The 46,562-nt window shown below is 64.7% G+C and carries 49 protein-coding genes and 1 tRNA gene; 21 read left to right on the top strand and 29 right to left on the bottom strand.

Features of this window, described 5'->3' with window-relative positions:
* On the top strand, positions 1-1,015 hold a 1,015-nt coding region (locus VJ811_RS14850; protein WP_324073708.1), incomplete at its 5' end, for a TonB-dependent receptor domain-containing protein.
* 134 nt (positions 1,016-1,149) lie between these two features.
* On the opposite strand, the gene VJ811_RS14845 is transcribed toward VJ811_RS14850, so the two are convergent.
* From VJ811_RS14845 to VJ811_RS14815, 7 genes are all read right to left on the bottom strand, one after another.
* The gene (locus VJ811_RS14845) at positions 1,150-2,289 is read right to left on the bottom strand and encodes an acyl-CoA dehydrogenase family protein (protein ID WP_324073706.1); all 1,140 of its coding nucleotides are present in this window, start codon (positions 2,287-2,289) and stop codon (positions 1,150-1,152) included.
* Between the two features lie 112 nt (positions 2,290-2,401).
* Positions 2,402-3,607 carry an acyl-CoA dehydrogenase family protein gene (locus VJ811_RS14840; RefSeq protein WP_324073703.1) on the bottom strand — a complete coding sequence of 402 codons (1,206 nt, stop codon included), beginning with the start codon at positions 3,605-3,607 and terminating at the stop codon, positions 2,402-2,404.
* A 171-nt stretch (positions 3,608-3,778) separates the two neighbouring features.
* The gene (locus tag VJ811_RS14835) at positions 3,779-4,696 is read right to left on the bottom strand and encodes a PAS domain-containing protein (protein ID WP_324073701.1); all 918 of its coding nucleotides are present in this window, start codon (positions 4,694-4,696) and stop codon (positions 3,779-3,781) included.
* A gap of 97 nt (positions 4,697-4,793) precedes the next feature.
* On the bottom strand, positions 4,794-6,422 hold the full coding sequence (locus tag VJ811_RS14830) for a TadG family pilus assembly protein (RefSeq protein ID WP_324073698.1): 1,629 nt from the start codon (positions 6,420-6,422) through the stop codon (positions 4,794-4,796).
* 2 nt (positions 6,423-6,424) lie between these two features.
* A complete protein-coding gene (locus VJ811_RS14825; protein WP_324073697.1) occupies positions 6,425-6,868 on the bottom strand; it encodes a TadE/TadG family type IV pilus assembly protein in 444 nt (147 codons plus the stop codon).
* A 170-nt stretch (positions 6,869-7,038) separates the two neighbouring features.
* Positions 7,039-7,914, bottom strand: coding sequence for a glutathione-dependent disulfide-bond oxidoreductase (yghU, locus tag VJ811_RS14820; RefSeq protein WP_324073694.1), 876 nt, complete (start codon positions 7,912-7,914; stop codon positions 7,039-7,041).
* Positions 7,915-7,987: 73 nt separating this feature from the next.
* On the bottom strand, positions 7,988-9,166 hold the full coding sequence (locus VJ811_RS14815) for a CoA transferase (protein WP_324073692.1): 1,179 nt from the start codon (positions 9,164-9,166) through the stop codon (positions 7,988-7,990).
* A gap of 141 nt (positions 9,167-9,307) precedes the next feature.
* Here VJ811_RS14815 and VJ811_RS14810 point away from each other — a divergent pair, with 141 nt between their 5' ends.
* Both VJ811_RS14810 and VJ811_RS14805 read left to right on the top strand, forming a co-directional pair.
* Positions 9,308-12,550, top strand: a complete 3,243-nt coding sequence (locus tag VJ811_RS14810; RefSeq protein WP_324073690.1) for an amidohydrolase family protein — start codon at positions 9,308-9,310, stop codon at positions 12,548-12,550.
* Positions 12,551-12,641: 91 nt separating this feature from the next.
* A tRNA-Ser gene (locus VJ811_RS14805) sits at positions 12,642-12,731 on the top strand.
* 65 nt (positions 12,732-12,796) lie between these two features.
* Here the strand turns inward: VJ811_RS14805 and VJ811_RS14800 are convergent.
* Positions 12,797-13,420, bottom strand: coding sequence for a Yip1 family protein (locus tag VJ811_RS14800; RefSeq protein ID WP_324073688.1), 624 nt, complete (start codon positions 13,418-13,420; stop codon positions 12,797-12,799).
* Positions 13,421-13,600: 180 nt separating this feature from the next.
* On the opposite strand from VJ811_RS14800, the gene hspQ reads away from it, so the two are divergent.
* On the top strand, positions 13,601-13,975 hold the full coding sequence (hspQ, locus tag VJ811_RS14795; RefSeq protein ID WP_324073686.1) for a heat shock protein HspQ: 375 nt from the start codon (positions 13,601-13,603) through the stop codon (positions 13,973-13,975).
* Here the strand turns inward: hspQ and VJ811_RS14790 are convergent, their stop codons facing one another.
* Positions 13,976-14,848, bottom strand: a complete 873-nt coding sequence (locus VJ811_RS14790) for an ABC transporter permease (RefSeq protein ID WP_324073684.1) — start codon at positions 14,846-14,848, stop codon at positions 13,976-13,978.
* A gap of 124 nt (positions 14,849-14,972) precedes the next feature.
* On the opposite strand from VJ811_RS14790, the gene VJ811_RS14785 reads away from it, so the two are divergent.
* Both VJ811_RS14785 and VJ811_RS14780 read left to right on the top strand, forming a co-directional pair.
* The gene (locus VJ811_RS14785) at positions 14,973-15,668 is read left to right on the top strand and encodes a GcrA family cell cycle regulator (RefSeq protein ID WP_324073682.1); all 696 of its coding nucleotides are present in this window, start codon (positions 14,973-14,975) and stop codon (positions 15,666-15,668) included.
* Positions 15,669-15,678: 10 nt separating this feature from the next.
* Complete coding sequence (locus tag VJ811_RS14780) at positions 15,679-16,083, top strand: PaaI family thioesterase (protein WP_324073681.1); 405 nt, start codon at positions 15,679-15,681, stop codon at positions 16,081-16,083.
* A gap of 52 nt (positions 16,084-16,135) precedes the next feature.
* On the opposite strand, the gene VJ811_RS14775 is transcribed toward VJ811_RS14780, so the two are convergent.
* Complete coding sequence (locus VJ811_RS14775; protein WP_324073679.1) at positions 16,136-16,969, bottom strand: outer membrane protein; 834 nt, start codon at positions 16,967-16,969, stop codon at positions 16,136-16,138.
* A gap of 171 nt (positions 16,970-17,140) precedes the next feature.
* Between VJ811_RS14775 and parE the strand changes: the two genes are divergently transcribed.
* Both parE and VJ811_RS14765 read left to right on the top strand, forming a co-directional pair.
* Positions 17,141-19,120, top strand: coding sequence for a DNA topoisomerase IV subunit B (parE, locus tag VJ811_RS14770; RefSeq protein WP_324073677.1), 1,980 nt, complete (start codon positions 17,141-17,143; stop codon positions 19,118-19,120).
* Positions 19,121-19,130: 10 nt separating this feature from the next.
* Positions 19,131-20,447: a serine hydrolase gene (locus VJ811_RS14765; RefSeq protein ID WP_324073675.1), complete on the top strand. Its 1,317-nt coding sequence runs from the start codon at positions 19,131-19,133 to the stop codon at positions 20,445-20,447.
* A gap of 6 nt (positions 20,448-20,453) precedes the next feature.
* Here the strand turns inward: VJ811_RS14765 and VJ811_RS14760 are convergent, their stop codons facing one another.
* From VJ811_RS14760 to uvrC, 8 genes are read right to left on the bottom strand one after another with little or no spacing between them, the layout of a single operon-like run.
* Complete coding sequence (locus tag VJ811_RS14760; RefSeq protein ID WP_324073673.1) at positions 20,454-20,930, bottom strand: YkgB family protein; 477 nt, start codon at positions 20,928-20,930, stop codon at positions 20,454-20,456.
* 56 nt (positions 20,931-20,986) lie between these two features.
* Positions 20,987-21,781 carry a LysR family transcriptional regulator gene (locus VJ811_RS14755; RefSeq protein ID WP_324073671.1) on the bottom strand — a complete coding sequence of 265 codons (795 nt, stop codon included), beginning with the start codon at positions 21,779-21,781 and terminating at the stop codon, positions 20,987-20,989.
* Positions 21,778-22,179, bottom strand: a complete 402-nt coding sequence (apaG, locus tag VJ811_RS14750) for a Co2+/Mg2+ efflux protein ApaG (RefSeq protein ID WP_081940577.1) — start codon at positions 22,177-22,179, stop codon at positions 21,778-21,780. Before apaG ends, VJ811_RS14755 begins: the two co-directional genes overlap by 4 nt.
* Positions 22,180-22,202: 23 nt before the next feature.
* On the bottom strand, positions 22,203-23,411 hold the full coding sequence (locus tag VJ811_RS14745) for a trans-sulfuration enzyme family protein (RefSeq protein WP_324073669.1): 1,209 nt from the start codon (positions 23,409-23,411) through the stop codon (positions 22,203-22,205).
* 5 nt (positions 23,412-23,416) lie between these two features.
* Positions 23,417-24,463: a 3-isopropylmalate dehydrogenase gene (leuB, locus tag VJ811_RS14740; RefSeq protein ID WP_324073667.1), complete on the bottom strand. Its 1,047-nt coding sequence runs from the start codon at positions 24,461-24,463 to the stop codon at positions 23,417-23,419.
* A 48-nt stretch (positions 24,464-24,511) separates the two neighbouring features.
* The gene (gene recO / locus VJ811_RS14735; protein WP_324073665.1) at positions 24,512-25,249 is read right to left on the bottom strand and encodes a DNA repair protein RecO; all 738 of its coding nucleotides are present in this window, start codon (positions 25,247-25,249) and stop codon (positions 24,512-24,514) included.
* Positions 25,237-25,629: a PaaI family thioesterase gene (locus VJ811_RS14730; RefSeq protein ID WP_324073663.1), complete on the bottom strand. Its 393-nt coding sequence runs from the start codon at positions 25,627-25,629 to the stop codon at positions 25,237-25,239. Before VJ811_RS14730 ends, recO begins: the two co-directional genes overlap by 13 nt.
* 10 nt (positions 25,630-25,639) lie before the next feature.
* Positions 25,640-27,574 carry an excinuclease ABC subunit UvrC gene (gene uvrC, locus VJ811_RS14725; RefSeq protein ID WP_324073662.1) on the bottom strand — a complete coding sequence of 645 codons (1,935 nt, stop codon included), beginning with the start codon at positions 27,572-27,574 and terminating at the stop codon, positions 25,640-25,642.
* A gap of 68 nt (positions 27,575-27,642) precedes the next feature.
* Between uvrC and VJ811_RS14720 the strand changes: the two genes are divergently transcribed.
* Positions 27,643-28,362 (top strand): SDR family oxidoreductase, encoded by a 720-nt coding sequence (locus VJ811_RS14720; protein ID WP_324073660.1) that lies wholly within the window; start codon positions 27,643-27,645, stop codon positions 28,360-28,362.
* Positions 28,363-28,427: 65 nt separating this feature from the next.
* Positions 28,428-28,628 carry a hypothetical protein gene (locus VJ811_RS14715; protein WP_324073657.1) on the top strand — a complete coding sequence of 67 codons (201 nt, stop codon included), beginning with the start codon at positions 28,428-28,430 and terminating at the stop codon, positions 28,626-28,628.
* 478 nt (positions 28,629-29,106) lie between these two features.
* On the opposite strand, the gene VJ811_RS14710 is transcribed toward VJ811_RS14715, so the two are convergent.
* The 8 genes from VJ811_RS14710 to VJ811_RS14675 all read right to left on the bottom strand — a co-directional run bounded on the left by VJ811_RS14710 (position 29,107) and on the right by VJ811_RS14675 (position 35,647).
* A complete protein-coding gene (locus tag VJ811_RS14710; RefSeq protein ID WP_324073655.1) occupies positions 29,107-29,652 on the bottom strand; it encodes a F0F1 ATP synthase subunit B in 546 nt (181 codons plus the stop codon).
* Entirely contained in the window at positions 29,645-30,142 is a 498-nt protein-coding gene (locus VJ811_RS14705; protein WP_324073652.1) for an ATPase, read from the bottom strand. Before VJ811_RS14705 ends, VJ811_RS14710 begins: the two co-directional genes overlap by 8 nt.
* A 71-nt stretch (positions 30,143-30,213) precedes the next feature.
* Positions 30,214-30,444 (bottom strand): F0F1 ATP synthase subunit C, encoded by a 231-nt coding sequence (locus VJ811_RS14700; protein ID WP_037515205.1) that lies wholly within the window; start codon positions 30,442-30,444, stop codon positions 30,214-30,216.
* Between the two features lie 42 nt (positions 30,445-30,486).
* Positions 30,487-31,239 (bottom strand): F0F1 ATP synthase subunit A, encoded by a 753-nt coding sequence (locus tag VJ811_RS14695; RefSeq protein ID WP_324073710.1) that lies wholly within the window; start codon positions 31,237-31,239, stop codon positions 30,487-30,489.
* A gap of 60 nt (positions 31,240-31,299) precedes the next feature.
* Positions 31,300-31,629 carry an AtpZ/AtpI family protein gene (locus VJ811_RS14690; RefSeq protein ID WP_324073639.1) on the bottom strand — a complete coding sequence of 110 codons (330 nt, stop codon included), beginning with the start codon at positions 31,627-31,629 and terminating at the stop codon, positions 31,300-31,302.
* A 231-nt stretch (positions 31,630-31,860) separates the two neighbouring features.
* A complete protein-coding gene (locus tag VJ811_RS14685) occupies positions 31,861-32,262 on the bottom strand; it encodes a YdbL family protein (RefSeq protein ID WP_324073637.1) in 402 nt (133 codons plus the stop codon).
* A 14-nt stretch (positions 32,263-32,276) separates the two neighbouring features.
* Complete coding sequence (locus VJ811_RS14680; protein WP_324073635.1) at positions 32,277-32,492, bottom strand: YnbE family lipoprotein; 216 nt, start codon at positions 32,490-32,492, stop codon at positions 32,277-32,279.
* Positions 32,489-35,647, bottom strand: coding sequence for a YdbH domain-containing protein (locus VJ811_RS14675; protein ID WP_324073633.1), 3,159 nt, complete (start codon positions 35,645-35,647; stop codon positions 32,489-32,491). Before VJ811_RS14675 ends, VJ811_RS14680 begins: the two co-directional genes overlap by 4 nt.
* A gap of 170 nt (positions 35,648-35,817) precedes the next feature.
* On the opposite strand from VJ811_RS14675, the gene radC reads away from it, so the two are divergent.
* A complete protein-coding gene (radC, locus tag VJ811_RS14670) occupies positions 35,818-36,495 on the top strand; it encodes a RadC family protein (protein ID WP_324073632.1) in 678 nt (225 codons plus the stop codon).
* Between the two features lie 208 nt (positions 36,496-36,703).
* Positions 36,704-37,111, top strand: a complete 408-nt coding sequence (gene rnk / locus VJ811_RS14665) for a nucleoside diphosphate kinase regulator (RefSeq protein WP_324073630.1) — start codon at positions 36,704-36,706, stop codon at positions 37,109-37,111.
* A gap of 66 nt (positions 37,112-37,177) precedes the next feature.
* Here the strand turns inward: rnk and VJ811_RS14660 are convergent, their stop codons facing one another.
* Together VJ811_RS14660 and VJ811_RS14655 are read right to left on the bottom strand one after the other, a co-directional pair.
* Complete coding sequence (locus tag VJ811_RS14660) at positions 37,178-37,651, bottom strand: calcium-binding protein (protein WP_324073629.1); 474 nt, start codon at positions 37,649-37,651, stop codon at positions 37,178-37,180.
* A gap of 22 nt (positions 37,652-37,673) precedes the next feature.
* Positions 37,674-37,967 (bottom strand): hypothetical protein, encoded by a 294-nt coding sequence (locus VJ811_RS14655; protein ID WP_324073627.1) that lies wholly within the window; start codon positions 37,965-37,967, stop codon positions 37,674-37,676.
* 198 nt (positions 37,968-38,165) lie between these two features.
* On the opposite strand from VJ811_RS14655, the gene purB reads away from it, so the two are divergent.
* From purB to VJ811_RS14610, 9 genes are all read left to right on the top strand, one after another.
* Positions 38,166-39,482, top strand: coding sequence for an adenylosuccinate lyase (gene purB, locus VJ811_RS14650; RefSeq protein WP_324073624.1), 1,317 nt, complete (start codon positions 38,166-38,168; stop codon positions 39,480-39,482).
* A gap of 68 nt (positions 39,483-39,550) precedes the next feature.
* Positions 39,551-39,892 carry a LapA family protein gene (locus tag VJ811_RS14645; protein ID WP_324073623.1) on the top strand — a complete coding sequence of 114 codons (342 nt, stop codon included), beginning with the start codon at positions 39,551-39,553 and terminating at the stop codon, positions 39,890-39,892.
* Positions 39,889-40,563, top strand: a complete 675-nt coding sequence (gene pyrF, locus VJ811_RS14640; RefSeq protein ID WP_324073621.1) for an orotidine-5'-phosphate decarboxylase — start codon at positions 39,889-39,891, stop codon at positions 40,561-40,563. The genes VJ811_RS14645 and pyrF overlap by 4 nt, the downstream gene beginning before the upstream one ends.
* Positions 40,564-40,677: 114 nt before the next feature.
* Positions 40,678-41,310 carry a phosphoribosylanthranilate isomerase gene (locus VJ811_RS14635; protein ID WP_324073619.1) on the top strand — a complete coding sequence of 211 codons (633 nt, stop codon included), beginning with the start codon at positions 40,678-40,680 and terminating at the stop codon, positions 41,308-41,310.
* On the top strand, positions 41,307-42,518 hold the full coding sequence (trpB, locus tag VJ811_RS14630; protein WP_324073618.1) for a tryptophan synthase subunit beta: 1,212 nt from the start codon (positions 41,307-41,309) through the stop codon (positions 42,516-42,518). Before VJ811_RS14635 ends, trpB begins: the two co-directional genes overlap by 4 nt.
* Positions 42,515-42,709, top strand: coding sequence for a hypothetical protein (locus VJ811_RS14625; RefSeq protein WP_324073616.1), 195 nt, complete (start codon positions 42,515-42,517; stop codon positions 42,707-42,709). Before trpB ends, VJ811_RS14625 begins: the two co-directional genes overlap by 4 nt.
* Positions 42,706-43,497 carry a tryptophan synthase subunit alpha gene (gene trpA, locus VJ811_RS14620; RefSeq protein WP_324073615.1) on the top strand — a complete coding sequence of 264 codons (792 nt, stop codon included), beginning with the start codon at positions 42,706-42,708 and terminating at the stop codon, positions 43,495-43,497. The genes VJ811_RS14625 and trpA overlap by 4 nt, the downstream gene beginning before the upstream one ends.
* Complete coding sequence (gene accD, locus VJ811_RS14615; protein WP_037515187.1) at positions 43,494-44,345, top strand: acetyl-CoA carboxylase, carboxyltransferase subunit beta; 852 nt, start codon at positions 43,494-43,496, stop codon at positions 44,343-44,345. The genes trpA and accD overlap by 4 nt, the downstream gene beginning before the upstream one ends.
* A 143-nt stretch (positions 44,346-44,488) precedes the next feature.
* The gene (locus tag VJ811_RS14610) at positions 44,489-45,838 is read left to right on the top strand and encodes a folylpolyglutamate synthase/dihydrofolate synthase family protein (protein ID WP_324073612.1); all 1,350 of its coding nucleotides are present in this window, start codon (positions 44,489-44,491) and stop codon (positions 45,836-45,838) included.
* On the opposite strand, the gene VJ811_RS14605 is transcribed toward VJ811_RS14610, so the two are convergent.
* Positions 45,835-46,562, bottom strand: a 728-nt coding sequence (locus tag VJ811_RS14605) for a tetratricopeptide repeat protein (RefSeq protein ID WP_324073611.1), incomplete at its 5' end; no start/stop codon positions are given. The two genes, VJ811_RS14610 and VJ811_RS14605, sit on opposite strands and share 4 nt — an antisense overlap.

Raw genomic sequence — 46,562 nt, 5'->3', positions numbered from 1 at the left:
TCGCGCGCGGCAGGACCGCGAATATGGCTATGGGCCGCTTCGCGCGATCCTGCCCGGCGTGACCAACAAGATCACCGAACTCACCGGCTATGCCGAAGCGACCGTCGAAGTGATGCCCAACCTGATCGCATCGGGCGGCGTTCGCCTGTCGCACGCAAAACTGGGCGGCGCGGCCGAAGGGGTGTCCTTTGCCTTGGCGCAAGCGAACCGTGCGACGACCGCATCACGCAAAGAAACCGATCTGCTGCCGTCCTTCTCGCTGCTCGCGACGCCGCTCCATAACGTCCGCCTCTATGCTCGCTATCAGGAAGGTTTTCGCCCCGGCGGCCTCGCGGTCGACGGCAATTTCGTGCGGCGCTTCCTCAACGACCAGGTCCGCACATGGGAAGCGGGAATGCGTTTCGGCGACAAGGGGCAGAGCCTGCTCGACGCCAGTATTTCGATTTCGCACAGCCGCTGGCGCAATATCCAGGCCGATTTCATCGATAGCACGGGCTTTCCGACGACCGCCAATATCGGGGACGGCCGGATCACCAGCCTGTCGGGCGCGGTTGCCATGCGGCCGACCGCCGCGCTGACCTTCGAACTCGGCGCGGTTTACAACCACAGCCGCGTCGACGATCTCGCGCCGCAGATTTTGCCGGTGTTCGACGCCGCGCCAGGCCGCCTCGGACGCATCCCCAATGTCGCGAGCCACGCGGTGCGCGGATCGGTCAATTACGCCACCGTCATCGGCGACGAGGATTTCCGCGTGAACGGCTGGGCCAGCTATATCGGCCCGTCGCGGCTCGGTATCGGGCCGGTACTCGGCGAAAGCCAGGGCGATTATGTCGACACCGGGGTCGCGATGCGCGTCGGCAACGCACGCCGCGGCTTCTCGCTGACGCTGACGAACCTGTTCGATTCACGCGGCAACCGCTTTTCGCTCGGCACACCCTTCGTCGAGGGCAACGAGGGCTTCATGACCCCGCTCCGCCCGCGCACGCTCCGGATCGCGGTGGACGTGGCTTATTGAAAAATCCTCCCCGTGCCGCAGGCATGGGGAGGTGGCAGCGCGTAGCGAGTGGTGGAGGGGTTGGCTCATAACCCCTCCACCACTCGCTACGCGAGCGGTCCCCCTCCCCACCACTTCGCGGCAGGGAGGATCTATCAATCCGCCAGCGTAATCCGCTCGTAGCGATCCATATGATAATCATGACTGCCGAACTGACCCTCGATCATCGTCGCGCGCTTGAAATAATGGCCGATCGCCAGTTCCTGCGTGATGCCGATCCCGCCGTGCGTCTGGATCGCATTCTGCCCTACGAAGTTCGCGCCGCGCGCGACCTTCGCCTTGGCGGCCGAAACCGCCGCCATGCGCTCATTGGCGGGCAGGCCCAGCTTCAGCGTCCCCATGATCGTCATCGAGCGCGCCTGTTCGACCTCCATGAACATGTCGACCATGCGGTGCTGCAGCACCTGGAATTTGGCGATCGGCACGCCGAACTGCTTGCGTTGCTGGGTATATTCCAGCGTGCCCTCGTGCAGCTTCTGCATCACGCCGGTCGCTTCGGCGCAGACCGCAACGGTCGCTTCGTCGACAATCTGCCCGATCAGCGGCAGGCCGGTGCCTTCGCCGCCGAGCAGCGCGTCGCCCGGGATCGCGACATTCTCGAAATAGATTTCCGATGCGCGGCTGCCGTCGACGGTCGGATAGTCGCGGCGGACGATGCCGGGAAGATTGGCGTCGATCAGGAACAGCGACACGCCATCGCGGTCGCGGACATTCCCACCGGTGCGCGCGGTGACGAGCAGATGCGTCGCCCACGGCGCGGCATAAACGACGCCCTTGTGCCCGTTTAGCACATAACCCGCACCATCCTTCTTCGCGGTCGTGCGCAGATTCGCGAGGTCGTAGCGCCCCTGCGGCTCGGCATAGGCAAAGGCGATGATCGCATTGCCCGCGATGATCTCCGGGATCATCGCATCGGCCTGCGCGCCGCCGACGGCCTTGAGCGCCCCGCCCGCGATGACGACGGTCGGAAGATAGGGCTCGATCCCGATGACCTTGCCGAGTTCCTCCATCACGATCGCGTTTTCGAGCGCGCCGCCGCCGAGGCCGCCATGCTCTTCGGCAAAAGGCGCGCCGAGCATCCCGAGCTCCTGCGCGAGCGCGGTCCAGATCGCCGGATCGCGACCCGTGTCGCTATTGATGAACTTCTGACGCGTTTCGAAATCATAAGTGTCGCCGAGGAATCGGGCGAGCGTGTCGCGGATCATGTCCTGCGTTTCGGTGTAGGTGAAATCCATCGTTCGTCCTCTCATAAATAGGGACTGTCCCTATTTATCGAATGCAATTTTCTCGATCGATCCGGCGCCCGTGGATAAATAGGGACTGTCCCTATTTATGGGCGCCGGCGCGTCACAATCCCAAAACCATCTTCGCGATGATGTTGCGCTGAATCTCGTTCGACCCGCCATAGATCGTCGTCTTGCGCATGTTGAAATAGGTCGGCGCGGCGCGATGCGCATAATCGGGCCCGATCGGATGCTCGTTGTCGCCCCCAAGGTCATTGGCGCCGAAGCCGCGAAAATAGGGCGCGCCATAATGGCCCACGGCTTCCAGCGTCAGTTCGGTCAGCCGCTGCTGGATCTCCGACCCCTTGATCTTGAGCAGGCTCGATTCCGGCCCCGGACCGCGATTTGCGTTCGGGCCGGCAAGGCTGCGCAGCTCGGTGAATTCCAGCGCCGCCAGGTCGACTTCCAGCTCGGCGACCTTGCGCTTGAAAAAGGCGTTGGCGAGCAGCGGCTTGTCGCCGTCGAGTTCGGTGCGGGCGATCGCCTTCACCTTCTCGATCCCGCGCTTCGACGCCGCGACGCCGGCGATGCCGGTGCGTTCGTGGGCGAGCAGGAATTTGGCGCAGGTCCAGCCCTTATTCTCTTCGTAAACGCGCTGCGATTGCGGCACGCGGACATCCTCGAGCCACACTTCGTTGACTTCATGCTCACCGCCGAGCGTGATGATCGGCCGCACGGTGACGCCGGGCGACTTCATGTCGATGAGCAGGAAGCTGATGCCCTCCTGCTGCTTGGCTTCCTTGTCGGTGCGGACGAGGAAAAAGCCCCAGTCGGCATGCTGCGCGAGCGTCGTCCACGTCTTTTGCCCGTTGACGATATAATCGTCGCCATCGGCGACGGCCGTCGTGCGGAGCGAGGCAAGGTCCGAACCCGAACCGGGTTCCGAATAGCCCTGACACCACCAATCCTCGCCCGACAGGATGCGCGGCAGGAAATGGGCTTTCTGCTCGGGGGTGCCAAAGGTGTAGATGACGGGGCCGACCATCGCGAGCCCGAAGGGCATCAGGCGAATGCAGTCGGCGCGCGCCGTTTCTTCGGACCAGATGAAGCGCTGCGTCGGGGTCCAGCCGGTGCCGCCATATTCGACCGGCCATGTGGGCGCGATCCAGCCCTTTTTGTACAGGATCTTGTGCCAGGCGAGGAAATCCTCCTTGGACATCTCTTCGCCCTCATCCTGCTTGTCGCGCAGGTCGGCGGGGTAATTTTCGGCGATGAAGTCGCGCACTTCCTGCTGGAAGGCGAGATCTTCGGGGCTGAATTCCATGTCCATCACGAATCTCCCATTGGGCAATGGCGCACTTATACTGAGCGCTCACCTTTACGTAAACGGAAAGTTGTCGCTTGCAACCGTCCTTCCCCAATGATTGCGCTTAACACCCCGGCTTGTCCAGCACGCGCAGCAGCCCTCCTGCAGCACGGCCATCGAACGTGGAAGCTGGTTTTAGTGGCGCGTGACGAGCACTACCGCGCCGTCGCTGGCATAAGGCCCGCGAACCTCTGCTATTGTCAGGGCAACGTCGATGACCGAACCGTCGCGCGTCACCATCTGCGATGCGATGCGTGCGGGAGCGCCCGACCGAAAGACCGATTCGAGTGCCTCGACGAACGCCGACCGCTGGCCGACCGCGAGCAGCGCCGAAAAACGGACACGCCGGATTGCGGCGGCATCGACGCCGAGCAGGTCGGTCAGCATCGCATTCGCCGCCTCGACCGTTTCGCGCACCGAGATGCGGGCGTGGCCGATGCCGCCGTCGATCTCGACGGCATCGAGCATCGCCTGCCGCATATCCCCGGCGGCGAAACCCTCGATCGCGTCGCTGACATCGCGCAGGACGATCGCGCCGCCGATCGGCAAGGGAACCAGGTCGACATGCAGCCATTGGCGCGGGCGGAGCATGCCGGGGACATCGCCCGAAAACCGCTCGCGATGGTCGAGCAGCCGGTTGACGTGATGAAAGATCAGACTGTCCCGCAGGCCCGGCAGCGCGACCATCAGTTCCTCCCCAATCAGACCGGCGGCCGCGATCTCCAGCATATCCGAGGCTGCGGGGTTGAGCGCGGCGACACGCCGTTGCCGGTCGATCAGGATCACGCCGTCGCGGACCGATTCCACAAGGCCGGCAAGCGAGGATTGCAAGATGTCGGACGCCGCCGCGACCTCCCTCGCCACATCGCCATCGAGGCGGCGGTAATCGTCGAGCGAAATCAGCACATGCGCATCCTTGCCGTGATGCGTCACGACCACGGGCTTGCGCGCCGACTGCAATCGCCAATTGGCAAAGCCGCGGATGAAGTCGGCCGCCGAGACGCGCTGCGGTTCCTGTGCCGTTGCCACCATATCCCCCTGCAAGCCGGTCAATCCCCTGTTCCCTATAACCCGGCATCGGCCTGCATTCGGTCTGGAAGGGATCAATCGGCGGGCGATCGTGTCCGGAACGGCGCCATTGCGCGAGCGATCAAACCAGCCGCGCTTTCCCGCAGCGCAGCGCGTTGACCCGTGTATCGGCTTGCCCGACATGCACCCCGAGCAGGCCGGTGAGGTCCGACAATACGGTGTCGAGCACGGGCGCAGCCAGCGCCACCGTCTCACCGACCACCGTCGTCAGCGCCTTCAGGTTCAGGCCGAGCCCGAGGACGTTGACCTCGAGTTCCATCCGGTCCGAAAGCGATTTCGCGGCGCCCGCGACGAGGCCGGTGCTCGACACCGTCTTCACCTTGCCCTCGTCGATTTCGGCGCGCGAAAAAGCGACCGGCTTTTCATTGAGGTCCGACAATAGGAGTTCGGCCTCCGCATCGACGCTGACGAGCGGCAATTTGACGACACGCGCCGGCTGGGGATCGAGCGGGCGCTTCATGTCCTGAAAATCGCTGTCGGGAACCGTCCCGATCGCCACCATCGCCGGCGACGTCACGACGCCGAGCGACACCGCGGCTGTGCTGTTCGCGCTGCAATCGATGTCGGTGATCCGCGCCGTCGCCGACCCCAGTTCGGCGAGCACGGGGATATGGACGCTGGCGAGCGGCGTCGCGACGCGCGTATCGATCTTCAGCCGTACCTGCGCGGTGCGGACAATGACATCATTGGTGTCCGTCACCGCGATCAGCGGCGAGCCCACCGGCGGCTCGCCAATCATCAGCGCGATATTCACCCCCGATCCGCCGGGCAGGTTGCTCGCCAGCGACAGGTCGACCTGCCGGTTCGCATTGCCGAGCAGCAACATCGCGCGAAGCAGGCTGAGCGCATTGACCTTGACCGGATTGGCGGCATCGACGCGGATGCTCGACGACCGCGGGCCCAGGTCGATCGCGCGCGACGGCAGCAGGGTATGAGGTAACGCGCGGTCGGCGATATGCCCGAGCGCGCTCGCCGCCTGCCCGTCCGACGCGCTGGCGAGCGCCGACACGACCTGCGGCACCGTCGCCTGCGCGTCGAGCGTCTGGCCAAAGGTCAGCACATCGGCGTCGAGTTCGGTCCGTAGCGCTTCGGAGAAGGCGAGCAGATCGATATCGGTGCTCGCGAGCGCATTATAGTCCATCACCGACAGGTTGACCTCGCTGCCCGTCAGGCTCGACAGCAGCGCATTGGGAAGGCCACCGTTCAGCGCTGCGACGCGCGACCCGAGCGAAAAGGCCGCATAACCGCGTCGGGCGCCGGTCGCGGTCGCACGAATGATGCTGTCCTGCCGGCCCGTCAGAAAACTGCCGAAGAACAGCGAGCGGTCGCGCGTCAGCGTGATGCGCACCGCGTTCGGCGACGCGCCGCCGCCCGCAAAGCGCTGCTCGGCCTGGATCGACGGATCGGCGGTGTAGGTGCCGGGGTCGAGCACGGCGATACGGATGCCGCAATCGCAATTCGCCGCAATGATACGCTGCGCCGCCGCCCACTCCTCGCCGGGCTGCCCAGCAGCCGCCATCGCCGCGGCATCGGCGATACCCTGCAATTTGCGGCGATCGAGATAGAGCGAGCCGAGATCGACCGCGAACGCCGCCGACCCGATCAGCATCGTCATGCCGAACGCGGTCGTGATGCTGATGCTCGCACTGCGATGGCGGACGAGGCGGCGAAGGAAGGACAGCATCGCCATGGTCAATCCACCGGCAATTCGAACGTCGCGCGGGCACGGATGACGTTGCCCGGTGACGGAACGAAGCTTGATCGCAGGAAACTGTCCTCGGGCGCGGTGAAGGTCACCGCGACGGTGATCGCCTCGCTCGTTTCAGACACGGCGACGCTGTGCGTTCCGTCCACCGCCTGCAGGCTGCGGCCCACCGCGCGCGACGCGACCGCGCTGCGGTCCACGGCGTCGAGGCCGATGATCGACGCGCGGGCGCCGTCGTTGGCCGCTTGCTGCACGCTATGCGCGAGCATGAAATATTGGCCATAGACCAGCATGCCCATCAGCAACGCGAGGAGTAGCGGCAGCACCAGCGCCATTTCGACGATGGCGGCGCCGCGCTTCCCGCGCGCCAGGGTAAGAGCTGTCAGGGCAAATTTGCGGACGCGCCGCGAAAGGCGGATAGAAGCTGTCATGCCGGCACTATCGCCGCCCGCATATGAAAGCGGCGTCGAGAGAGCCCGACGCCGCTTTTGCATATTTTGCGGGATTTTTCCGCGCCGAAACCGGGTGGATTTGGTGGCGCGCTGCCTATCGTTGACGAACCGCTAATATCGGCGCGGCGCCTTCAAGCGAATAATGCGTATTATTCCGCGTCCTCCAACTTGTCCTGCGTGCGCAATTCAAAGTCCGACGCGTCGTGCCGCTCGCGCAGCTGGCTCGCCGGCTCGCCCGTCACGCGGTTGACCATCCGCCCGCGCTTGACCGCCGGGCGCGCCGCGATCTGGTCGGTCCAGCGCTGGACATTCTTATAGTCATCGACCTGCAGGAATTCGCCGGCGTCATAAACCAGACCCTTGGCCAGCGCGCCATACCAAGGCCAGATCGCCATGTCGGCGATCGTGTAATCGGCACCGGCGATATATTCGCTTTCCGCGAGGCGGCGATCGAGCACGTCCATCTGGCGCTTCACCTCCATCGCATAGCGATTGATCGGATATTCCTGCTTCGTCGGCGCATAGGCATAGAAATGACCAAAGCCGCCGCCGAGGAACGGCGCGCTACCCATCTGCCACATCAGCCAGGACAGCGCCTCGGCGCGTTTCGCGGTGTCGGTCGGCAGGAATTCGCCGAATTTCTCGGCAAGATGGATCAGGATCGCGCCCGATTCGAAAACGCGGATCGGCTCGGCGCCGCTGCGGTCGACGAGCACGGGGATCTTGCTGTTCGGATTGGCCGCGACATAGCCGCTCGAAAACTGGTCGCCTTCGCCGATATTGATCAGCCACGCGTCATATTCGGCCCCGCCATGTCCCGCCGCGAGCAGTTCCTCGAGCATCACGGTGACCTTCACCCCATTGGGCGTGCCGAGCGAATAAAGCTGGAGCGGGTGCTTGCCGATCGGCAGCTCCTTGTCGTGCGTCGGGCCGGCGACCGGACGGTTGATATTGGCGAAACGCCCGCCGCTTTCCTTGTCCCACGTCCATATTCTCGGCGGCACATATTCGCTGTTGTCGGTCATCGGAAGCTCCTGGGCTGATTTTTATACTGACCGGTAACTTAATCCGCGATTGCCGTTTGTCCACCCTGCCCGCTCAAATTATCTTCGCTGCGTGCAAAGCGGCGATCGCTTCGGGGCCATATCCGAGCTCGGCGAGGATCGCGACGCTATGCTCGCCGACCTGCGGCGCGCGGATCGGCGGAGCCTTGTCATGGCCCGAGAGCCGGATCGGCGCGCGGATGACGGGAACGGGCCCGTTCGCGCCCGGATAGCCCACCGGCTCGACGAACCCCATCGCGGCGACTTGCGGTTGCCCGAGCGCTTCGCCCGCGCGCAGCACCGGGGCCGCCGGAACTCGCGCCGCCGCAAGCTCGGCGATCGCGTCGTCGCTCGTCCGTTCGATGCACCAGCGCTGCATGATCGCGCTCAGCTCCTCGCCATTGTCGCCGCGCAAAATGTCACTAGCATACCGCGGATCGTCCACCAATTCGGGCCGTCCGACCAGTTCGCACCAGCGCGCGAAGATGGGCGCGCCGACAATCTGGGTGAGTATCCACCCGTCGCGCGTACGGAACACATCGGTCGGCCCCGAGCTGAAGGCGCGATTGCCGATCGGCTGGCGATCGATGCCGTTCAGTGCATGGTCGATCGTCAGCGCATTCGACATCGCGAGCGCGGTGCCGAGCAGCGACCCCGAAACGCATTGCCCCTTCCCCGTCGCCTCGCGTGTCCGCAGCGCGAGCATGACGCCAAAGGCACAATGGAGCGCGGTGCCGAAATCGACATAATTGACCTGCGCGCGGTAGGGCTGATCCGGCGTGCCCGTCAGATGCACCGTCCCCGACATCGCCTGCCCCACCGCGTCGAAGCCCACGCGGCTCGCAAGCGGTCCCTCGCTCCCGAATGCCGATGCGGTCGCGAGAATGATGCGCGGGTTGATCGCCGAAAGACTGTCATAATCGAGCCCCAGCTTGACCAGCGCGTCGTGCGGCAGATTGGCGATCACGACATCGGCGGTTTCGACCAACCGGCGGACGATTTCGCGGCCCTCGGGGCTGCCGGGCTTCAGCGTCAGGCAGCGTTTGGCGCGGTTCATCTGCATGAACATCGCGCCCGACCCATCCGCCGCGACCGGCACCGTATAGCGATCGTCATTGCCCCCCGGCGCCTCGATGCGGATAACGTCGGCGCCATAATCGGCGAGCAGCGCGGCGCAATAGGGGCCGGCGATATAGCGGCCGAAATCCAGTATCTTGATTCCCTTGAGCGGCACGCTCTGCTCTCCCGACCTTGTTCTTTCGACCGGGCTAGCAGCCGCTTGTCGACCCTGCCAGCGCCTTCGTCGAAAGCTGCCGCTTGCATGTTCGCGGGCGACCCATATGGTCGGCACATAATTTCAAACGGGGATAATTTCATGGCGCGCTTCGCTTTCGCCCTTGCGGCGACTTTGGCTTGTTCAACCTCGGTCTGGGCGCAGACCGCGCCCACCTCTCCTCCCGCCGCCGACGCGAAACCCGACAAGTGGGACGTCAACGCGCCGCCGGGCCTCGCGACGCGCAAGGTCCAACTCGCGGTCGACGAGGGCAGCTGGATGAACGTCGACGTCGCGCCCGACGGCCGGACGATCGCGTTCGACCTGCTCGGCGACATCTATACGATGCCGATCGAGGGCGGCACGCCGACGCGGATCGCCGAAGGGCTCGCCTATGAACATCAGCCGCGCTTCTCACCCGATGGCAAGCGCATCGCCTTCGTTTCCGATCGCGCGGGCGGCGACAATATCTGGCTGATGAACCGTGATGGCAGCGACAAGAAGCAGATCTCGAAAGAGGATTTCCGCCTGCTCAATCAGCCGAGCTGGAGCCCCGACGGCCAGTTCATCGTCGCCAAGAAGCATTTCACCACGGGCCGTTCGCTCGGCACCGGCGAGGTGTGGCTCTACCATGTCTCGGGCGGCGCCGGCGTGCCGCTCGTCAAGAAACCCAATGAGAAGCATCAGAAGGAACTTGGAGAACCGATCTTCGCCGCCGACGGCAAGAGCGTCTTCTACACGCGCAACGTCACACCGGGTCCGATCTTCGAATATGCGCAGGACAGCAACACCGACCTCTTCCACATCGAACGCTACAGCCTCGAGGATGGCGAGGCCAGCACCGCGGCATCGGGTCCCGGCGGCGCGGTCCGCCCGACGCCCTCGCCCGACGGCAAGCGCCTTGCCTTTGTCCGCCGCGAAGGGACGCAGTCGAAACTCTATGTGAAAGACCTCGCCTCGGGCGCCGAGAAAAAGGTCTATGACGCGCTCGACCAGGATGTGCAGGAAACCTGGGCGGTCACCGGCGTCTATCCGAACATGGCGTGGACCCCCGACAGCGGCGACATCGTCTTCTGGGCCGGCGGCAAGCTGCGCCGCGTGAGCGGGGCCGGCGGCGAGGCGCGCATCATCCCGTTCAGCGTCAGCGACGACCGCACGATCGTCGATGCGACACACCCGGCGGTCGAGGTCGCGCCCGACAGCTTTGCGACCAGGATGCCGCGCTGGGCCGAGGTGTCGCCCGACGGGCGCAGCGTCGTCTTCGAAACGCTCGGCAAGCTGTGGGTCAAGCCGGCGACCGGCGGCAGCGCACGGCGGCTTACGGGCGCGAAGGATGACGCGATGGAGCTCTGGCCGAACTGGTCGCGCGACGGCAAGTCGCTCGTCTTCATACGCTGGACCGACGGCGGCATGGGTGAAATCCACATCGTGGGTGCGGGCGGCGGCGCCTCGCGCAAGCTGACCACCACCCCCGGCCATTATGCCGAGCCACGCTTCTCGCCCGACGGCAAGACGATCGTGTTCGAACGGCGCGGCAGCGGCGGGCTCACCTCGGCGCGCTGGAGCGAGGACCCCGGCGTCTATCGCATCGCGGCGAGCGGCGGCAGCGCCGAGCGGATCAGCAGCGACGGCGCCAAGCCGCAGTTCGCTTCGACCAGCGACCGCGTCTTCATGGTCACCGCGAGCGACGGCAAGAGTCAGCTGGTCAGCACCGACATGAGCGGCCAGAACAAGCGCGTCCACGCCAATGGCGAACTGGTCAGCGACTACGAGATTTCACCCGACGGCCGCACACTGGCGTTCCGACAGAATTACGACGCCTATGTCACCCCGCTGATGCCCGGCGGACAGGATGTATCGCTCGGCACCAAGAGCGGCGCGCTTCCCGTGACCCGCGTTTCAGGCAGCGGCGCCGAATATATGCACTGGTCGGACGGCGGCCGCCGTCTCCACTGGAGCCGCGGCGCGACGCTGTTCAGCGCCGACCTCGCGAACCTCTTCACCAACGCGCCGGCCGACGAGAAAGCGCCCAAGTTCACCCCGCCGACCGATGGTGTATCGCTATCGATGACGCAGACGGCGTCGAAGCATAAGGGCGTCGTCGTCATCACCGGCGCCAAGATCGTGACGATGGCCGACAAGGACGGCGGCGTGATCGAAAATGGCGCGATCGTCATCGACGGCGATCGCATCACCGCGGTCGGTCCGGCGGGTGCGATCACGGTCCCGGCGGGCGCGGTCACCGTCGATGCGACCGGCAAGACAATCGTCCCCGGCTTCGTCGACGCCCACGCGCACGGCTCGCACGGCGACGACGAACTGGTGCCGCAACAGAATTGGTCGGAGATCGTCAATCTCGCGATGGGCACGACGACGAGCCACAATCCCTCGTCGCGCGCATCGGAAATCTTCGTTTCGTCCGAAATGCAGCGCGCCGGGCTGATCCTCGCGCCGCGTATCTTCTCGACCGGCGAGGTCATCTATGGCGCCAAGGCGGCCGGCGTTTATGCCGAAATCAATGGCTATGACGACGCGCTTGCGCACGTCCGCCGCCTGAAGGCGCAAGGTGCGCATAGCGTCAAAAACTACAACCAGCCGCGCCGGGACCAGCGGCAGATGGTGGTGAAGGCGGCGCAGGTCGAAGGCATGACCGTCGTGCCCGAGGGCGGCTCGCTGTTTACGCAGGACGTCACGCTGATCCAGGACGGCAATTCGACCGTCGAACACAACATCCCGCTCCACATCTTCTACAAGGATCTGGTGCAGCTGTGGGGGCAGACGCAGGTCGATTACACCCCAACGCTCGTCGTCACCTATGGCGGACCCGCGGGCGATCCCTATTGGCGCGCGCATACCAATGTGTGGGAGCATCCGATTCTCTCGCGCCACGCGCCGCCGACCGAACTCGCCGCGAACAACAAGCGCCGCGTGATCGCGCCCGAAAGCGACTATGTCGACGATGATTCGGCACGCGAAGCGGGTAAGATCGCGGCGGCGGGCCGCATGGTGTCGATCGGCGCGCACGGCCAGCAATCGGGGCTCGGCGCGCATTGGGAAATCTGGTCGTTCGTGCGCGGCGGGTGGAGCAATATCGATGCCCTCCGCGCCGCGACGATCATGCCCGCGACCTCGCTCGGTTATGCGAAGGATGTGGGATCGCTCGAGGCCGGCAAGCTCGCCGACCTCCTGATTCTCGATGCCGATCCGACCGAGAATATCCGCAATACGGAGCAAATCCACCGCGTGATGCTCGGCGGACGCCTCTACGATCCACTGACGATGAACGAGGCCGAGACGGGAACGCACAAGCGCCAGCCCTATTGGTGGGAGGCCGACAAGCCCTGATCGGGGACGATAGCGGGCGGCGGGCCGTAATTTTGTGACGAGAGGGTTGCAAGACGTTCGGCCCGCCGCTAGGGGCGTCTCCTCTCAGCGAGGAGAGTTGGCTGAGTGGTCGAAAGCGTCGCACTCGAAATGCGAAGTGCCGGCAACGGTACCGAGGGTTCGAATCCCTCACTCTCCTCCATTTTTCTACATTTTTGACCACAGCAAGCGGCCCCGGCGCACGACCGGGGCAACTCGCGGGGGCCGTTACCTGATGGTAACGAGCGACGGTGCGGCGAGCGCCGCGACGACGGCGCCGACGATCAGGAACAACACGATATAAACGATGACCACGACCACCGTGTAGCCGAGCGCTTTATCCTCTGGCGCCTTCATCAGCACCGGCAGGCCGAGATACAGCAGATAAAGCCCGTAGAGGGCGAACAAGAGGCCGATGAGGGCGAGTGCGGGCAGAATCCCGAAAATACCGCCGACCCAGCCGGCGGTCGCCGAATAGGCCGCGACCTTCAGCGCCTGAACCTGATCTTTTTGGCCGCCGAAGTTCGGTGCGAGGCCATCGATGACCAGCGCGAGGATGAAGATCGTCGCGAGCGACAAGCCATAAGAGACGACCGCCGACACGAGCGCGCCGGCGAGCGGCGGGTGATAGGTTACGCCGAGCATGGTGAACCCGAACAGCTGCCCGCCGATAAACCCGGCGAGCGGGCCGATCGCGGCCAGTACAAGCACATAGGGCACATAGATTGATTGCACCGTCGCCGGCTCGGCGGCGATGACCGGCCATGTCTCTTTGGGCTTGAGAAGAATGTCCTTCGCGCGCTGGATGATGCCCGAAGCCGGGCCGGAGATATTGGGTGGTAAGTCCGTCATAATGCGTCTCCCCTGATCGTGCGGCTCACAACCCGAATGGGATATGCAAAAGCCAGAAGAGCACTTTAGCCCGCATCGCCATTGCATCTGTAACGCTGATCACAGCCCGATTCGGCAAACCACAGCCGAATTGGAATGTAACGGACTTGAAACGTTCGTAAACCGCCATAGATTGATCCTATGACGCCAGACTCCACTTCCGAACTTCCCGCCACCGTTACTGCACCGCTGATCGGTCGCGCGCGTTTCGCGCCGGGCGACATCGTGCGCCACCGGATGTTCGACTTTCGCGGGGTGGTGTTCGACATCGACCCGGTCTTTGCGAACAGCGACGAATGGTATGAGGCTATCCCCGAGGATATCCGCCCGGCGAAAGAGCAGCCTTACTACCACCTGCTCGCCGAAAACGGCGATTCATCGTACATCGCCTATGTCAGCCAGCAGAATCTGGTGGCCGACGGCGACGGCGGGCCGATCGACCATCCACAGATCGACGCGATGTTCGAGGGGCTGGATCGCGGCCGCTACCGCGTCCGCGCCATCCACCGTCATTAATCAGGCTTTGAGCTTCCATCCCGAGGCGAGCAGGCGATAAGTCAGCAAGCCTAGTCCGATATTCACGCCGACCAGCACGAGCGCCGCGGTCAGCACCGGGTTCGCAATCGTCGAATCGACCGTTCCGATGAAGCCGTAGCGAAAGCCCATGATCGCATAATAGACGGGGTTGCCGTGCGCGATCGTCTGGAACCACGGCGCCAGCTTGTCGACCGAATAGAAGGTTCCCGACAACAGCGCGAGCGGCGTAACAACGAAATTGGTCACCGCGGCGGCATGATCGAACTTCTCGGCCCAGACCGAGGTGATGAGGCCGAGGAAGCCGAGCATCGACGCGCCGAGCACGCCAAAAACCGCGACCGCCCACAGATGGTCGGGCATGACATGCACGCCGGGCCAGAGCAGCATCGCGAGCCACAGCGCCAGGCCGACGAGGATCGAGCGCGTGATCGCAGCGCCAACCAGCGCGATGATCAATTCGCCGACCGCGAGCGGCGGCATCAGATAATCGACGATCGTTCCCTGGATCTTGCCGACGAGCAGCGAAAAGCTCGAATTGGCGAAGCTGTTTTGCAGCATCGCCATCATGATCAGACCCGGCGCAATGAAATCGGCGAAGGGAACGCCGATGACCGTCCGCCCCGCACCGCCCAGCGCGACGGTAAAAATGACGAGGAACAGGAGGGTGGTAATCGCAGGAGCCCAGATTGTTTGCAGCTGGACCTTGAAAAACCGCCGCACCTCCTTGACATATAGCGCGCGCATGCCGGGCACGTTCAGCGTTCGGATATGAGGAACGCCGGGTTCGGCAAAAGTTGGAGTCGCGGCGGAATTTGTCGAGTCGGGGCGCGAAATTTGGGGCTGGTCGTTCATGGCGTTCTCGCCTATCGCCTCCCCGATCTTACCGCAAGCTGGGCAACGACTGAATGCCGGTCCCGAAAGGATCGACAATGCGGATCGCCTGACCGCCCGCAGCGTGATTGATGAGGAATAGATTATGTCATGGACCGACGAGCGCATCGAAAGCCTGCGCACCATGTGGGAAAAAGGGCTGACCGCCAGCCAGATCGCCGACGAACTCGGCGGTGTGAGCCGCAATGCGGTGATCGGCAAGGCGCATCGCCTCGGCCTGAAATCGCGCCCGTCGCCCGTGAAGGCGACCGAGAAAGTCGCCAAGCCCGCCAAGGCCGCGGTGCCCGTAGCGCCGAAACCTGCAGCCCCCGTTTCCGCGCCGCGTGCGGCCGCACCGGTGGCGCCGCGCCCGGCCGCCCCTGCCCCGAAACTCGATGCCAAGCCGGTCGTCGACACGCCGAACGCCGACGGCGGATTGGGTGATCCGACGCCGAAAGCCGACCAGCCGCGCATCGTTTCGATCGGCCCCGGCGGCTTCATCCGCCAGGGACCCGGCGACCAGCAGGCGCCGATCCCGCCGGCACCCCCGCGCCGGCTGGTGCCCGCCAAGCCGAGCCCCGAGATCGCCGACAAGACGACCTTGCTCGACCTCAACGACCGCATCTGCCGCTGGCCGATGGGGCATCCCGGCGAGCCCGATTTCCATTTCTGCGGTGAAGCCGTGAACCCCGGCTTCCCCTATTGCGTCGAGCATTGCGGCCGCGCCTATCAGGCGCAGCTGCCGCGCGGCACGCGCCGTCCGCCCCCGCCCCCGCCCTTCGGTGGTCCCCGAGTTCGTTAAGACGCGTCCGGTGAGGCCGTTCGGACAGGATTTTCATTTCGCGCGCACGCTCGGGTTGCAAATGGTCGAGCGCGGCGACGGACGTTGCCGGATGGCGATCGACATCGAGCGCGAACGGCATTTCAACCCGCAAGGCGTTGCGCACGGCGGGGTCGCCTATTCGCTGGCCGACACGGCGATGGGCGGCGCGATCACCAGCCTGCTTGCCGACGACCTCTGGTGCGCGACTCTGGAGATCAAGTTCAACTATCATGTCGGCGTGCGCGAAGGCCGGCTGATCTGCGATGCGACCGTCCTCCATCAGGGCAAGCGCGTCGCCAATATCGACGCGCGGCTGTTCCAGGATGACCGGCTCGTCGCGAGCGCCAACGGCAATTTCGCGATTTTTCCCGCGCCGCAGGCGCATCAGGCATAGGTAAGGCGCCGGATCACTTGGACCCGGCGCCTCCCTTTCCGCTCCCAAGAGGTCAGAAGCGGTAACTCAACGTCCCGCGCACGCTGTGCGTCTGGAAATTCGGATCGCTGCGGCGAATATCGGTCCCGCCGCCGTTCAGCAGGAACGGATTGGTCGCCGGGTCGGCCGTTCCCGGGCCGACGTTCACGACATAATCCTTGTCCTTGACGTCGGTGTACAGATATTCGAGCCCGAGCCCGATATTGTTGGTGACCATCACTTCGGCACCGCCGCCGACGGCATAGCCCCAGGCGTTGGTCTTGCCATTGTCGGCAAAGCTGTTCGCGGTATTCGAGGTCGCGAACTTGTTGTCGAGCCGCGCATAGGCGCCGCCGCCCGTCACATAGAAGAGTGCGCCGCCACCGGGCGTATAACCCGCGCGAAGCCGGGCGTTCGCCTGATAGTCGGCCTCACGGCTCATTGTGTAGCTCGCGGGGGTGGTCGAAAAGCCGCTGACGCTGTCGCGCGCGACGCTGTGACCGCCCTCGACGACCGCACCGAGCACGAAATTGCCCATGCGGCGATCATAGCCGAGGCGACCGAAGAATTCGGCGCCGTCCTTGTCGTTACGGCAGCCGCTATTGGCGGTTCCGGTCGCCGCGCCGTTGCAGAAGCCGGGCGCAAAGGCGTCGGTGCCACCGGCGGTGTTGACGGGGTCGCCATAGGTGCCGTCGCGATCGGTGTCGAAGGTCAGGGTCTCGCCGCGATCGCTTCCCTGAAGCGAGGCGCCGCCGCCGATCGAGACATAGGGACCGTTGAAATCCTGCGACGGATCGCGGTCCTGTGCGACGGCCGGAACGGCGAGCAAGGATGCCGTCGAAACGGCGAGGAGAGCTGCGAGTTTCATTGTTATTACTCCACTTTTTGGTGACCTTGCGGTCCCTGCCCCAACCCGGGGGCGTCCGCCAAAGTTCCGTCGGGCGGCCGAAATGCGATGAGCCGAGCCGGCGCCGGGGCGCATGGCTTGCGCCGAAAACCCCGCTTGCCAGCGCCCTTCCCGCGCCCTTATAGCCGGTACATGAGTCACGATTTGTTCGACAGCAACCAGCCCGCGACCGACAGCTACAACGCCTCGCAGATCGAGGTGCTGGAAGGGCTCGAACCCGTCCGCCGGCGTCCCGGCATGTATATCGGCGGCACCGACGAGCGCGCGCTGCATCACCTCGCCGCCGAGGTGATCGACAACAGCATGGACGAAGCGGTTGCGGGCCACGCGACGCGGATCGAGATCGAGCTCGACGTCGGCAACCGGCTGACCGTCGTGGACAATGGCCGCGGCATGCCGGTCGATCCGCATCCGAAATTCCCGGGGAAATCGGCGCTCGAGGTCATCATGACCATGCTCCACTCGGGCGGCAAGTTCGAGGGCAAGGCTTATGCGACTTCGGGCGGCCTGCACGGCGTCGGGGTCAGCGTCGTAAACGCGCTGTCGATCGAAACTGAAATCGAAGTGGCGCGAAGCAAGCAACTTTATCGCCAGCGTTTCTCGCGCGGCACCCCACTCGGCGGGCTGGAGGAGCTCGGCCCGACGCCGAACCGCCGCGGGACAAGTGTCAGTTTCGTCCCCGATCCCGAGATTTTCGGCGATCACGGACGGTTCAAGCCGCAGCGCCTTTACCGCATGGCGCGCTCGAAGGCCTACCTGTTCGCCGGCGTCGAAATCCGCTGGAAATGCGCGCCCGAACTGATCGGCGACGACACGCCAGCCGAAGCGACCTTCCAGTTCCCCGGCGGGCTCGCCGACCACCTCAAGGAACAAATCGGCACCCGCGAATGCGCGACCGCCGAGCCGTTCGTCGGGCGGCAGGATTTCCCGGGCGACCAGGGCCGCGCCGAATGGGCGATCGCCTGGCCGCTCTGGTCGGACGGATCGTATAGCTGGTATTGCAACACCATCCCTACCCCTGCTGGCGGGACGCATGAAGCGGGCCTGCGCTCGGCGCTGACCAAGGGTTTGCGCGCGTTCGGCGAGTTGATCGGGCAGAAAAAGGCCGCGCAGATCACCGCCGAGGATTTGTTCAACGGCGGCGAGATGATGCTCTCGGTCTTCATCCGCGACCCGCAGTTCCAGAGCCAGACCAAGGACCGTCTCTCGAGCCCCGAGGCGGCGCGCTTCACCGAAAATGCCGTGCGCGATCATTTCGATCATTTCCTGTCGGACAATATGGACCGCGGCCGCGCTTTGCTCGGCCTCGTCCTTGACCGGATGGACGAGCGACTGAAACGCAAGGCCGAACGTGAGGTCAAGCGCAAGACCGCGACCAGCGGACGCAAGCTACGCTTACCGGGAAAGCTCACAGACTGTGCGAACGACGGTCCCGAAGGCACGGAATTGTTTATCGTCGAAGGCGACAGCGCCGGCGGCAGCGCCAAGCAGGCGCGCGACCGCAAGACGCAGGCGATCCTGCCGATCCGCGGCAAAATCTTGAACGTCGCGAGCGCCAGCAACGACAAGATCCGCGCGAACCAGGAAATCGCCGACCTCGCCCTCGCGCTCGGATGCGGGATGCGCAAGGATTGCGACGCCGACCGGCTGCGCTACGAGAAAATCGTCATCATGACCGACGCCGATGTCGATGGCGCGCATATCGCGACGCTGCTCATGACCTTCTTTTTCCAGGAAATGCCCGACATCGTGCGCCGCGGCCACGTCTATCTGGCGCAGCCGCCGCTCTATCGCATCACCTCGGGCAATACCTCCGCCTATGCCCGCGACGACGCGCACCGCGCCGAACTCGAAGCGACGCAGTTCAAGGGCAAGAAGGTCGACGTCGGCCGCTTCAAGGGGTTGGGAGAAATGAACCCTAACCAATTGAAAGAAACGACAATGGACCCGGCGACGCGCTCGATGCTGCGCGTGACGCTGCCGCAGGAATATGAGGAGCGGCACCTTGTCAAGGATCTGGTCGACCGGTTGATGGGCAAGCATCCCGAGCACCGCTTCCAGTTCATCCAGGCCAATGCCGCGACGCTCGACGAGGCGGCCATCGACGCCTGAGGAGGCTTTCATGGCGAAATTTCGGTCAGGGTCGATAGCCGCAGCGATGCTGGCAGCACTCTCACCGGCAATCGCTATCGCGCAGACCGCGGCGACCACAGAGCCGGTGGCGCAAACCGCCTTTGATCGCCGCGCAGCCCAGTTGGTCGACCTGTTCGGCGGCAAGGTCGCTTTCGCCGACTATTTCGATCCGTCCTTTCAGAATGCGATCCCGGAGGCGCAGTTCAAAACCTTCACCGATGGCCTGATCAGGCAATATGGTCGACCGGTTGCCATCGACAACGCCACCCCGACCGGCGGGCGTTCGGGAACCGTCCTGCTACGCTTCGAAAAAGGCGTCGCAACCGTCTTGCTGGATGTCGGCGTAGCGGCTGACGAGCGTGTGACGGGATTGCGCGTCACTGGCGTCGCGGTGACGAACGACAGCTTCGACAAGGTTGCGGCGGAAATCACGTCGCTGCCGGGGCAAACGGGCTTTCTCGTCGCCGAACTGGAGGATGCCGGAATCCGTCCCCTCGCCTCCGCCAGCCCCGACCGGCAATTCGCGGTCGGATCGACGATCAAGCTCTATATCCTCGACGAACTCGCGGCGCAGGTCAGTGCGGGCCAGCGCAAATGGTCCGACGTCGTCCCGTTGTCGCATTTCAGCTTTTCCTCGGCGGGGGCCGCAAACTGGCCCGCCGACACGCCGGTGACGCTACAGACGCTCGCCAACTGGATGATCTCGGTCAGCGACAATGGCGCAACCGACACGCTGATCCACCTGATCGGCCGCGGCCCCATCGAGGCGCGGATGCGCACCGCGGGGCATAGCGATCCGTCGCGCAACGTTCCGCTGCTAACGACGGTCGAAGCCTTTGCTCTTAAGGGAAATAATTTCAATGATTTGCGGCCCGTCTTTATCAAGGGCGACGATGCCGCGCAGCGCAAGCTGATCGAGAGCAACCAGAATCGCCTGACACTCGCCAATGTCGACGGGATCAGCTTTACCGACGGCCCGCGTTTCATCGACAGTCTCGAATGGTTCGCCAGTCCGAACGATATCGCACGGCTGATGGTTGACCTGCGCGCACGTCAGTCGAAAACCCTGCTCGCCGCGATGGCGATCAACAATGGGGTCGGTCCGGTTGCGGCGGCCGATTGGAAATATCTCGGCTATAAAGGCGGGTCGGAGAATGGCGTTTTGTCGATGAGCCTGCTCGGTCAGCGTAAATCGGACGAAAAATGGTTTGTCGTCACCGCGAGCTGGAACAATCCCGACGCCAATGTTGCGACCGAGCAATTTATCGGATTGGTAACACGCCTGCTCGCCGTCGCAGAAAAATGAGCTCGATCAGGCCATGAAGCCGGCGCGGTTACGCAATCCGTTGCCCGCGTGGAGCGTCAAGGCCAAACAGCCGGCAAACAGCACGGCGTCCTTGAACAGAAATTGCGCGGTCGATCCCATGAAAGGGAAACCATAGCCCTCCTCCCACAACGGTACGCCGAAGCTGAAGCTGAGCGTGACAAGGAAGGTAACCATGCCCATCAGACCGCCGAGCAGCCCGGCACGATGCGACCATGCGCCAAGCGCGATCAGCACACCGGTCGTCAACTCTATCGTCCCGATGACATTGCTTGTCCCCCGAACGCCGATCAGCGGATACATCCAGGAAAACAGCGGATAATGCATGGCGATGCCCGCGACCCCTTCGGCCTCATAGGCAGCGAACTTCGCCACGCCGAAAAACGCGAAGATGAAAAGCATCGACCAGCGGATCGTCCCGATCGCGAATGTTTGAGGCGGCAGTTTGTCCAGAACTTTGAGCATGAATACCCCGAATGATCGTTTCGGGATTATTCGCGCATTATCGTGGCCTGGTTACATCAGGCGGCAGTCAAAGCCGCTACCAGCGCCTTGACCTTGGCCTGTCGCCATTGCGGAGTTGGGGCAACGAGCCAATAGCCGCGTTTCACCGCGATCGTTTCGCCCACCTGCCGGACACGTCCCGCGGCGATATCGGCCTCGGCGAGCATTGCGGGAACATTCGCCTGTCCGAGCCCGTTGGCCGCGGCGTCGATCGCGAGCCCGGCATCGCCGAGGCGCAGCGCGGGTTCGCCGTCGGCCACGGGACAGCCCGGCCACGCGATGCGCGTGTCGCTGTTGCTTCCCGGCCCCGAAACGGTGACCATCAACGCGTCGGCGAGCGCTACGCCTTCATGTTCGCCCGCGCCATCGGTCCAGAAGATTGCAAGATCGAGGTTCGCCTCGGTGAAATCGATACCGCTGTCGGCCGACACCAGCGTGAAGCGCACGTCGGGCGCCTGCTGGCTATAGCGCGCGAGCCGCGGCGCAAGCCATTTGGCCGTCAGGTCGCGCGGCGCGGCGATCGTGAGCGACTGCGACGATTGTCCCGCCTGCATCGCGCGCACCGACTCTTCGAATTGCAGGAAGCCCTGCCGCAGCGCGTCGAGCCCGGCATCGGCCTCGCCCGTGAGCTCAAGCCCCTTGGGCGTGCGCCGGAACAGCACGACGCCGAGCATATCCTCGAGCGCGCGAATCTGCTGGCCGACCGCGGCGGGTGTCACCGCCAGTTCGTCCGCGGCACGGGTGAAGCTCAGGTGCCGCGCAGCGGCGTCGAAGACGCGCAGGGCGTTCAGGGGCAGGTGCGTGCGCTTCATGACGCCGTCGCAGGCGCCACGAGCGGGAAATGCGGGATCGCGACGAGCAATTGCGATCCGTCGCCCAGCTCCATCGCATAGCTCCCCACCATCGACCCTTCGGGGGTCGGCAGCGGGCAGCCCGAGACATAGTCGTACGCGCCGCCGGGCACGATCAACGGCTGTTCACCGACGACGCCTTCGCCCTCGACTTCGCTGATCTGCCCGCGCCCGTCGGCGATCCGCCAGTGACGGCTAATCAACTGCACCGCGCCCTCGCCATGATTCTCGACGCGAACATGATAGGCCCAGAACCAGCGGCCAAGCGCCGGGTGCGATTGTTCGGGCAGATAGCTGACCGCCACGCGCACGGTGATCGACCCGGTGGTCGCCGCAAAGGGGAAGAAGGAGTCGATCATCGTGTTCATGGCATCAGCGTCGCTCAAAGCCCCACCTTGGTCAATGCCTGGTCCAGGTCGGCGATGACATCGCGCGGATCTTCGAGGCCGATATTGATGCGCAGCATACCCTCGACGACGCCCATGTCGATACGCGCTTCTTCGCTCACGCCATAATGCGTCGTCGTCCAGGGATGGCAGCAGAGGCTGCGCGAATCGCCGATATTGTTGCTGATGTCGACGAGTTCGAGCGCGTTCAGGAATGCCATCGCCTGCTCGCGGCCGCCTTGGAGCACGAAGGAAAAGATCGGGCCGCACGCGCTCGATTGGCTCATCGCCAGATTATGTTGCGGATGGCTCGCCAGCCCCGGATGGAGCATCCGCGCCACGCGGCCCTCGATCGCCTTGCCGACGCTAAGCGCATTTTCCGACTGGCGCCGCGCGCGCAGGTCGAGCGTCTCGAGCCCCTTCAGCACCACCCATGCGTTGAACGGCGACAGGTTCGGCCCGGTGTTGCGCTGGAACGGCAGCAGCACGTCGTTGATGAATTTCTCGGTCCCGCACACCGCGCCCGCGAGGACGCGCCCCTGCCCGTCCATCAACTTCGTCGCCGAATAAGCGACGACGTCGGCGCCGAAATCCATCGGGCGCTGGAGCACGGCGGTCGCGAAGGCATTGTCGACGACGGTTGTGATGCCGTGCGCTTTCGCCAGCCCGCACACATGCTTCATGTCGACGATGTCCATCGTCGGGTTTGCGGGGGTTTCGAAGAAGAAGACCTTGGTGTTCGGCCGGATCGCCTTTTCCCATGCGTCATTGTCGCGGCCGTCGACGACGGTCGTTTCGATGCCGAAACGCGGGCAGAGATGGTCGACGAGCCAGCGGCACGACCCGAAGGCCGCCCGTGCAGCGACGATATGGTCGCCCGCCGACAGCTGGCAGAGCAAGGCGGTCGTCATCGCGGCCATTCCCGTCGCCTGCGTGCGGCACGCTTCGGCGCCTTCCATCAGCGCGATGCGTTCCTCAAGCATTGCGACGGTCGGGTTCTGGAGGCGCGAATAGGTCATGCCCTGTTCTTCGCCGGCAAAACGCGCCGCGACTTCCTCGGCGCTGTCATAGGTGTAGCCCGAGGTCAGGAAGAGCGCTTCCGACGTCTCACCATGCTCGCTGCGCCACGTCCCGCCGCGCACCGCCTGCGTCGCCGCATGCCAGCTCTTCGTCTTGCTGCGATCGAAACCCGTCGTTTTTTTCATCTCATCTATCCGTTCAAAGCCGAAACAACCGCATCGCCCAATGCCGCCGTTCCCATATTGCCCCCCAGATCGGCACCGCGGCATCCGTTCGCCAGCACCTTTGCGACCGCCGCCTCGATCCGCGCCGCGCTCGCCTCGTCGCCGCCCGAATGGCGTAGCAGCATCGCGAGCGACAGGATCATCGCCAGCGGGTTGGCGATGCCCCTGCCCGCGATGTCGGGGGCGCTGCCGTGGATCGGCTCGTACAAGCCCTGCTTGCCTTCGCTCAGCGATGCCGAGGCGAGCAGCCCGATCGAGCCGACGCACATCGACGCCTGATCGGACAGGATGTCGCCAAAGAGGTTGCCGGTGACGACGACGTCGAACTGGCCGGGATTGCGCACGAGCTGCATCGCGGCGTTGTCGACATACATATGGGTCAGCGTTACGTCGGGATAGTCGGCGGCGACCTCGATCACCACGTCGCGCCACAGCTGCGAGGTTTCGAGCACATTCGCCTTGTCGACCGAGCACAGCCGCTTCGCCCGTCCCTGCGCGGCGCGGAAGGCGACGTGCGCGATCCGGCGCACTTCGCTTTCGCTGTACGACATGACGTCATAGCCTTCGCGCTCGCCGCTCGCCGTCGTGCGCGTGCCCTTTTCGCCGAAATAGACGTCGCCGTTGAGCTCGCGGACGATCAACAGGTCGATCGCCGATGCGACTTCGGGACGGAGCGCCGAGCTGTCTTCGAGTCCGGCAAACAGTTTGGCCGGGCGCAGGTTGGCGAACAGTCCGAGTTCGGCACGCAAGCCGAGGATCGCCTGTTCGGGGCGCAAATGGCGCTCGACATTGTCGAAGCGCGGATCGCCAACGGCGCCAAAGAGGAGAGCATCGGCGGCTTTCGTCTTCGCCAGCGTTTCGGGGGGCAGCGGGTGGCCTGTGGCTTCATACGCCGCCCCGCCGACGAGCGCGCGGTCGAGCGTCACGGGCAATGCGAGCGCGGTCAGGACCTTCTCGGCCTCCACCATGATTTCCGGACCGATACCATCGCCAGCCAGCAGGAGGATTTTCAACGTGTCGCCCTTTCGTGTCTCGCCAGCCGCTTAGACAGCGGCGGCGCGTCACGCAACCGCCCTGCCCAGCCGGGAGATCAATCTTTCCCTTGACGTCAGCAAGTCGCGGTTGCGGCCGTCGAGAATGTCGCGGTCGAGGAAATGGCCGGTGATGATCAAGCCATCGAGGACATCGCTCATCGGCGGAGCGGCATCTTGTCCGCGCAGAAACGGCGGCAGGCGAAACAGCCGTTCCTCATAACCCGCCGCAGCACCAGCGCTCACCGCGCCGCCCGATTTGGGGCTTATGAAAGCGAGATCGTCGGGCGAGCCGGTTACGACGCATTCCTCAAGGTTCAGGCCGAAACCCAATTCGGCGAGCAACAGCAACTCGTAACGCGTCAGCGCCGCGGCCCATTGCCGCGCCGAAGCGGCAACCCCAATCGCATCCAGAACGGCCGACAGGGCTGAATAGAGCGCCGGATAAGGCTGGCTTTCGGGTAGAGTCGATGCGGTGAGGCTTGTCAGCCAATCAATAGCAGCAGCAGCCAGTGGCTCGGCGAGCAGCGGCGCGCGGCTTTCCAGCAACTCCACGGTCGCACCGCCAAGCTGTTCCTCGGTCCGGGAGCGCAGCTCGAGCACAACGAGATTGCCGGGCATCAGGATCGGCCGCAGTCGCCGCGAGCGGCCGCCGCGCACATAGCCCGCGACCAGACCCGCCTCTTCGGTCAGCGCGCGCAGAATCGCGCCATGTTCGCCATGCGCGCGCACCGCGCAGACGATGGCATCGGCGGTCAGGCTGGCCAAAGCACCATCTGCGTCTGCGTCACCAGCGCGACCTCGGCGCCATCCTCGGTGCGGATGCGCGTCTGCCACACCGACACCCGCTTACCGATCTTCACGGGGGTCGCCTCGCCAACAAGCATTGATCCGACCGGGCCCGCGCCCAGAAAGTTGGTCTTGCTCTCGATCGTCGTCGTACCGTTCGCCCCCTCGGGCAGCGTCAGGAATGCCCCCACGGCGCCGAGGCAATCGGCAAAGGCCATGATCGCCCCGCCATGGACGATCCCACCCGCGGTACAGATTTCGGCGCGCACGGGCAGCTTGCCCGCGACGCGCTCCTTGCTGCCTTCGTGAATCGTGACGCCCAGCGTTCCCGCGAGCGGCATAGCTGCTGCAAAATCCATTAAACTCCCCTCACCGTCCCGAATGATAGAAATCATGCACGGCCTGCGCGACCGCCGCGCTCACCCCCGGCGCCTTTTGCAGATCTTCGAGGCTCGCACCGCGCACCGCGCGCGCGGTGCCGAAATGCATCAGCAGCGCCTTCTTGCGCGACGGTCCGATCCCCGGAACCTCGTCGAGCGGCGACGCGCCCATCGCTTTCGACCGCTTCGCCCTGTGCGCGCCGATCGCGAAGCGGTGCGCCTCGTCGCGCAACCGCTGGATGTAGAAGAGCACCGCGTTGTTCGGGGGCAAGGTGAACTCGCGCCCGTCGGGATGGTAGAAAGTCTCGCGCCCGGCATTGCGGTCAGGCCCCTTGGCCACCCCGATAAAGGTCAGGTCGTCGATCCCCAGTTCGGCGAACACCGCTGCGACCGCAGATACCTGCCCTTTGCCGCCGTCGATCAGCACCAGGTCGGGCCATTCGCCCTTTGTGCGCTCGGGATCCTCCTCGATCGCGCGCGCAAAGCGGCGCTGGAACACTTCGCGCATCATCGCAAAATCGTCGCCCGGCATCGTCTCGGCGCGCTTGATGTTGAATTTGCGGTACGCGCCCTTGATCCAGCCATCCGGGCCCGCGACGACCATCGCGCCGAGCGCATTGGTGCCCTGGATGTGGCTGTTGTCGTAAATCTCGATCCGCTGCGGCGGATTTTCGAGGTCGAACAGTTCGGCCAGTTCACGCCCCAGCTTCGCCTGCGAGCTGCTTTCCGCTAGCCGCCGGTCGAGTTCCTCGCCGGCGTTGCGCACCGCCTGCTCCAGCAACCGCCGCCGATTGCCGCGCTGCGGCACACTGATCTCGATCCTGCGCTCGGCCACCTCGCCCAGTGCCTCGGCCAGCAGCGCGCATTCGGCGGGCTCGCGATCGACGAGGATCGTCTTTGGCGGCGGCACGCCCTCGTAAAACTGCATCAGGAAGCTGGCCATCACCTCGGCCTCGGGTACGCCCGACACATGGGCGGGGAAGAAGCTGCGATGCCCCCAATTCTGCCCGCCGCGGATGAAGAAGCCCGCGATGCACAGCTGCCCGCCCTTCGCCGCGAGCGCGAACACGTCGGCGTCGCCGAGCCCGTCGGCATGCACCGACTGGCTGCCCTGGATGAAGGTCAGCGATTTCAGCCGGTCGCGGATCACCGCCGCCTGCTCATAGTCCATCGCCTCGGCGGCCTGCGTCATCGCATCGCCCAGCCTCTTCTGGACCGCCGTCGAGCGCCCTTCGAGGAAATCCTGCGCGTCGCTCACCAGCGCGGCATAATCCTCCTTCGAGATGCGGTCGACACACGGCGCGCTGCACCGCTTGATTTGATAGAGCAGGCACGGCCGCGACCGGTTGGCAAAGAAACTGTCGGTGCAACTGCGCAGAAGGAAGGTCTTCTGCAATGCGTTGAGCGTCTGGTGGACCGATCCGGCGCTTGCGAACGGCCCGTAGTAGCGCCCCTTCGCGCGCCGCGCGCCGCGGTGCTTCTGGACACGCGGAAAATCATGGTCGGTGCGCAGCAGGATGAAGGGGAAGCTTTTGTCGTCGCGCAGCAGGACATTGTACGGCGGGCGGTATCGCTTGATGAGCTGCGCCTCGAGCAGCAGCGCTTCGGCCTCGCTCGTCGTGGTGACGATCTCCATCGCGCGCGTCTGCGATACCATCCGCTGCAGCCGCTGCGGCAGCCGCGCGACCTGCGTATAATTGGTGACGCGGTTTTTGAGCGCGCGCGCCTTGCCGACGTAGAGCACGTCGCCGCGCGCATCGAGCATGCGGTAGACGCCGGGACGCGTCGGCAATTTGCGCACCACGCTGCGGATCGCCTCGGCACCGCGCTCAAGGTCGGGCTGGTCGCCGTCCCCGTCGCCGCCGCGGATGACATAGGTCGCTTTTTCTTCGTTGAATCGGTCGGGAGCGTTCGGGCGAGCCATGATTTTGCATGTAGGCGATGGCGGTGCGACCCGCCATAGTGTGCGAAGTAAAACATGGGAGGGGTCTTATGGAACTTCGTGGAAAGCTCGCGCTGGTGACTGGCGGCAGCGACGGCATCGGGCGCGAGATCGCGCTGCAATTGCAGGCCGCGGGTGCGAATGTGATCGTGACCGGACGCTCGGCCGAGAAATTGCAGGCGATGGCCGCGCTGGGCTTCGGAACGATCGCGGGCGATCTGTCGACCTCGGCGGGCATCGATGCCGTCGTGAGCGGTGTGGCGGGCAAGCCGCTCGCGCTGCTCGTCAACAACGCCGGGGTCGGCAGCGAATATGATCTCGACAGGCCCGAAACGCTCGACAGCGCGGCGCACTGCATCCGCACCAACCTCGATGCCCCGATCGCGCTCTGTACGCGGCTGCTGCCGGTGCTGCGCGCGCAGCCCGAGGCGGCGATCGTCAACGTCACCTCGGGGCTCGCGATCGCGCCGCGCGCGGGCGGGTCGATCTATTGCGCGACCAAAGCGGGGTTGCGCAGCTATACGCAGGCGATCCGTCACCTGCTCAAGGATAGCAATGTCAAAGTGATCGAGGCGCTGCCGCCCGTCGTCGAAACGAACATGACCGCGGGCCGTGCGGGCAAAAAGATGCGCGCGCACGACTGCGCTGCCGAGATTGTGCGCGGCATCCGCACCGGCAAAAGCGAGGTCAACGCCGGGATGGTGAAGATATTGCAGCTCGTCCACAGCATCTCGCCCGCACTGGCGCGGCGGATCATGATCCGGTTCTGACCAGCCACCGCGCCAAAAGCCCGGACCAAGGAAGGACAAGTCAGCTTTGGGATGGGGAGCTGCCGTTGTCTTATTTCGTCATCCCGGTTTGGAACCGGTCGGTACATGATCGCATGATCCTTCCAAAGTTCAGGAAAGTTCAGCCCTATGCATCGCCCGTTTTGAATCTGGCGGCGTGCTGGACGCGCGCGGCACACCTCGCCATGGCTGCACCCGGCAAGCCGGGCAGCGACCGCTTTGATCCACCAAATGAAAGAGCCGGATGAAGGCTGGCACAGCCGGATAATGTAGGAAAGGCTTATTTGAAGGCAGCGCCTGCTTTGGGGTGGATTGCTGCCCGGCAGCTTTCCGCGTTACAAGATCGCCATGGGCTCCAAGCAATCGTTCATCCGCCGCGCGCGACAGCTCCGTCTGCTGCTGCTCGCTTGTGTAGGCATTTTCGTAGGCCTTGCCGTTCTGCGTCCGTCGGCATTGTTCGTATTTTGGATCTTCTTTCTACCAATCTGGATGACGCTGCTTTGGCGCCTTCGCTGTTGGAACTGCGGTGATCGCCTAATCAGGAACGGCGGCGTACATTTGGAGATGTGCAAAACGGGATTGCTGCGATGGGATATGTGCCGTCACAAAACATGTGGGGCCGAACTTCGCTAAACGTCCGCTTCCGGTCGAAACCCGCCACGAGGTCCAAAAGCAAAACGCCCGCGGAAATCCGCGGGCGCTCTGTTTTCGGCGATGGCGAAAGGCTCAGCCCTTGGCGACGCCCGCGATGGCCTGATCGACCAGTGCCTTATCGGCCTTGGCGTCATGCTTGTCGGCGATCAGTCTCGCCGCCGCGTCGGTCGCCGCCTTGGCGGCCGCAGTGCGAACTTCGGCGAGCGCGCCGGCTTCGGCTGCGGCGATGCGGTCTTCGGCCATCTGCTTGCGGCGCGCGATCAGCGCGGTCGCGTCGGCCTTTGCCTTGGCGACCAGCGCCTCGGCTTCGGCATCGGCGCGGGCGCGCATGTCGTCCGCTTCCTTGGCGGCGTCGGCGAGCTTCGCTTCATATTCGGCCTTCAGCGCTTCGGCGTCGAGCCGCAGCTGTTCGGCTTCCTTCAGCTGCTTCGAAATCTCGGCAATCTTGTTGTCGAGCATGCCCGCGACCATCGCCGGCACTTTCTTCCACAGCAGGATCGCGATGAAGATCGCCATCGCGATCGAGACCCAGACGGTCGCGTCGATGAAACCGAACGACGCCGGCTCGACATGCACTTCACCCGCGGCTTCGGACAGGATCGTCAGAACATTAGCCATGGAGCACCGCCTTCACCGCCGCCTTGGCATCCGCCGCAGCAATTTTCACGCCCGACAGCTTGGCGACGAGATCGCCCGCTGCTTCGGCCGCGACCGATTCAATTTCCGCCATCGCCGAGGTGCGCGCCGCGTTGACGTCGGCTTCGGCCGCCGCCAGCTTGCCGGCGAGTTCGGCGTCGACCTTTGCAAGACGCTTTTCGGCGTCTTTCGCGGCCTTGTCCTTGGCGTCGGCCACCGCCTTTTGCGCGGCGGCGCGGCTTGCGTCGCTCTGCTGGCGGTAGCTTTCTTCGAGATTGTCGGCGGCGGCGTGTGCGGCTTTCGCCGCGGCCAGATCGTCGGCCACCTTGCGGTCGCGCGCGTCCACCGTCGCCTCGATCTTCGGCAGCATGCCGCGGCCGATGACGAAAAAGACGAAGCCGAAGGTCAGCAGCACCCAGAAAATCTGTGATGCGGCGTACCAGCTTTCAGCGAATTGGCTGATTTGAGGCATGGATTTACTCGACCGACAAAAGAAAAGCAGTCGCGGGGCCCGCTTTTAGCGAGCCGGCCCCGCAGACGAAATCAGGCTGCCTTGAGGTACAGCAGGATCGCGATCAGGAACGACAGCAGGCCGAGAAGTTCGGCAGCCGCGAAGCCGATGAACAGGCGGCCCTGCTGGCCGTCGGCAGCAGCCGGGTTACGCAGCGCGCTTTCGAGGAAGCTACCGAAGACGTTGCCCACACCGATGGCGGCCATACCGGCACCGATAGCGGCCAGACCGGCGCCGATGAGCGAAGCAGCTTGAACGTCCATTTTATACTCCTTGGGAAAAACGTTGATTAACTAGTTGAAATATCAGTGCAGATTGACCGCGTCGTTCAGATAGAGCGACGTGAGCAGCGCGAACACATAAGCCTGGATACCCGCGACCAGCAGCTCGAGGCCGCTGATCCCGACCATCAAAGCCATGCTGGGGATGCCGACGCCCGCGCCGACGAGCGGCCCCGCGGCAATCCCGTCGATGACGAACGAGGCGAACACCTTCATCAGCACATGGCCCGCGGTCATCGCGACGAACAGTCGGAGAGCAAGGCTGAACGGGCGGACGAGGAACGACACCAGCTCGATCACGGGGATCAGCCACAGCAGCCACCAGGGCGTACCGTGCGGGACGAACAGCGAGAAGAAATGCAGGCCGTGGCGCCAGAAACCGACGATCAGAACGATCGAGAAGCTCAGGATCGCGAGGAAACCGGTGATCGTGAAATGGCTCGTCACGGTAAAGGGATGCACGCCGAACAGGCCGAGCGGCATCAAACCGATCACGTTCAACATCAGGATGAACATGAAGAGCGAGAAGACGTAAGGCGTATATTTGCGGCCTTCGGGGCCGATGTTGGCGTTCATCATGCCCGAAATGAAGCCGGTGAAGCCTTCGACTGCGACCTGCCAGCGACCGGGGACGAGCTGGCGCTTCATCCCGCCGATCATGAAGACCCACAGCAAGAGGCCGGCGATGACCATCCACATTGCGCTGGTGGTAAAGGCAACCTCATGATTGCCGACATGGAACATGTCGAACATCTTCTGCACCTCGAACTGGTGCATCGGGTCCACTTTGCCTTGATCCGCCACGCGATACCTCGCCTAAATCCCAGTAATTCAGCGTCAGTCCGGCTTTGAAGGCCGGATATTCGCTATTCGAAATATGCTTCTGAAGGCGACGACTATTCCAAGGAACAGCACCACCAACAGGCCCCAGGGTGCGGTGCCGGCAAAATGATCGATCGTCCAACCGACCAAGGCGCCGCCACCGATACCGCCCAGCAGTTCGGCCAGAACGCGGTTACCGAGCTTGTAATTCGCATCGGTCTCCGGTCCGGCGTTCACTGCGGTCCTTCTTGCTTCTGCGGCTTCGGCCCGGTCCAATCGCTCTTCGAGCGAGACCAGGCGCGAATCCTCCGAAGCTGGTTCCGGATCGCTGCCATTCCCCGTCATTTGCGCCATCCTCCTGAAACAGAGCCGATATCCATCGATTCCGCCTGCGAAAAAAGGCCCGAAAATTCGGGGGACCCCTAAGGCGCGGTCCGTTTAGGAACGACACCCGATTAAGTCAATGCTTGTGCGCAGGTGCACAAAAATGTCGCCGCCGAGGCGCACAAAAATGCCGCCGCGTTTAGGGGCGCGGCGGCATGTGCGGCCCGCGGGCCGCCTTGCGAAACGATTGCTTTACGGGCAGCGCGCGTCGCGCTCGGGCGGGCTGCCGTCGCGGGTTTTCCAGGCGCCGCTGGGCGTCTGATATTTCTCGCCGGGCTTGGTCTGCGCGATCAGGTTACAACCGCTGGTAAAGGCGAACTGCTCGACCGTACTGCCGGTCGACTGCGCGCTCGCGGTATAGGCCGCCTTGCGCTTGATATTGAGATCCTGCACCAGCGCGCGGATCGCCGGGGTCGGCGTCGTGGCGAACCCCAGATAGCCATCGGGCTGCTCGCCGATCTGGCCCGCCGCGCGCGCGGCGGCATAGGCGGGATCGCGCTGCGCCATCGCCGACGGCACCGCGAATGCAACCGCGGCCGTCGCCGCAATCGCAGCAAGCGCCAGTCCGGTCGGTTTCCACATCTTCTTGGTCATCTTGTCATTCCCCATCAGAATATCTCGCTATTCTGCTCGATGAGCTTTTTGGCATCGCCATCCAGCCTGTACACCACTTCCTGACGGATGTTGATGTTCAGGTTGATCTCGATCGGCTTGTCAGGCGTGTCGATCTGCACACAACCCGCAAGGGCCGACATGCCGATCACCACCGCAACGCACCGACCGTCTATGGTCAGCCTCCTTGCTCCAGTCTTGGGTCTATTCATCGCATGGGCTCGCTTTCTGGAGGCTGAACAGGGACGATCTTTGCTTTTGCGGCGTCTTCCTGCGCGCGGATCAACGCGGGCAGATTCTGTTCGATCAACAGCGACGGATCGTAAAACCCTTTCGCCGAGGTCAACAACTGGCGAAACGGCGCCCGGATCTTCACGTTGAAGATCAGCGGCAGTTTCGCGACCTGGTTGGTCAGGAAGTTGCGCGTCGCGCCTTCCCCCTGTCCCACGCCGCCAAAGCGGATGTCGGTCACCATCTCGCCGTCGAGGTCCCCGTTCAATATGATCGTGAGGTCGTCATATTTGAGGCTGCGCAGCGCACCAAAGGCAAAATTGGCGATGACACCCAGATTGCGGTTCGACAATTCGCCGACATAGGCGAGCGTACCGCCGCCGGCGCGCGAATCGATGCGGCCATTGACGATCCGCCCGCCAAGCCCGTCGAACTCGACCGGCAATGTCCCGTCGAACACGCCCGTCGCGTTGATATTTTCGAAGCCGAAGCTTTGCAGGAACACCGCAGCGTCGACTCCGACGATATCGAACGACAGCCGCCGCGCATTGGCCGCGCTAAAATCGAGGGTGGTCGGATGGAGCCGCAATTGCCCGCCTGCAAAAGGCCAGCTTCCGCCCTCGACCCGCACGCGATTGTCGCCGAGCAATCGATATTCGATTTCGCCGTCGACCACCGGAATGCCCGGGTTGATTTCCTTGATCTTCGCGATCTGGCCCGGCGCAGATTTCAGGCCGATCAGGTCGTCGAAGCTGAGCGTAGTGGTTAGCCCCGTCACCGGGCCGAACGCCGCGGCGAGGCTGGCGTCGGAGGTCGCAAAGGTGCCGCGGCTCGTGACGCCTTCGGCGGTCCATTCGATGCGCCCGTTCCCGACCACCGAACCCTGGACATTGGCGACGACGCCGAGCGCAAGGCTGGTCAGCTGGTCGGGCTGGAGCGCCTCGTTGAACCGCAGCTCCGTGACGACAAGATCCGCCGAACCGCTGCTGTCGGCCAGCCGGTGGCGGATCAGCGCGTCGAGGATTTTCGTCCCCGTCTTCTGCTCGTTGAAACCCGCCTTCGCTTCGATCGTCCCGTTCGCGAACCGCAGGTTTGCATCGCTGCTGACGAGCGGGAAGAAGCGCGGATCGGGCGCCGCATCGGTGAGCAACAGTCCGCCGTCAAGCGACAGCGCGCCATCTACGAAACGCCATTGCCCCGCGATTTCGCTCATGTTCAGCGGCACCGCACCGATCTTGCCGCTCGCGCCGCGCAGGTCGCCCACCATTCCCTGCGCCGCCCTGCGCCCGGTCAGGCTTTCGGCGGCGAGGCGCGTTACGCTTTCCCCCTCGCCCAGCCGGATATCGGCGCGCGCCAGCGACCAGCGCATCGCGGACAGGTCGATGTTCGCCGGGCCGCTCTTCAGGCTGAACGGCGAACTGCCGCTCGCCCCGCGCAGCACAATGCCGGGAATGCGGATATCGCCGCGCAGCCCGTCGGGACCAGCGCTGAGCAGCGGCGCGCCGGGCCGGCTGCACAGGTCGATCATGCTGCGCCCGAGCCGAAAGCCGCTCACCTCGATCCGGTCGGCCGCGACGCGGCTGCACCCGCCGTCGAACGCGAGCGCGCCCGTCGGAGCAAGGAAGCCGTTCAGCGGCACCGTCAACCGCTCGACGCGCCCGCCCGCAAGCGGCCCCGACAGCGTCGCGGCGGTTGCAAAGCGCAGTAGCCCGCCAGCGCCGCCCGAAAAACGCACCGGCGCCAGCGCCAGCCGCGCGCCTTCGGCGCTATAAGGATCGAGGCTGGCGAGCCCCGTCACCCGCCCCTCGGCGCTGCGATCGATGTGCAGTGTTCCCGAGGGCAGATCGCCCCCCGCGATGCTCCAGCGCCCCGTCGCGATCACCGCGGGCTCGTCGGCACCATAAAGATAGCCTACGCGGCTGTCGGCGCTGCCGATAAAACGAGCGCCGCTCACGCTCGTCAATTCGGGCGCGATCAGGTCGATACGCGCCGTCGGCCCTTCCCCCGCGAGCGCAAAGCCCGCGCTGCCGCTCGCGTCGGCCAGCACCCGGCTCAACGCGCCGACCGCCTTTGCCGCGAGCGGCCCCACCGGCGTCCCCGCCAGCCCGCGCGCGCTTTCGACGAACGAACGGCGCAAACCCGCGCTGCCGCTGGCGCGGGCAAAGCGAATCCGCCCATCGAACTTCGGCGCCGCGCTGCCGATACTGCCCTTGGCTTCGAGGTTCACCGTCTCGGCCGCGAAATCGGCGCCGCGAAGACGCGCCATGTTGGCATCGATGTCGAGCTTGGTCAGCACCGCGGTCCCGTTGAAGCGGGCGATCACACCCATCCGGTCGGCCGCGACGGAGCCCGCGACCAGCCGCGCGATGCTCGCGTCGGCCTTGCCCTTCCAGCTTTGCAAATCCTCCGACAGCGAGAGATCGAGCCCGACTTGCGGCGAAGCCGCACGGACACTGCCGTCTGCGCAGCGCAACGATCCACCACGCAAGGGGCCAACAAGCTGCGGCCGGACATCGCGGACGAAAACCGTGCCGTAGAAGCTGATATCGGCGCCGCTGCACCCCGCCGCCGCGATGCGCGGCGCGACCAGCGCGAGCTTGCCGGCGAAGTCGCGGCGCAGATTGCCGCCGCCGTGCAGCGCCGCACCGATATTACCCCACGGCGTTTCGACGCGCGCCCGCGCATCACGCAGCGCGACCGACAGGTCGGGCAAGGCGAACGGATCCTTGCTCGTCGGGTCGCGGAACTTGTCGAGCGAACCGAATGACAGGCGGCCATCGACGAAGCGGCCATAGAGCCGAACGCCCTCAGCGTTGATCCCAGAAACATAGGGGCCGCGCCAGCCATAGCCGAGCAGGACTTCGACGCGTTTCGCGGTCAGATCGGGGCGCTTTGGATCGCCGATGACGATGTCGGACAGTTGCTCGCTGCGAAAGCCGATCCGGTCGATCGTATAACGCGCAGGAACATTGCGGCTTTCGAGCTGGTCGCGAATGAATTCATCGGCGATCGGCTCGCGCGCGATCCAGACGCCGGCTAACAGAATGATCACTGCGCCCGCAGTCATCCAGCGCTTCTTGAAGAGCAGCTTCCGATATTTCCACCGCGGCTTCGTTCCGTCTGCCGCGTCAGTCATGGAATATGGCCAATGACGTCATGGCGGCAAAATCTCGTCCCTCGCCCGGAGCCCCGTTCAGGGCACAAACGCCGGAAATCCCGTTTCGATGCAGGAAATTGATCCGGTTCGCCATCTTCCTTTCCCTATGACCGTTGAGTGCGCCTCACAAGGCGGTTATTGCCGCCTGCATGGGGGATACACCGGATCATGTCGGTCACCGTTCACGGCTGCGCGCACGCCTGCTCGACGATGCAGAGGGTCTCGCCGATTACGAGCTGATCGAATATCTGCTCACGCTCGCAATCCCGCGCCGCGACACCAAGCCGCTCGCGAAAGCGTTGCTCCGCGAATTCGGTTCGCTGGCGCAGCTTGTTAGCGCCGATCCCGAATCGCTGCGCCGGGTCGACGGGCTGGGCGATACCGGCATTGCCGCGATGAAGATCGTCCAGGCCGCGAGCCTGCGCCTGCTCAAGGGCGAATTTCGCGACAAGCCGCTCCTCTCGAGCTGGGACGCGCTGCTCGACTGGCTGCGCGCCGATATGGGGCCGATCGACGTCGAACGCGTTCGCGTTCTCTATCTCAATTCGCGCAACATGCTGATCCGCGACGAACTCGCGAGCGAAGGATCGATCGACCAGTCGGCGATCTATGTCCGCGAGGTCATCAAGCGCGCACTCGAACTCGGCGCTTCGGCGATCATTCTTGTCCACAACCACCCGAGCGGCAGCCCCGAACCAAGCCGGCAAGATATCGCGATCACCAAGGATATCGCAGGCGCCGCCGCGAAACTCGGAATCGCACTCCACGATCACATCATTATCGGCGGGTCCGATTATCGCAGCTTTCGCGCGATGGGGCTGCTCTAGCCCGTCATTTGACTTCCACAGCCAGCGGCCACATCATCATGGCCGTGCAGATTCGGCGCAGCCTTCTCCATTTCCGCCATCATGGGGGACAGCTTCTCGCGGGCATTTAGCCCCGGGTTCCGGCGCGCTCGCCCCGAACCCGGGGCACCTTCCGTCCCACATTGCCGCGCGTGGCCTGCCGCCGCGCGCCAGCCGGAAAGTCCGCGCCATGACCAAGACAAAAAGCGAGGCCGCGATGCCCCATATCCGCATGATCGACAGCGAGGCCGACGCGCTGACCGAACTGACGCTCCAGCAGCAGCGCGATTCGGTTCGCTTCTATGAATTATTGCTCGACGAGATCGATCGCGCCGCGATCTGCGAACGCACCGATATCCCGTCCGACGTCGTCACCATGGGCTCCAGCGTCACTTTCTTCGATGAAAAGAGCGGCGCCGAACGGACCGTACGCCTCGTATATCCCGCCGAAGCCGACATATCGGCCGGGCGGATGTCGATCCTCACCCCAATCGGGGCCGGCCTGATCGGCCTCAGCGTCGGCCAGTCGATCAACTGGCCCGATCGCGGCGGCATCGAACATCGGTTGACGATCGTCGCGGTCGAACAACCCGTTTAGCTTGGTTCAAACAGCGATGCAGCCGCCGGATCGCTCCGACGGCTGCACCACCCCGCGGGACGCCGTTTAGGCGCCGCGCGACAGGAAACCGGTCAATTCGGTCTTGTTCACCGCGCCCGACTTGTCACCATCAGCCGATGCGAATGCCTGGCCAATCCAGGTCTTCACTTCGGCCGATTCGACGTCGGCGCTCGGATCGGTCGCTGCGCGCAGCTTCTTCATCCACGCGCCGAACTCGGCTTCGTTCAGGTCGCCATTCTTGTCGCCGTCATAGGTCGGGAATTCCTGCTCGACGATCTGCGCGATCTGGGCTGGCGTTGCCGCGCCGCCCGAAGGCGCGGCCTGGCTCGAAGCCGGCGGGGTCGACGCATCGGGCGCCGGCGTCGGTTCAGCCGGGGGCGTCGTTGCGTCGGGAGCCGGGGCCGGGGCCGGTTCGCTGGCGGTCGGCGGCGCGGCCGGATCCGAAGCCGGAGGGGTGGTCTGCGCAAGAGCCGGGAAGCTCACGGCAGCGGCGCCGATCAAAAGCATCTGTTTCAACATGATCTATCTCCTGTGCGCGGGGTTATTCGGGTTCCGATTCGGGTTTTTCGTCGGAATCCGGGGCGGGCTGGTCAGCCGGAGGGGTCGGTTCAGCCGCTGGGGGCGTATCGCTCGGGGTCGCGTCCTCGGTGGGCGCCGTTTCATCCGTCGGCTTCTTCTGGTCCGTCGGCTTGCTGTTGGGCGCAGGGGCCGTGGTATCGGTCGGCGCCGGCTGCGACTGCGTCGTGGGGGCCGGCTCTTCGGCCGGGGCAGTCGTCTGGGCCAGAGCGGGGAAGCTGACTGCCGCCGCGCCGATCAAAAGCACTTGTTTCAACACATTTATTCTCCTGTAACGGCGACTTCGATGGCCGTGCGACCCGTCGCCTTTCCGATGGGGCATGGGGGCAACCCATCGTGTTTCGGCAAAGTTGCGTGCCCTCGGCATTTGGCGAAACGCCCCGTCCCTGCTACGGGGCGCCCCATCGTGGTTCCGCGTGGATTCCACGACAAAGCGTCGGAAAAGGAAGGAAATTCAATGGTTCCGCGTTACGCACGGCCGGAAATGACCGCGATCTGGTCGGCCGAGAATCGGTTTCGCATCTGGTTCGAGATCGAAGCGCACGCGACCGACGCCCTCGCCGAACTCGGCACCGTTCCGAAATCGGCCGCCAAGGCGCTCTGGGACTGGTGGGCAACGAACCCGACAATCGACGTCGCCGCGATCGACGCGATCGAGGCCGTTACCAAGCATGACGTCATCGCCTTCCTGACCTGGGTGGCCGAGAATGTCGGCGACGAAGCGCGCTTCATGCACCAGGGCATGACCAGCTCGGACGTGCTCGACACCTGCCTCGCGGTCCAACTCAGCCAGGCCGCCGACATATTGCTCGCCGACCTCGACGCGCTGCTCGAAGCGATCAAGCGCCGCGCCTACGAGCATAAGATGACCCCGACGATCGGCCGCAGCCACGGCATTCACGCCGAACCCGTCACCTTCGGGCTGAAGCTCGCCGAAGCCTATGCCGAATTCTCGCGCTGCAAGCTGCGCCTCCAGGCCGCGCGCGCCGAGATTGCGACCTGCGCCATCTCCGGCGCCGTCGGCACCTTCGCGAACATCGACCCGCGCGTCGAAGCGCATGTCGCCGCCAAGCTCGGCCTCGCCGTCGAGCCCGTCTCGACGCAGGTCATCCCGCGCGACCGCCACGCGATGTTCTTTGCGGTGCTCGGCGTCGTCGCCTCGTCGATCGAACGGCTATCGGTCGAGGTCCGCCACCTCCAGCGCACCGAAGTGCTCGAGGCCGAGGAATATTTCTCGCCCGGCCAGAAGGGCTCATCGGCGATGCCGCACAAGCGCAATCCGGTGCTCACCGAAAATCTCACCGGCCTCGCGCGCATGGTGCGCAGCGCCGCGATCCCTGCAATGGAAAATGTCGCGCTGTGGCACGAGCGCGATATCAGCCATTCGTCGGTCGAACGCTTCATCGGCCCCGATGCGACGATCACGCTCGACTTCGCGCTCGCACGCCTGACCGGCGTCGTCGACAAGCTGCTGGTCTACCCCGCGCGGATGCAGAAGAATCTCGACCGCATGGGCGGGCTCGTCCATTCGCAGCGCGTGCTGCTCGCGCTGACGCAGGCGGGCGCCAGCCGCGAGGAAAGCTATGTGCTCGTCCAGCGCAACGCGATGAAGGTGTGGGAATCGGACGGCCAGCTGTCGCTGCTCGAACTGCTCAAGGCCGACGCCGACGTCGCCGCGAAGCTGTCGGCCGACGAGCTGACCGCGCTGTTCGACCTCGGCTATCATATGAAGCATGTCGACACGATCTTCGACCGGGTGTTCGGGGCGGCATAGCCCCGGACTGGAATCGCGCGGCAATCTGTCATAGGGTCGGCGCCAGACCGACAGAGGAGCAAGACGAAGTGGGCATCCTGCGAACGATCATCTGGGTCTTGCTGACCGCCGTCCTCGTCATTTTCGCGATGGCGAACTGGATTCCGGTCACCGTCACGATCTGGCCGGGGCAGGTGCTCGATACCAAATTGCCCGTGTTGATCCTCACCGCCTTCCTGATCGGCAGCGTGCCGATGTGGATCGCGCTGCGCACGACACGCTGGTCGATGAAGCGCCGCCTCGACGCCAGCGAGCGGCAGGCGGCCGACCTACGCGCGCTCGCGAACCGTCCGGTCGAGGTCACGCCCACTCCGCCGGTCAACGACATCCCGCCCGCCCCATCCGACCTTTTCTCCACGGACAAGCCATGACGTCACCGCTTTATCTCGCCATCGACACCACGCACCTCGACGCGGCGCTGACGCTGGCCCAAAAGGTGCGGCGTCATGTCGGCGGGCTCAAGCTCGGTCTCGAATTCTTCTGCGCCAACGGGCATCATGGTGTGCATGAAATGGCGAAGCTCGGCCTGCCGATTTTTCTCGACCTCAAGCTCCACGACATTCCGAACACCGTCGCCAAGGCAATCCAGGCGCTGCGGACGCTCGAACCCGCGGTACTCACGGTCCACGCCGCGGGCGGCCGCGCGATGCTCGAAGAAGCAAAGGCGGCGGCGGGTCTGAATACAAAGGTCGTCGCGGTCACCGTGCTCACCAGCCTCGACGCGCCCGATCTGGAAGACATCGGCGTCGGCGGCAGCCCGCACGATCAGGTCGTGCGCCTGGCAGCGCTCGCCCGCGAATCCGGCCTCGACGGTATCGTCTGTTCGGGACAGGAAGTGAAAGCGGCGCGCAAGGCGTGGCCGGGCGGCTATTACGTCGTCCCCGGCGTCCGCCCCGCGAACGGCAAAATCGGCGACCAGAAACGCGTCGTCACCCCGGCGCAGGCGATGGCCGACGGCGCCTCGATCCTTGTCGTCGGCCGCCCGATCAGCCAGTCGGCGGACCCCGACCTCGCCGCACGCGAAATCGAGGCCACGCTTTAGAGTCATTTCCAATTCCCGTTCGTGTCGAGCGAAGTCAAGATACCCATCGGAGCAGCGGATGATCGAGGGGCATCTCGACTTCGCTCGATGCGAACGGCCAAACAGAGTTAGACCATGCCCCCACTCGTCAAAATCTGCGGCCTCAAGACAATTGAAGAGGTCGATGCCGCCATCCGTCACGGCGCGACGCACATCGGTCTCGTCCATTATGAACCAAGCTCGCGCCACCTCGACCTCAAGACCGCGGCCGAGCTGCGAAAACGTGCAGGCGCGGGCAACGTCAAGGTCGCATTGCTGCTGGTGAACGCTTCGCAGCAACTTACCGGCGACGCGCTTGGCATGGTGCGCCCCGACATCATCCAGTTCCACGGCACCGAAACGCCCGAATGGCTGGGTGTCGTGAAGCGGCTGACCCCCGCCGAAGTCTGGAAGGCCATCGGTCTGAAGGACGCCGACACGCTCGTGCGGATGCAGAAATATCACGGCGTCGCCGACCGCATCCTGTTCGACGCCCCCGCCGCCGCCATGCCCGGCGGGACGGGCACGCGCTTCGACTGGTCGCTGCTCAAAAACCATCGCCATAGCATCGACTGGGGCATCGCGGGCGGCCTCACCCCCGAAAATGTCGCCGAAGCGATCGCAGCAACCGGAGCGCCGCTGGTCGATGTCTCGTCGGGCGTCGAAAGCGCGCCCGGCGTCAAGGATGTGGACAAGATCGCGGCTTTCCTTAAAGCGGCGGGTCGATGACCGACTTACCCAACAGCCTCCGCACCGGGCCGGACGAACGCGGCCACTTTGGCCAGTTCGGCGGCCGCTATGTCGCCGAAACGCTGATGCCGCTGATCCTCGACCTCGAACGTCACTATCGCGCCGCGCAGGCCGACCCCGCGTTCAAGGCCAAGTTCGACTATCTGCTCAAGCATTATGTCGGTCGCCCGAGCCCGCTGTGGCTCGCCGAGCGGTTGACCGAACATCTCGGTGGCGCAAAGATTTATCTCAAGCGCGAGGATCTCAACCACACCGGCGCGCACAAGATCAACAATTGCATCGGCCAGATCCTGCTCGCCAAGCGCATGGGCAAGACCAAGATCATCGCCGAGACTGGCGCCGGCCAGCACGGCGTCGCGACCGCGACCGTCGCCGCGCTGTTCGGCCTGCCCTGCACGATCTTCATGGGCGCGGTCGACGTCGCGCGCCAACAGCCGAACGTGTTCCGCATGAAGCTGCTCGGCGCCGAAGTCGTCGCGGTCGAATCGGGCGCGAAGACGCTGAAGGACGCAATGAACGAGGCGCTGCGCCACTGGGTCGCGAACGTCCACGACACTTTCTACATCATCGGCACGGTGGCGGGCCCACATCCCTATCCCGAACTCGTCCGCGATTTTCAGTCGGTGATCGGCGACGAAGCCCGCGAACAGATATTGGAGGCTGAAGGCCGTCTCCCCGACATGCTGATCGCCCCCGTCGGCGGCGGCTCGAACGCGATCGGCCTGTTCCACCCCTTCCTCGACGATGCCGAGGTCGAGATCGTCGGCGTCGAAGCGGCGGGCGAAGGGCTCGACAAGAAACATGCTGCCAGCCTTGCGGGCGGCCGCCCGGGCATCCTCCACGGCAACAAGACCTATCTGCTCCAGGACGAGGACGGCCAGATCACTGAGGCGCACAGCATCTCGGCGGGGCTCGACTATCCGGGCATCGGGCCCGAGCATAGCTGGCTCCACGAAATCGGCCGCGTCCGCTACGAACCCGTCACCGACGACGAAGCGCTCGCAAGCTTCCAGAAGCTCACCAAGCTCGAAGGCATCATCCCCGCGCTCGAAAGCGCGCACGCGATCGCCGCCGCCGAACGCATCGCGCCGACGCTGGGCAAGGACAAGATCATCATCGTCAACTGCTCGGGCCGCGGCGACAAGGACATCTTCACAGTGGCCGAAGCTTTGGGAGTTACGTTGTGAAGCTCAATCATCGCCGCGCGATCATCGTCTTTTTGATCGCCGCTGCCGTTCAAGCACTTGGTTTTCCAGTGATCAGCAAGATTTTCGGTCTTGGCGACCGCTTTCAATCGCCGTCGTGGGTCGTCGTCGTCCTGGTGTCGCTGCTGTTCGTATTCATCGACCAGGCCGCTTTTCGAAAGACGTCGGTTTGACCCGCTTCGCCGCCACCTTCGCAAAACCCCGCCCCGCGCTTGTCGCCTTCATCACCGCGGGCGACGGCGACACCGTCGCGAACCTTGACGCGCTCGTCGCAGGGGGTGCCGATGTGATCGAGCTTGGTATGCCCTTCACCGATCCGATGGCCGACGGCCCCGCGATCCAGGCCGCGAACCTGCGCAGCCTCGCCAAGGGCACGACGACCGCCGACATCTTCGCGATCGCCACTGCCTTCCGCGCGCGCCACCCCGACACCCCGCTCGTCCTGATGGGCTATGCCAACCCGATGACGATCCGCGGCGGCGACTGGTTTGCCGCCGAGTGCGCCAAGGCCGGCGTCGACGGCGTCATCTGCGTCGACATCCCCGCCGAGGAAGATCCCGAACTTGGCCCCGCGCTTCGCGCTGCGGGCGTCGACTTGATCCGCCTCGCCACCCCGACCACCGACACAGCACGCCTGCCCGCGGTGCTCAGCGGCGCGGGCGGCTTCCTCTATTATGTCTCGGTCGCCGGCATCACCGGACTCCAGCAGGCGGCGCAAACCAGCATCGACGAAGCCGTCGCGCGTCTGAAAGCTGCCACCGACCTGCCCATCGCGGTCGGCTTTGGCGTCCGCACCCCCGATCAGGCCGCGCAAATCGCGAAAGTCGCCGATGGCGTCGTCGTGGGCTCGGCCTTCATCGACATCATCGCGCAGCACGGCGACGCCGCTGCGCCGCACGTCCAAAGCTTCACCCGTTCGCTCGCCGATGCTATTCACGGCGCAAAGGAGATCGCCGCATGAGCTGGCTCGACCGCGTTCGCAACGCCCTGCCCTTCGGGGCGAAACGCGATACCGCCGATAACCTCTGGCACAAATGCCGCCAGTGCCAGCAGATGGTGTTCGTCAAGGAATGGGAAGACAATCTCAACGTCTGCCCGCGCTGCGACCATCACGACCGCATCGGCGCGACCGAGCGTTTTGCGCAGCTGTTCGACGGCGGCCTCCACGAACTGATCAGCGCGCCCGCAGCGCCGGAAGATCCGCTGAAGTTCCGCGACACCAAGAAATATGTCGACCGCATCAAGGCCGCGCGCGCCCAAACCGGCGACCGCGACGCCTATCAAAATGCGTTCGGCCGCATCTCGGGCCAGGGCGTCGTGATCGGCGTCCAGGATTTCGCCTTCATGGGCGGGTCGATGGGCGTCGCCGTCGGCGAGGCTTTCGTCGCGGGCGTCGAGGATGCGATCCGGCGCGGTGTCCCCTATATCGCGATCACCGCCGCGGGCGGCGCGCGCATGCAGGAAGGCACGCTGTCGTTGATGCAGATGCCGCGCGCCACCGTCGCGCTCGCCCGCCTGCGCCGCGCCGGCCTGCCCTATATCGTGCTGCTCACCGACCCGACGACGGGCGGCGTCACCGCCAGCTATGCGATGCTCGGCGACATCCAGATCAGCGAGCCCAAGGCGCTGATCGGCTTCGCGGGCCAGCGCGTGATCGAAAATACGATCCGCGAGAAATTGCCCGAAGGCTTCCAGCGCGCCGAATATCTGCTCGATCACGGGATGATCGACATGGTCGTGCATCGCAAGGAGCTGCCCGAAACATTGGGGCGGTTGATCGGCTATCTGGCGCCCGAGAAGGCGGCTTAGGTCGCTCCGGGCCAAACGTCGCTAACTTCGTCTCCCCGGACTTGATCCGGGGTCCATCGGGCGGTGCGGCAGATGGATGCCGGATCAAGTCCGGCATGACGAAGGCGACGAAGGTCTGACAATTTCACGATCAAGGCTCGACGATGCCCGACCACGCCCACTCCTCGGACCCAGCGGTCCAAACCCAGCTCGCCCGCCTCGCCGCGCTGTCGCCGGGCCGCGATATCCTCGGCCTCGAACGCATCGACGAACTTTGCGCGCGCCTCGGCAACCCGCAAAACCAGCTCCCCCGCACTTTTCATGTCGCGGGCACGAACGGCAAGGGATCGACCTGCGCCTACCTCCGCGCGATCCTCGAAGCACAAAGCCGCCGCGTCCACGCCTACACCAGCCCGCACCTCGCCCGCTTCAACGAACGCATCCGCATCGCCGGAACGCTGATCGACGATACGCTGCTCGCCGCGCTGCTCGAAGAGGTGCTCGACGAGGCTGCCGACCTGCAAGCAAGCTTCTTCGAGGTTACCACCGCCGCCGCCTTCCTCGCCTTCGCGCGCATCCCTGCCGACGATTGCATCATCGAGGTCGGCCTCGGCGGACGGCTCGACGCGACCAATATCATTCCGCCACCGGCGGTGTGCGGCATCGCCTCGCTCGGCATCGACCATGAGGCCTTCCTGCTCGAACCCGAAGCCGGGACGCCGCCCGAACCCGCCGCACGCATCGCTTGGGAAAAAGCGGGGATCGTCAAACCCGATACGCCCGTGGCGACTTTCGCCTATCCGCCCCTCGTGCAGGGCACCATCGCCGCCAAGGTCGCCTCCGTCGGCGCCACGCTCTTTCCCGAAGGCGACGGCTGGACCGTGGAAGCCGACGGCGACAGTTTTCGCTGGAGGTCGAAACTTGGCTCGATCGACCAGCCGCTGCGCCCGCGCATGGCGGGGGCGCACCAGATGCGCAACGCGGGCCTCGCCATCGCCATGCTTCGCCTCGCCCCCGATCCGCAACCGACCGACGCCGACATCGCCCGCGGTGTCGCCGACACCAGCTGGCCGGGGCGCATGCAGTTGCTCGGCTCCGGCCCGCTCAGCGCGCTGATGCCCGAGGGCCATGATATCTGGGTCGACGGCGGCCACAATCTCGACGCGGCCAAACACGTCGCCGCTTTTCTCGGCGACACGCTGGCGCGGCGCGAGCCAATCGATCTTGTTCTCGGTATGCTGTCGAACAAGGATGCCAATGCGTTCCTCGCCATGCTCGCCCCGCACGTCCGGCGCGTGATGGCCGTTCCGATCCCGGGCCACGAACATCACAACCCTGCCGATCTCGCAAAGATCGCTCTCGGCGCCGGCATCGCCGCGGCGGCGCCCGTCGCGGATGTCAAAAGCGCGGTACGCGCGCTCGCCGCCGATAGTCCGGCACGGAATATCCTCATCGGCGGATCGCTTTACCTCGTCGGGCAGGCGCTCGACTTCAACGAGGAATGGCCGACCTAACCCAGCCCCGCCAGCGTTCGCTTCGCCCAGTCGTACATCTCGGCCTCGGCCTTCAGTGTCGCCGGCGGCATTCGTTTCATTCGCCGTTCGACGTCGTGCAACAACGCACGGGCGCCGGCCTTGTCGCCCTGCCCGATCAGGATCGCCGCCATCCGGCACCGCACCTCGTCACCCGGCACGCGCTCCACGATGACCCGATAGAGCGCCAGCGCGTCGCCCGGCCGTCCGTCGATCTCCGCAACCTTGCCGCGCAGAAAATCGCGGCGATCGCGTTCCGACTGCGACGTCGTTTCGGGCAACCGGTCAAGCGCCGCCAGCGCGTCTTTCGCCAGCCCCGCGCCATAGGCGGCCTCCGCGATCCGCATCCCGATCGCCTTGTCGACGTGCGGCGACTTGCGCTCGGCGGCGCGGAATTGTTCCAGTGCCTGCACATAGCGTTCGCGCGCCATCAGCGCGTCGCCATATTCCATCCGGTTCCCGACGGTGTCGCTGAAATCGACCGCGTTTTGCGCATCGCGCACCCGGCGTTCGGGATCGATCGTATCGGCAATCTTCACCCGCGCCTGCCGTACCCGCCGGTCGCCCGACAGGCCGGGCATGATTTCGACGATAAAATAGGCGAGCACCCCGATCATCGGCAGAAAGGCGATCGCCATCACCCACGCTGTGTTGCGGCCGTGCCGGAAGACATGGACGAGGCAGGCGACCTGCAACGCGATGGTCA

Source organism: Sphingopyxis sp. (assembly GCF_035250425.1).
Taxonomy (GTDB): Bacteria; Pseudomonadota; Alphaproteobacteria; order Sphingomonadales; family Sphingomonadaceae; genus Sphingopyxis.
The sequence above is the reverse complement of the archived record's forward strand: the minus strand, read 5'-3'. Positions and strand labels throughout refer to the sequence as shown.

Coding starts and splice junctions, on each gene's coding strand:
- VJ811_RS14845 (WP_324073706.1), bottom strand. CDS start 2,289: ATGGATTTCACCTACACCGAAACGCAGGACATGATCCGCGACACGCTC.
- VJ811_RS14840 (WP_324073703.1), bottom strand. CDS start 3,607: ATGGACATGGAATTCAGCCCCGAAGATCTCGCCTTCCAGCAGGAAGTG.
- VJ811_RS14830 (WP_324073698.1), bottom strand. CDS start 6,422: ATGGCGATGCTGTCCTTCCTTCGCCGCCTCGTCCGCCATCGCAGTGCG.
- VJ811_RS14825 (WP_324073697.1), bottom strand. CDS start 6,868: ATGACAGCTTCTATCCGCCTTTCGCGGCGCGTCCGCAAATTTGCCCTG.
- yghU (WP_324073694.1), bottom strand. CDS start 7,914: ATGACCGACAACAGCGAATATGTGCCGCCGAGAATATGGACGTGGGAC.
- VJ811_RS14810 (WP_324073690.1), top strand. CDS start 9,308: ATGGCGCGCTTCGCTTTCGCCCTTGCGGCGACTTTGGCTTGTTCAACC.
- VJ811_RS14800 (WP_324073688.1), bottom strand. CDS start 13,420: ATGACGGACTTACCACCCAATATCTCCGGCCCGGCTTCGGGCATCATC.
- hspQ (WP_324073686.1), top strand. CDS start 13,601: ATGACGCCAGACTCCACTTCCGAACTTCCCGCCACCGTTACTGCACCG.
- VJ811_RS14790 (WP_324073684.1), bottom strand. CDS start 14,848: ATGAACGACCAGCCCCAAATTTCGCGCCCCGACTCGACAAATTCCGCC.
- VJ811_RS14785 (WP_324073682.1), top strand. CDS start 14,973: ATGTCATGGACCGACGAGCGCATCGAAAGCCTGCGCACCATGTGGGAA.
- VJ811_RS14775 (WP_324073679.1), bottom strand. CDS start 16,969: ATGAAACTCGCAGCTCTCCTCGCCGTTTCGACGGCATCCTTGCTCGCC.
- parE (WP_324073677.1), top strand. CDS start 17,141: ATGAGTCACGATTTGTTCGACAGCAACCAGCCCGCGACCGACAGCTAC.
- VJ811_RS14765 (WP_324073675.1), top strand. CDS start 19,131: ATGGCGAAATTTCGGTCAGGGTCGATAGCCGCAGCGATGCTGGCAGCA.
- VJ811_RS14760 (WP_324073673.1), bottom strand. CDS start 20,930: ATGCTCAAAGTTCTGGACAAACTGCCGCCTCAAACATTCGCGATCGGG.
- VJ811_RS14755 (WP_324073671.1), bottom strand. CDS start 21,781: ATGAAGCGCACGCACCTGCCCCTGAACGCCCTGCGCGTCTTCGACGCC.
- apaG (WP_081940577.1), bottom strand. CDS start 22,179: ATGATCGACTCCTTCTTCCCCTTTGCGGCGACCACCGGGTCGATCACC.
- VJ811_RS14745 (WP_324073669.1), bottom strand. CDS start 23,411: ATGAAAAAAACGACGGGTTTCGATCGCAGCAAGACGAAGAGCTGGCAT.
- VJ811_RS14730 (WP_324073663.1), bottom strand. CDS start 25,629: ATGGATTTTGCAGCAGCTATGCCGCTCGCGGGAACGCTGGGCGTCACG.
- uvrC (WP_324073662.1), bottom strand. CDS start 27,574: ATGGCTCGCCCGAACGCTCCCGACCGATTCAACGAAGAAAAAGCGACC.
- VJ811_RS14720 (WP_324073660.1), top strand. CDS start 27,643: ATGGAACTTCGTGGAAAGCTCGCGCTGGTGACTGGCGGCAGCGACGGC.
- VJ811_RS14710 (WP_324073655.1), bottom strand. CDS start 29,652: ATGGCTAATGTTCTGACGATCCTGTCCGAAGCCGCGGGTGAAGTGCAT.
- VJ811_RS14705 (WP_324073652.1), bottom strand. CDS start 30,142: ATGCCTCAAATCAGCCAATTCGCTGAAAGCTGGTACGCCGCATCACAG.
- VJ811_RS14700 (WP_037515205.1), bottom strand. CDS start 30,444: ATGGACGTTCAAGCTGCTTCGCTCATCGGCGCCGGTCTGGCCGCTATC.
- VJ811_RS14695 (WP_324073710.1), bottom strand. CDS start 31,239: ATGCACCAGTTCGAGGTGCAGAAGATGTTCGACATGTTCCATGTCGGC.
- VJ811_RS14690 (WP_324073639.1), bottom strand. CDS start 31,629: ATGACGGGGAATGGCAGCGATCCGGAACCAGCTTCGGAGGATTCGCGC.
- VJ811_RS14685 (WP_324073637.1), bottom strand. CDS start 32,262: ATGACCAAGAAGATGTGGAAACCGACCGGACTGGCGCTTGCTGCGATT.
- VJ811_RS14680 (WP_324073635.1), bottom strand. CDS start 32,492: ATGAATAGACCCAAGACTGGAGCAAGGAGGCTGACCATAGACGGTCGG.
- VJ811_RS14675 (WP_324073633.1), bottom strand. CDS start 35,647: ATGACTGACGCGGCAGACGGAACGAAGCCGCGGTGGAAATATCGGAAG.
- radC (WP_324073632.1), top strand. CDS start 35,818: ATGGGGGATACACCGGATCATGTCGGTCACCGTTCACGGCTGCGCGCA.
- rnk (WP_324073630.1), top strand. CDS start 36,704: ATGACCAAGACAAAAAGCGAGGCCGCGATGCCCCATATCCGCATGATC.
- VJ811_RS14660 (WP_324073629.1), bottom strand. CDS start 37,651: ATGTTGAAACAGATGCTTTTGATCGGCGCCGCTGCCGTGAGCTTCCCG.
- purB (WP_324073624.1), top strand. CDS start 38,166: ATGGTTCCGCGTTACGCACGGCCGGAAATGACCGCGATCTGGTCGGCC.
- pyrF (WP_324073621.1), top strand. CDS start 39,889: ATGACGTCACCGCTTTATCTCGCCATCGACACCACGCACCTCGACGCG.
- VJ811_RS14635 (WP_324073619.1), top strand. CDS start 40,678: ATGCCCCCACTCGTCAAAATCTGCGGCCTCAAGACAATTGAAGAGGTC.
- trpB (WP_324073618.1), top strand. CDS start 41,307: ATGACCGACTTACCCAACAGCCTCCGCACCGGGCCGGACGAACGCGGC.
- accD (WP_037515187.1), top strand. CDS start 43,494: ATGAGCTGGCTCGACCGCGTTCGCAACGCCCTGCCCTTCGGGGCGAAA.
- VJ811_RS14610 (WP_324073612.1), top strand. CDS start 44,489: ATGCCCGACCACGCCCACTCCTCGGACCCAGCGGTCCAAACCCAGCTC.